The 53,527-nt window shown below is 62.4% G+C and carries 52 protein-coding genes and 1 pseudogene; 33 read left to right on the top strand and 20 right to left on the bottom strand.

Annotation, left to right across the window (positions count from 1 at the left end; genetic code table 11):
• Both LDN95_RS18410 and LDN95_RS18405 read left to right on the top strand, forming a co-directional pair.
• Nucleotides 1–106 (top strand): annotated as a pseudogene (locus LDN95_RS18410) (IS5/IS1182 family transposase); the annotation flags it as partial.
• A gap of 7 nt (nt 107–113) precedes the next feature.
• Nucleotides 114–932 (top strand): nitronate monooxygenase family protein, encoded by an 819-nt coding sequence (locus LDN95_RS18405; RefSeq protein WP_226019028.1) that lies wholly within the window; start codon nt 114–116, stop codon nt 930–932.
• Between the two features lie 71 nt (nt 933–1,003).
• Here the strand turns inward: LDN95_RS18405 and LDN95_RS18400 are convergent, their stop codons facing one another.
• The gene (locus tag LDN95_RS18400; RefSeq protein ID WP_226019027.1) at nt 1,004–1,981 is read right to left on the bottom strand and encodes an NADPH:quinone oxidoreductase family protein; all 978 of its coding nucleotides are present in this window, start codon (nt 1,979–1,981) and stop codon (nt 1,004–1,006) included.
• 95 nt (nt 1,982–2,076) lie between these two features.
• Between LDN95_RS18400 and LDN95_RS18395 the strand changes: the two genes are divergently transcribed.
• Nucleotides 2,077–2,832 (top strand): N-acyl homoserine lactonase family protein, encoded by a 756-nt coding sequence (locus LDN95_RS18395; protein WP_226019026.1) that lies wholly within the window; start codon nt 2,077–2,079, stop codon nt 2,830–2,832.
• 14 nt (nt 2,833–2,846) lie between these two features.
• Here the strand turns inward: LDN95_RS18395 and LDN95_RS18390 are convergent, their stop codons facing one another.
• Genes LDN95_RS18390 through LDN95_RS18355 form a run of 8 tightly spaced genes read right to left on the bottom strand, consistent with a single transcriptional unit; the run spans nt 2,847 to nt 8,949 of the window.
• On the bottom strand, nt 2,847–3,581 hold the full coding sequence (locus tag LDN95_RS18390; protein ID WP_226019025.1) for an enoyl-CoA hydratase/isomerase family protein: 735 nt from the start codon (nt 3,579–3,581) through the stop codon (nt 2,847–2,849).
• The gene (locus tag LDN95_RS18385) at nt 3,578–4,534 is read right to left on the bottom strand and encodes an alpha/beta hydrolase (protein ID WP_226019024.1); all 957 of its coding nucleotides are present in this window, start codon (nt 4,532–4,534) and stop codon (nt 3,578–3,580) included. Before LDN95_RS18385 ends, LDN95_RS18390 begins: the two co-directional genes overlap by 4 nt.
• Nucleotides 4,531–5,283 carry an SDR family NAD(P)-dependent oxidoreductase gene (locus LDN95_RS18380; RefSeq protein ID WP_226019023.1) on the bottom strand — a complete coding sequence of 251 codons (753 nt, stop codon included), beginning with the start codon at nt 5,281–5,283 and terminating at the stop codon, nt 4,531–4,533. Before LDN95_RS18380 ends, LDN95_RS18385 begins: the two co-directional genes overlap by 4 nt.
• Nucleotides 5,283–6,578: an acyl-CoA dehydrogenase family protein gene (locus tag LDN95_RS18375; protein ID WP_226019022.1), complete on the bottom strand. Its 1,296-nt coding sequence runs from the start codon at nt 6,576–6,578 to the stop codon at nt 5,283–5,285. The genes LDN95_RS18380 and LDN95_RS18375 overlap by 1 nt, the downstream gene beginning before the upstream one ends.
• Nucleotides 6,579–6,591: 13 nt before the next feature.
• The gene (locus tag LDN95_RS18370) at nt 6,592–7,656 is read right to left on the bottom strand and encodes a phosphotransferase family protein (RefSeq protein WP_226019021.1); all 1,065 of its coding nucleotides are present in this window, start codon (nt 7,654–7,656) and stop codon (nt 6,592–6,594) included.
• Nucleotides 7,653–8,111: a MarR family winged helix-turn-helix transcriptional regulator gene (locus LDN95_RS18365; RefSeq protein ID WP_226019020.1), complete on the bottom strand. Its 459-nt coding sequence runs from the start codon at nt 8,109–8,111 to the stop codon at nt 7,653–7,655. Before LDN95_RS18365 ends, LDN95_RS18370 begins: the two co-directional genes overlap by 4 nt.
• A 39-nt stretch (nt 8,112–8,150) precedes the next feature.
• The gene (locus LDN95_RS18360; protein ID WP_226019019.1) at nt 8,151–8,594 is read right to left on the bottom strand and encodes a nuclear transport factor 2 family protein; all 444 of its coding nucleotides are present in this window, start codon (nt 8,592–8,594) and stop codon (nt 8,151–8,153) included.
• Entirely contained in the window at nt 8,587–8,949 is a 363-nt protein-coding gene (locus tag LDN95_RS18355) for an SMP-30/gluconolactonase/LRE family protein (protein ID WP_226019018.1), read from the bottom strand. The genes LDN95_RS18360 and LDN95_RS18355 overlap by 8 nt, the downstream gene beginning before the upstream one ends.
• On the opposite strand from LDN95_RS18355, the gene LDN95_RS18350 reads away from it, so the two are divergent.
• The 12 genes from LDN95_RS18350 (at nt 8,948) to LDN95_RS18295 (ending at nt 21,346) form a co-directional block, all read left to right on the top strand.
• Entirely contained in the window at nt 8,948–9,829 is an 882-nt protein-coding gene (locus LDN95_RS18350) for an SDR family oxidoreductase (protein WP_226019017.1), read from the top strand. The two genes, LDN95_RS18355 and LDN95_RS18350, sit on opposite strands and share 2 nt — an antisense overlap.
• Entirely contained in the window at nt 9,820–10,329 is a 510-nt protein-coding gene (locus tag LDN95_RS18345) for an SDR family oxidoreductase (protein ID WP_226019016.1), read from the top strand. Before LDN95_RS18350 ends, LDN95_RS18345 begins: the two co-directional genes overlap by 10 nt.
• Nucleotides 10,322–11,182: an SDR family NAD(P)-dependent oxidoreductase gene (locus tag LDN95_RS18340; RefSeq protein ID WP_226019015.1), complete on the top strand. Its 861-nt coding sequence runs from the start codon at nt 10,322–10,324 to the stop codon at nt 11,180–11,182. Before LDN95_RS18345 ends, LDN95_RS18340 begins: the two co-directional genes overlap by 8 nt.
• 93 nt (nt 11,183–11,275) lie before the next feature.
• Nucleotides 11,276–12,058 carry a FadR/GntR family transcriptional regulator gene (locus LDN95_RS18335; protein WP_226019014.1) on the top strand — a complete coding sequence of 261 codons (783 nt, stop codon included), beginning with the start codon at nt 11,276–11,278 and terminating at the stop codon, nt 12,056–12,058.
• A 360-nt stretch (nt 12,059–12,418) separates the two neighbouring features.
• A complete protein-coding gene (locus LDN95_RS18330) occupies nt 12,419–13,732 on the top strand; it encodes an amidohydrolase family protein (RefSeq protein WP_226019013.1) in 1,314 nt (437 codons plus the stop codon).
• 14 nt (nt 13,733–13,746) lie between these two features.
• Nucleotides 13,747–14,106, top strand: coding sequence for a hypothetical protein (locus LDN95_RS18325; protein WP_226019012.1), 360 nt, complete (start codon nt 13,747–13,749; stop codon nt 14,104–14,106).
• A 134-nt stretch (nt 14,107–14,240) separates the two neighbouring features.
• Entirely contained in the window at nt 14,241–15,359 is a 1,119-nt protein-coding gene (locus tag LDN95_RS18320) for a cytochrome P450 (RefSeq protein ID WP_226019011.1), read from the top strand.
• A 10-nt stretch (nt 15,360–15,369) separates the two neighbouring features.
• Nucleotides 15,370–16,845, top strand: a complete 1,476-nt coding sequence (locus LDN95_RS18315; RefSeq protein ID WP_226019010.1) for an aldehyde dehydrogenase family protein — start codon at nt 15,370–15,372, stop codon at nt 16,843–16,845.
• 11 nt (nt 16,846–16,856) lie between these two features.
• Nucleotides 16,857–18,086, top strand: coding sequence for a CaiB/BaiF CoA-transferase family protein (locus LDN95_RS18310; protein ID WP_226019009.1), 1,230 nt, complete (start codon nt 16,857–16,859; stop codon nt 18,084–18,086).
• Nucleotides 18,087–18,114: 28 nt separating this feature from the next.
• Nucleotides 18,115–19,095, top strand: coding sequence for an enoyl-CoA hydratase/isomerase family protein (locus tag LDN95_RS18305; RefSeq protein ID WP_226019008.1), 981 nt, complete (start codon nt 18,115–18,117; stop codon nt 19,093–19,095).
• On the top strand, nt 19,092–20,015 hold the full coding sequence (locus LDN95_RS18300; RefSeq protein ID WP_226019007.1) for a CoA transferase: 924 nt from the start codon (nt 19,092–19,094) through the stop codon (nt 20,013–20,015). The genes LDN95_RS18305 and LDN95_RS18300 overlap by 4 nt, the downstream gene beginning before the upstream one ends.
• Entirely contained in the window at nt 20,012–21,346 is a 1,335-nt protein-coding gene (locus tag LDN95_RS18295; protein ID WP_226019006.1) for an amidohydrolase family protein, read from the top strand. Before LDN95_RS18300 ends, LDN95_RS18295 begins: the two co-directional genes overlap by 4 nt.
• Here LDN95_RS18295 and LDN95_RS18290 read toward each other — a convergent pair.
• Entirely contained in the window at nt 21,333–22,496 is a 1,164-nt protein-coding gene (locus tag LDN95_RS18290; protein ID WP_226019005.1) for a thiolase family protein, read from the bottom strand. The two genes, LDN95_RS18295 and LDN95_RS18290, sit on opposite strands and share 14 nt — an antisense overlap.
• Nucleotides 22,493–22,891, bottom strand: coding sequence for a Zn-ribbon domain-containing OB-fold protein (locus LDN95_RS18285; RefSeq protein WP_226019004.1), 399 nt, complete (start codon nt 22,889–22,891; stop codon nt 22,493–22,495). Before LDN95_RS18285 ends, LDN95_RS18290 begins: the two co-directional genes overlap by 4 nt.
• An 81-nt stretch (nt 22,892–22,972) precedes the next feature.
• Between LDN95_RS18285 and LDN95_RS18280 the strand changes: the two genes are divergently transcribed.
• A complete protein-coding gene (locus LDN95_RS18280; RefSeq protein ID WP_226019003.1) occupies nt 22,973–24,034 on the top strand; it encodes a hypothetical protein in 1,062 nt (353 codons plus the stop codon).
• Nucleotides 24,035–24,039: 5 nt separating this feature from the next.
• Here the strand turns inward: LDN95_RS18280 and LDN95_RS18275 are convergent, their stop codons facing one another.
• Complete coding sequence (locus LDN95_RS18275; RefSeq protein ID WP_226019030.1) at nt 24,040–24,783, bottom strand: SDR family NAD(P)-dependent oxidoreductase; 744 nt, start codon at nt 24,781–24,783, stop codon at nt 24,040–24,042.
• A gap of 152 nt (nt 24,784–24,935) precedes the next feature.
• Here LDN95_RS18275 and LDN95_RS18270 point away from each other — a divergent pair, with 152 nt between their 5' ends.
• Nucleotides 24,936–25,616 (top strand): TetR family transcriptional regulator, encoded by a 681-nt coding sequence (locus tag LDN95_RS18270; RefSeq protein WP_226019002.1) that lies wholly within the window; start codon nt 24,936–24,938, stop codon nt 25,614–25,616.
• Here the strand turns inward: LDN95_RS18270 and LDN95_RS18265 are convergent.
• The 4 genes from LDN95_RS18265 to LDN95_RS18250 form a co-directional block, all read right to left on the bottom strand.
• Nucleotides 25,613–26,443: a coniferyl-alcohol dehydrogenase gene (locus LDN95_RS18265; protein ID WP_226019001.1), complete on the bottom strand. Its 831-nt coding sequence runs from the start codon at nt 26,441–26,443 to the stop codon at nt 25,613–25,615. The genes LDN95_RS18270 and LDN95_RS18265 overlap by 4 nt on opposite strands.
• A 103-nt stretch (nt 26,444–26,546) precedes the next feature.
• Nucleotides 26,547–27,335 (bottom strand): SDR family oxidoreductase, encoded by a 789-nt coding sequence (locus LDN95_RS18260; protein ID WP_226019000.1) that lies wholly within the window; start codon nt 27,333–27,335, stop codon nt 26,547–26,549.
• Nucleotides 27,336–27,347: 12 nt separating this feature from the next.
• Entirely contained in the window at nt 27,348–28,823 is a 1,476-nt protein-coding gene (locus tag LDN95_RS18255) for an aldehyde dehydrogenase (RefSeq protein WP_226018999.1), read from the bottom strand.
• 149 nt (nt 28,824–28,972) lie between these two features.
• Nucleotides 28,973–30,169, bottom strand: a complete 1,197-nt coding sequence (locus LDN95_RS18250; RefSeq protein ID WP_226018998.1) for a cytochrome P450 — start codon at nt 30,167–30,169, stop codon at nt 28,973–28,975.
• Nucleotides 30,170–30,233: 64 nt separating this feature from the next.
• On the opposite strand from LDN95_RS18250, the gene LDN95_RS18245 reads away from it, so the two are divergent.
• From LDN95_RS18245 to LDN95_RS18215, 7 genes are all read left to right on the top strand, one after another.
• Entirely contained in the window at nt 30,234–30,806 is a 573-nt protein-coding gene (locus tag LDN95_RS18245; protein WP_226018997.1) for a TetR/AcrR family transcriptional regulator, read from the top strand.
• A gap of 52 nt (nt 30,807–30,858) precedes the next feature.
• Nucleotides 30,859–31,623: an SDR family NAD(P)-dependent oxidoreductase gene (locus LDN95_RS18240; RefSeq protein WP_226018996.1), complete on the top strand. Its 765-nt coding sequence runs from the start codon at nt 30,859–30,861 to the stop codon at nt 31,621–31,623.
• A gap of 8 nt (nt 31,624–31,631) precedes the next feature.
• Nucleotides 31,632–33,146: a class I adenylate-forming enzyme family protein gene (locus LDN95_RS18235; protein ID WP_226018995.1), complete on the top strand. Its 1,515-nt coding sequence runs from the start codon at nt 31,632–31,634 to the stop codon at nt 33,144–33,146.
• Entirely contained in the window at nt 33,143–33,976 is an 834-nt protein-coding gene (locus tag LDN95_RS18230; RefSeq protein WP_226018994.1) for an SDR family NAD(P)-dependent oxidoreductase, read from the top strand. The genes LDN95_RS18235 and LDN95_RS18230 overlap by 4 nt, the downstream gene beginning before the upstream one ends.
• A 20-nt stretch (nt 33,977–33,996) precedes the next feature.
• Nucleotides 33,997–34,791, top strand: a complete 795-nt coding sequence (locus LDN95_RS18225; RefSeq protein ID WP_226018993.1) for an SDR family oxidoreductase — start codon at nt 33,997–33,999, stop codon at nt 34,789–34,791.
• Nucleotides 34,792–34,800: 9 nt separating this feature from the next.
• The gene (locus LDN95_RS18220; protein ID WP_226018992.1) at nt 34,801–35,805 is read left to right on the top strand and encodes a DUF2889 domain-containing protein; all 1,005 of its coding nucleotides are present in this window, start codon (nt 34,801–34,803) and stop codon (nt 35,803–35,805) included.
• Between the two features lie 111 nt (nt 35,806–35,916).
• Nucleotides 35,917–38,382 (top strand): TonB-dependent receptor, encoded by a 2,466-nt coding sequence (locus LDN95_RS18215; protein ID WP_226018991.1) that lies wholly within the window; start codon nt 35,917–35,919, stop codon nt 38,380–38,382.
• A gap of 157 nt (nt 38,383–38,539) precedes the next feature.
• Here the strand turns inward: LDN95_RS18215 and LDN95_RS18210 are convergent, their stop codons facing one another.
• The 4 genes from LDN95_RS18210 to LDN95_RS18195 form a co-directional block, all read right to left on the bottom strand.
• Entirely contained in the window at nt 38,540–39,286 is a 747-nt protein-coding gene (locus LDN95_RS18210) for an amidohydrolase family protein (protein ID WP_226018990.1), read from the bottom strand.
• Nucleotides 39,287–39,301: 15 nt separating this feature from the next.
• On the bottom strand, nt 39,302–39,769 hold the full coding sequence (locus tag LDN95_RS18205) for a hypothetical protein (protein WP_226018989.1): 468 nt from the start codon (nt 39,767–39,769) through the stop codon (nt 39,302–39,304).
• Between the two features lie 256 nt (nt 39,770–40,025).
• Nucleotides 40,026–40,880, bottom strand: coding sequence for a patatin-like phospholipase family protein (locus LDN95_RS18200; RefSeq protein WP_226018988.1), 855 nt, complete (start codon nt 40,878–40,880; stop codon nt 40,026–40,028).
• A complete protein-coding gene (locus LDN95_RS18195) occupies nt 40,877–41,995 on the bottom strand; it encodes an amidohydrolase family protein (RefSeq protein WP_226018987.1) in 1,119 nt (372 codons plus the stop codon). The genes LDN95_RS18200 and LDN95_RS18195 overlap by 4 nt, the downstream gene beginning before the upstream one ends.
• 190 nt (nt 41,996–42,185) lie before the next feature.
• Between LDN95_RS18195 and LDN95_RS18190 the strand changes: the two genes are divergently transcribed.
• From LDN95_RS18190 to LDN95_RS18150, 9 genes are all read left to right on the top strand, one after another.
• The gene (locus tag LDN95_RS18190) at nt 42,186–42,818 is read left to right on the top strand and encodes a FadR/GntR family transcriptional regulator (protein ID WP_226018986.1); all 633 of its coding nucleotides are present in this window, start codon (nt 42,186–42,188) and stop codon (nt 42,816–42,818) included.
• Between the two features lie 74 nt (nt 42,819–42,892).
• On the top strand, nt 42,893–44,038 hold the full coding sequence (locus LDN95_RS18185) for an alpha/beta fold hydrolase (protein ID WP_226019029.1): 1,146 nt from the start codon (nt 42,893–42,895) through the stop codon (nt 44,036–44,038).
• Between the two features lie 86 nt (nt 44,039–44,124).
• The gene (locus LDN95_RS18180; protein ID WP_226018985.1) at nt 44,125–45,342 is read left to right on the top strand and encodes a thiolase; all 1,218 of its coding nucleotides are present in this window, start codon (nt 44,125–44,127) and stop codon (nt 45,340–45,342) included.
• 2 nt (nt 45,343–45,344) lie between these two features.
• Nucleotides 45,345–45,785, top strand: coding sequence for a Zn-ribbon domain-containing OB-fold protein (locus LDN95_RS18175; protein ID WP_226018984.1), 441 nt, complete (start codon nt 45,345–45,347; stop codon nt 45,783–45,785).
• Between the two features lie 3 nt (nt 45,786–45,788).
• On the top strand, nt 45,789–47,993 hold the full coding sequence (locus tag LDN95_RS18170) for a CoA transferase (RefSeq protein ID WP_226018983.1): 2,205 nt from the start codon (nt 45,789–45,791) through the stop codon (nt 47,991–47,993).
• 38 nt (nt 47,994–48,031) lie between these two features.
• Entirely contained in the window at nt 48,032–49,645 is a 1,614-nt protein-coding gene (locus LDN95_RS18165; RefSeq protein WP_226018982.1) for an AMP-binding protein, read from the top strand.
• 157 nt (nt 49,646–49,802) lie between these two features.
• Entirely contained in the window at nt 49,803–50,921 is a 1,119-nt protein-coding gene (locus LDN95_RS18160) for an acyl-CoA dehydrogenase family protein (protein ID WP_226018981.1), read from the top strand.
• Complete coding sequence (locus LDN95_RS18155; protein WP_226018980.1) at nt 50,918–52,123, top strand: acyl-CoA dehydrogenase family protein; 1,206 nt, start codon at nt 50,918–50,920, stop codon at nt 52,121–52,123. Before LDN95_RS18160 ends, LDN95_RS18155 begins: the two co-directional genes overlap by 4 nt.
• 70 nt (nt 52,124–52,193) lie before the next feature.
• On the top strand, nt 52,194–53,174 hold the full coding sequence (locus LDN95_RS18150) for a nitronate monooxygenase family protein (protein ID WP_305082589.1): 981 nt from the start codon (nt 52,194–52,196) through the stop codon (nt 53,172–53,174).
• The last annotated feature ends 353 nt before the right edge of the window (nt 53,175–53,527 follow it).

Genomic DNA, 53,527 nt, shown 5'->3' with positions numbered 1-53,527 from the left:
CCTCGCCAAAGACTGGGAACGCTCCATCGAGAGCTCGACCGCGTGGGCGAATATCGCTTCTATCCGGATGCTAACCCGCAGAATTGCGCGACTTTCAGCCGCATGACAGACTTTTGAATCGGGCTCTTAGCGATTTTTCCCGCTATCTCGAGGCGCTCGAGCAGACCGGTGGCGCACCGGGGCTGGTCAATTTGCCCGCCCGCATCGGCGCTGACGGCGACGGCGAGGACCGGCTTGCGCTGCTGGAACGCCACCGGGCGCCGCTGGTGTTGTCTAGCGTTGGCAACCCCGCAGCGCTGGTTGAGCGCGTCCATGCCTGGGGTGGGCGCGTCATCCAGGATGTGACCACTCTGCGGCATGCAGAGAAGTCGATTGCGGCCGGGGTCGATGGCCTGATGCTCACCTGCGCCGGGGCCGGAGGACATACCGGCTTCATCACTCCTTTTGCCTTTGTTCCGGCGGTGCGGCGAATCTGGGATGGGTTGTTGATCGTTGGCGGCGGGATCGCGGATGTGCACGGCATTGCAGGCGCGTTGGCGCTGGGCGGCGATCTTGCGTGCATGGGCACCCGCTTTATTGCAACGCCCGAAAGCGGTGTGGTTCAAGCCCACCGCGACATGATCGCACAGGCAGGTATCGACCGGATCATGATCTCCGCCGCCATGAACGGGGTGCCGGCCAACTGGATACGCGACTCGGTCGAACAGGCCGGTCTCGATCCTGACAGTCTGCCTACGCGCCGCGTGCCGATGCCGGAAGGGATCCGCCCGTGGCGCGATATCTTCAGTGCCGGGCACAGCGTAGGGCTGATCAACGAAATCGAGCCGGTTGCCGATTTGGTCGCGCGGATCGCTCAGGAGTTTGCCGCGCTGGTTCCGGGACAGGCTTGGCGCGCGCGGCTGGACCGCATCGGCGCGGAATGGCTCGCCTGATTTGGCGCCGTTCGAGGGTAGGGCCGGCCGATATTGCGCAGATCAGAGCCAAATACCTAGTACACTTATGTCTAGCGCATTTCGAGCACGATGCGCCCGGCAGTCTCGCCGCGCGCGGCCTCCGTCATTGCCGCGTGAAACTCTGCCAGCGGATAGCGATGCGCGATCACCGGGCGTAACACGCCCTTACCAGCCAACGCGAACGCCGCAGCTCTGTTGGCTTCCGCGTGATCGGGTTCGAACTCGCCGAACTGGCGGACATCGACACCGATCAGACTGGCCCCCTTGAGCAGGGGCAGGTTGGTGCGCAGAGCCGCGATGCCGCCCGGAAATCCGACCACGAGATGCCGGCCCTTCCAGCCGAGCGAACGGAAAGCCGGGTCGGTCGCCGCGCCGCCAATGCAATCGAACACAACGTCCACACCCTTGCCGCCATTGGCGGACTTGACCAATGCGCGCCAGTCATCGGCGCGGGCATCGACAGCGGCATCGGCGCCCCCGGCAAGCGCGAGCGCCCGCTTCGCCTCGTTCGAGGCTGAAGCGATCACGCGGGCGCCAAGGTGCTTGCCGAGCTGGACGGCAGCATGGCCGGTCGCGCCGCCCGCACCGAGCACGAGCAGTGTTTCCCCGGCGCGAAGCTGTCCGCGGTCGATCAGCGCATGCCAAGCAGTGGCATAGCTTACCGGGAAGACCGCCGCCTCGGCAAATCCCATCACGTCGGGCAATATCCGCACGCTACGTCCAGGCAACACTGCTTCCTCGGCAAACAGGCCACCCCAGCCGCTAGCCGAAACACGGTCGCCTACAGCTAGGCCCTGAACCGCACTGCCGACCTCGCTGATCACCCCTGCCGCCTCGCTGCCGGGAATGAACGGCAGTGGTGGCTTCACCTGATAGCGGCCGTCCGCGGTCAGCACATCGACATAGCTAATCCCGGCAGCGTGGACTTCGACCCGTACCTCGCCCGGCTCCAGCGCGCGGGACGGCAGATCGCGCAAGCGATAGGCGGAGGGCGGACCTAGTTCATCGGCGATCACGACGCGGGGCATGTCGGGGGTCCCTTTATTAAAGCCACGATGCGCCTGCCTTGGCGGTGCGCCGAATGCCTGTTGTCTTCCATTCTGCGAGCGCTAGGCTCGACGGCATGACCGAAGTTCTCAGGCTCTTTGCCTTCAATTGCGGCTGGTTCCAATGTCGGCCCGGCTACTTCATCGAGGGGGACGAGGGCGACTATCTGCGCGGTCCTGTTCCGTCCTATCTGATCGACCATCCGAAGGGCAGGGCGTTGTTCGATACTGGCATGGGCGCGCGATATCGCCGCGATTGCGAGACCGCGCTGCCCGCTAATAAGTTTGGGCTGCAATGGTTCGAGGGAATGGACATTGCTGCCCGCCTGCGCGCGATCGATGTCGATCCGACGAGCATCGACTGGATCGTCAACTCGCACCTTCATGTCGATCACTGCGGTGGCAACGTGCATTTTCCCAATGCTACGGCGATCGTGCAGGCGCGCGAATTTGCGGTCGCCTGCGATCGGCCCGAGCCGGGGCTCTACGATGCGCTCGATTTCGACACCGGGCAGCCGATGCGCACGATCGAGGGCGAGTTCGACTTGTTCGGTGATGGCTCGGTGCGGATTGTGCCAACCTACGGCCATACCCCCGGGCATCAGAGCGTGATCGTCAAGCTCACCAGGGGCGATGTGCTGCTCGCCGGGGACTGCTGCTACACCGAGCGCAACCTTGATACGATGGTGTTGCCCAAGGCGACCGCCGATATTGAGCAGGGCCGTCTGACTCTCGAGCGGCTGTCGCGTATGCGTGCGGCGGGTACCCGCATTCTCTTTGGACACGACGGCCGACAATGGGCGACGATCCGCGAGAATGCCCGGTTCGAATAGCGCCGCCACCAGAGCTACTTGCCAAATTGCCCGCTGACCCGCTCGGCAAAGTCTGGGCCGAGTCCGGCGCTGGCGAACACCTCATGCGCCAGCCCCGCAGGCAGCGGCAGGTCGGCTTGCTCGCGGTATAGCCGTTTGTAGGCAAACACGCTGTGGCGGCTTTGCCCTGCAATGGCTTCGGCCATATGGGCGACAGTGCCCTCCAGTTCGGCATCGGGCACGCAGTGGTTGGCAAGGCCGATCCGCGCCGCCTCCCGGCCCGATACCGGCAGGCCGGTGAAGCTCATTTCGCGTGCTTTCCACTGCCCGACCCGGCGCGGCAAGCGCTGGCTCATGCCCCAGGCCGGAACCAGCGCGAACTTGCCGTGAGTATCGGCGAAGCTGGCGCTCTCGCTCGCGACGATGATGTCACCCGCTAGTGCGAGTTCTAGTCCGCCGGTAAAGCAGCCGCCCTGCACGGCAACGATCACCGGTTGGGGTAGATCGGCGAGGCGGGTTACGATCTTGGCCTGGTAGTCTCGCATCGGAGCTTTGACGCCCCGTTCCTTGAGATCGTTACCCGCACAGAATACCGGGCCAGCCGAGCGCAGGATCACGACTGCGATATCGTCTCCCGCCGCTGCGATCGTATTAAGGTGCGCTGCCAGTTCCCCCCATAATGCGAGGTTAAGCGCGTTGCGCTTATCCGGACGGTTGAGCGTAAGCGTTACGAGCGCGCCTTTGCGCGCGAAGGTAACAAGTTGTGTCATGGCCGTGCTCCGATAGCGAGCAGACGTGAGATGCCTCCCAGCAAGTCTCGATTGAAAGCCTGCGCTACACCGGCCGAGGCCATGATGTCGAAGCCGTGGAATGCTCCTGGATAGCTGTGGAGCTCGACCGGAACGCCTGCGGCGACGAGATTGCGGGCATAATCCAAGTCTTCGTCGAAGAAGAGGTCAAGACTGCCTGTGCCAATCCAGGTCGGCGGCAGTCCTGCAAGATCTTCGGCAAGCGACGGCGAGAACCAGCCCTTGCGCGCGTCGCCCAAGTTGTAACTCCCCCGCAAGGCATCCCACCCGAACTGGTTCGACGCCCGCGTCCAGACAAATTCACCGGCTATGGGATTGCAGTACGGACAGGCATCTCCGCCCGTGCGATGATCGAGCATCGGGTAGATCAGCACTTGTGCCGCCAAGGCAGGGCCATTGGTATCGCGCGCCATTTGCGCCACCCCGGCCGCCAATCCGCCGCCTGCGCTCTCACCGTATATGCCGATGCGAGCTGGGTCGATGCCCAGTTCGTCTGCATGTTTGGCGAGCCATGAGAGAGCGGCCAGGCAATCTTCCTGAGGGCCGGGAAACGGGGTCTCCGGTGCCAGGCGGTATTCAACCGACGCGACCGGAATGCCTAAAGCAGCAGCGATTCCCGATGGACTGTGCTGCATGGTCCGCGCGCTGCCGATAACCATGCCGCCGCCGTGGATATGCAGCATAGCGGGACGGCCGGACGTTCCCGGTGCGGGATCGAACCAGTAGATATCAAGCGCACCGCCCGGCCCCGCGATCGTCTTCACCACGGGGGCAAGCAGAGGCGCGCCGAACATAGCGAACCGCCCTTCGGATTGCTGCCTAATCTCGGAAAGACTCTCACGGGAGAACGTCACAACCGGCATGAGGTCCAGCATCGGCACGAGCTCGGGATCTACCAGATGCCGTGTATTCACCGTTGTCCTCCATCAACCCGAAGTAATGCGCCAGTGGTATAGGAAGAGGCTGGGCTCGCCAACATGAGCGCAGCGGTCACGATCTCGTGCGGATTGCCGGGGCGGCCCAGCGCGACCGGCTGCTTTTCGCGCTTCTTCGGATCCCATGCCTCGGCGATGTCAGTCAGGAACGGGCCAGCGCTGATCGTATTGACCCGCACTTTGGGGCCGTATTCGCGGGAAAGCGACACTGTCATCGCGTTGAGCGCCGCCTTGGCCGCGCCATAGGGCGCCACACCTGGCAAGGCCATCAGCGCGCCCGTGGAGCTGATGTTGATGATCGCGCCGCCATCTCGCCCAAAGTCATCGGATGCCATGCGGTGGCCGATTTGGCTGGCGAGGCGGAACGGACCCTTGAAATTGAGATTGAGCACCGAATCGAACAGGCTCTCGGGCATATCGTGGCTGGGACAGGGGGGTGACATACCGGCATTGTTGATCAGCACGTCGACCCGACCGAATTCTCTATATGCCGCATCGATCAGCGCGTCGCATTCGGCCCAGCGGCCGGCATGCATCGCAAAGGCCATCGCCCGACGGCCGAGCGCGCGGCATTCGTCCGCCACACGCTCGCAGTTCTCGAGCTTGCGGCTGGCAATGATCACATCGGCGCCGCGCTCCGCAAAGGCCTTGACCATCTGGTAGCCGAGGCCACGGCTGCCGCCGGTGACCAGCACGATCTTCCCGGTGAAATCGAACAAGGGGTCCATCAGCCCAATGCCTCCATGCGTGTGGGGATATGTTCGCTGGGGAAGAGCCCCGGCGCGGCCGCCCCGCGCTTGAGCAGCGCCTTGGCGACCTGCGCCTTGTGGACTTCGGTCGGCCCGTCGGCGAGCGCGAGGCTGGCAACACCGCCCCACCAGTCGGCAAGCGGCAGTTCGTGAGTTACACCGAGACTGCCGTGGAGGTGGATCGCCCGTTGAATAATGTCATGATAAACTTTGGCCATCTGGACTTTGCACATCGCGATCAGCGTGCGCGGATGGATCGGGGTGACGCGGCCTGCCTCGATTTCGTCAATTGTCCAGGCGGTCTTCATCACCAGCAGGCGGAACTGTTCGAGCTCGATCCAGCTGTCGGCAATCATCCCTTGCACGAACTGGTGCTCGGCAAGCAGCTTGCCCTGAGTGCGGCGCGAATTGGCGCGTTCGACCATCATGTCGAGCGCGCGCTGGCACTTGCCGACGGTGCGCATGGCGTGATGGACGCGGCCGCCACCGAGCCGCGCCTGCGCCACCTTGAAGCCTTCGCCGGGCAGGCCCAGCATCGCATCGCGCGGCACGCGGACCTTGTTGTAGCGGATATAGGCGTGGATGCCGTCGAAAGCAGATTGGGGATCGCTGGTGTGGTCATCGCCCAAGATTTTGACATTGCGAAGGATTTCCACGCCGGGCGTATCTGTCGGCACGATCAGTATGCTCATCCGCCCATGCGGCGGGTTCTCCGGATTGGTCACCGCCATCACGATCAGGAACGCAGCATAGCGGGCGTTGGAGGAAAACCACTTTTCGCCCTCGATCACCCATTCGTCGCCCTCTTGCCAGGCCTGGCAGACGAACTCCTTGGGATCGGCTCCTGCCTGCGGTTCGGTCATCGAGAAGCACGAGACGATTTCACCGTCCATCAGCGGCTGGAGATAGCGCGCTTTCTGCGCTTCGGTGCCGAACATCGCCAGGATTTCAGCATTTCCGGTATCGGGTGCGGCGGTGCCGAACACAGTCGGCGCCCAATATGCCCGGCCGAGGATCTCGTTCATGAGTGCCAGCTTGATCTGACCAAAGCCCGGGCCGCCGAGATGCGGGCCGAGGTGGCAGGCCCACAGCCCGCGCCGCTTCACCTCATCCTGCATGGGGGCAATGGCCGCGCGGCTTTCGCGGTTAGCCACGTCATAGGGCGCGCCGTGGCCGGGGAAGCGGTAGTCGAGTGGTTCCACTCGGGTCTTCACGAAGTCCATCATCCAGTCGAGCTGGGCTTGGTATGCGGGGTCGGTCTGGAATTGCCACATGCGCTGTGTCTCCTCAGCCTGCCTTGCGGGCCAGCGTTTCAGCACGGGCGAAGGCCGCGTGCACCAGCTTGTCGAAAAAGCGTCCAGCTTCGGGCGGGAGGATCCCGGCGCTGCTTTGCGCCACCTTGTATTCAAGGATGCAGCCGCTTTTGTAGGCGGCCAGCACGCAGTAGTAGTCAAAGCAGGCCAGATCGCGCCCGGTCCCGGCGGCATAGTAGCGTGCGAGTTCCTGTCGGGTCGGGAAATTCTCCACTGCATAAAGCGTCGCCTCGCCGATGACATCGGGGTGGTCCTCGTCGCGCAGGCGGCCCGTGAACCAGGCAAGGTCGATCAGCGGATCGCCGATGGTCGAGAGTTCCCAGTCGATCAGCGCAGTAAGTCGCGCCGGGCGGTCGAACGCGAACAACGCATTCGGCGTGCCGACATCGCCGTGGATGATCCCGGCGCGGAAATCATCAGGCACGTTCGCGCGAAGCCAGTCGCGGGCATAAGCAAAGCCCGGCAGCTCACGCCACGCCGATCCGTAGCGCTCAGGGTACGAGCGGATCTGGCCTTCCCAGCGATCCACCTGCCGTTCGAGGAAATTGCCGGGCTTGCCGAACCCTTCAAGGCCGACTGCCTTGTAGTCGACATTTGCGAGCGCGATCAGGCCGTCGACCATCGCATAGCCTATGCCGTATTCGCATGGTGCGCGGTCAAACGGGGCGCGGTGGTAGATGCGCTCGTCACGCAATTCGGCGGCCCAACCTTCGACCCGGTCCATCACGTAGAACGGCGCCCCGATAACTTCGGGATCGGCGCAGGCGCCCCAGCAACGCGGATGCGGAACCGACGTGCTGCGGAGTGCAGTGAGCACGCGCGCCTCGCGCAGCACGCCTTTCTCCGCACCGGGTGGGGCTATCGGGGGCGGGCGGCGCAGCACCATGTCCATGTCGCCGCGATTGAGCATGAGGATCACGTTGGAGGTGCCGCCGTGCAGCTGGGTGACCGCCAGCGGGCCTGCTCCCAGTTCGGGAACATGCGCATCGAGCCAGCTCGTCAGCTTCGCCGTGTCAGCAAGTCCGGCGACGGCGTTCATGGGTTCCTGCTCTTTTCGTGGCGCTCGATCCCGGCGCGGATCGTCGTGAGCAGCGCGGTAGCCTGCTGGACTTCGGCCGGATCGAGGCAGGTCATGAGGCTGGCGGCAAGTTGTCGCGCTTGGCGGTTGGCTTCCGTCTGAAGCGCGCGCCCCGTGGGTGTCGGCACCAGCAGGCCGGCGCGCTTGTGATCGGGGTTGGGCGCGGCGGCAATCAGTTCGGCTTCGATCAGGCGGTTGGCCGCGCGCTGGATTACCTGGCGCGGGTGGCCGAGCGACCGTCCAATTTGCGGAACTGTGGGCGCGCGGCGAGCTTCGACGACCGCGACCAGAACGGTGTGTTCCATATCGCTCAGCGATGATCCGGCGCGGGCAGGGGCAAATGCTGCACGCAGCCGGCCCTGAGTTCGCGCGATGGCATCGATCAGCAAGGCAAGGTCGGAATGGGCTTCGATCATGAAGGAAGGGTGTCAAAATGACACTATGGTGTCAAATTTTCATTCGCGCGTGACCATCGGGTGGAACAGCGAGCCGGGCGATTGCCAATCGACCCGCACGAGCCGGTTGGCAAAGCACCAGCCGTGCGGTGTGCGGGCGAGGGTGTCGCTATAGGTGCCGCTGTGATCTGGGCCGATGTCGGTTTGGACAGCGAAATAACTGCGCGCGCTGGCCCGGTCGCCATCGATATCGATCAGCGGGTTGGTGATGTGGTGACGCACGAATGTGAGCGCCGGGTTGCGGGTGTCGGCCCGGCCTGCCAACGCAGCGGCAATCGCGGCTGGCCCTGTGACCCGGTTGCCAGGATAGTCGAGCGTGCCGTCATCAGCAAAGCATGCCGCCAGCGCCTCGATCCGCCCGCGATCACCGTTGTAGGTATAGCGCGCCAGCAGGTCGCGGATCGCGTCACGGTCGGCTGCGAGATCAACAGCGGGGTCAGGCATGGAAGTTCAGCCGCAGGCCCGGCTCGTCCCAGCGCACCTTGATCAGCCGGCCCGTGGCCGACAGCGTGATGTAAGCGTCCTGCATGTCGCCGCCGCCGAAGGCGATATTGGTCGTGTAGGGATCGTCGAACACGCGTTTGGCGGTCCTTCCATCGGGCGTGATTGTGGTAATCCCCCCTTGGTACAGCGTGGCGACGCAAACATTGCCTGCAGCGGTTACCGCAAGACTATCAAACCCAACCGGCCCTTCCGGGAAAGCCAGCCCTTCAGCAATAATCTCCATCCCGCCATCCTGTATCACTTGGTTATCTATGTCTTGACAGGGCACGCGCTGCTCCGCAAGCATTACGGCCATGCCCGTACCCTCGCACCATATCATTGCGGTCCCGCCGCCGTTCGCAGAACCGCCCTATCCTGCGAACATCTTCGCCGGACAGACCGTGCTGGTCAGCGGGGGTGGATCGGGCATGGGGCTGGCGATGGCGCGCGCCTTTGCCCAGGGCGGTGCGAGTGTCGCGGTGATGGGGCGCAATCTGGAAAAGGCACAGGCGGCCGCCAGAGAGCTCGCTGCATTGGGCGCGAGCGCACATGGTATGAGCTGCGATGTGCGCCTGCCTGAGCAAGTAGCCGCCGCATTTGACGAGGCAGAGCGAATTTTGGGCCCGGTCACTCTGCTCGCCAACAATGCCGGCGCAAACTTTCCGGTCCTGGCCGAGGATATCTCGGTGAACGCCTGGAACGCCGTAACCCGGATCGCGATCGACGGGACGTTTTTGTGCTCTTCCGAATTTGCCCGCCGCCGGATCGCCCGCGGGGAAGGCGGAGCGATTATCAACAATTCGGCGCAATACATCTGGACCGGTTTTCCCGGCGATGCCCATTCAGCCGCGGCAAAGACCGCACAGGCGACCATGACCAAAGCGATGGCGCGTGACTGGGCGCCTTACCGCATCCGGGTCAACGCGGTCGCTGCAGGATTCTTTCCGCACGAAAGCTCGACGGCAGGCCAGCACGAAGGCGGGCCCGAGAGCCTGCAGGGCATGATCCCGGCGGGGCGCACCGGATCCATTCATGAATTCGGTTGGCTTGCGGCCATGACCTGCACGCCCATGCTGGCAGGCATGACTGGACAGGTGATCGTCCAGGATGGCGGGGAAAGCCTGCGCCGCTCATTGATGATGCCCGATTTTATCCCACCGCGCGAACGCGCCGAGGGTCCGTGGGGATGGCGCTGATGGGCTGGTTAGATGGAAAGACTGCGCAACTGGTCGGCGAATCCCCGGCGATTGCCGCGGCCCTGGCGGGACAGGGGGCAACGCTGGTGCGCGAGGGGAACTGCGATGTGCTGGTACACGTTGCCGTACCGACCTTAGCCAGGCCGGCGCACGAATTGAGCCACGCTGAATGGCGCGCAGCCCTGGATATCGGCGTCGACCAGCGCTTTTTGCTGGCTAGGGCCTTTGCTGCCATGTGCCGGGCTGAGCGCCGGGGCGGCGCGATCGTTTATGTCGGTGCGCCCGAGCAGGCGCTGGGCAGCGATCATGCGGCCGCGGCGGGTGCGCTGGGTAACTTGACCAAGACGCTCGGCGTCGAGTGGGCGCGTGACGGCATCCGGGTGAACACGGTCCTGACGCGCGAGGCGGGTGAGACACTCGGCAATATCGTGGCCTATCTTGCCAGCGATTACGCGGCCTATGTGACCGGTGCCGTCATGGGAGTCGGCCTCGATGACTGAACGCGGGCGGCTCGATGGGCAAGTAGCCTTCATCACCGGCGGCGGCGGCGGGATTGGCCGGGGGATCGCGCTGCGGCTGGCGGAGGCGGGCGCAGCAGTTGCGGTGTTCGATATCATTCCCGAGCGCTGCGCAGAGACCGCGGACCGGATCGGCGAACTGGGCGGCGCAGCGCTGGTTCTGCCGGGTGACGCAATGGACACAGACGCGTTGCGCGCGGCTATTGCCGCCACCGATGCGCGGTTTGGCAGGCTTGATATTCTTGTAAACAACGCAGGTGGCGTGTCGGCCAAGCCGTTTCTAGAGCAAAGCGAACGCAGCTGGCGGCGGCATATCGACATCAATCTGCTGTCGATGCTGGCTGCAACGCACGCGGCTGCGCCGATCATGATCCGGGGCGGTCGCGGCGGGGCCATTCTCAATGTCGCCTCTATCGAGGCAGAGCGCGCGGCGCCAAACTTTGCGATCTACGGGGCCTGCAAGGCGGGGATGGTCAGCTTTACCAAGTCGATGGCGATCGAGCTGTCGGCGCACGGCATCCGGGTTAACTGCATCTCACCCGATCACACGATCACGCCAGGCAATCAGGGCAATCGCGCCGGGCCGGTCGATCCTGCGAGCTGGCGGGCTCACAGCGCCGAAGAAGTCGATGCCATGAACCGCTTGATCCCGCTTGGGCGCGAGGGGGTGGACGCTGAATGCGGCGATGCAGCAATTTTCCTTTGCTCATCCATGGCAAGTTATATTACGGGGGTTATCCTGCCGGTCGACGGTGGGACTGCCGCCGCGGGCGGCTGGGTTCGCGGCCGCAATGGCAAGTGGACACTAAATGAAGGCCTGTCTTTCGGGGGATAAATTTCCCGTAGGAGCATTTTGGCCTTTAGTTATAAAACTAAGTTTACTATCTTGATCCTCTTGGACCCTGTCGGTCCGTGAGGGGAATGGTCAATGCTGCTTGGCATGGACGATATCGGTTCGCAGCGCATCCATGTCCCTAAGACCAGCGAAATCGTTGCCGACAAGATCCGCGCGCAGGTCATTCGCGGCGAATTGACCGAAGGCGACAGCCTTCCTCCCGAGGGGCTGCTTATGGAAAGCCTCGGGATTTCGCGGCCGACCTTGCGCGAAGCTTTCCGCATTCTGGAAGCCGAAGGGCTGATCAGCGTGGTTCGCGGTTCGCGCACCGGGGCGAAAGTGCACAAGCCTTCGGTGGAACTGGTCTCCCGCTATGCCGGCTATGTGCTGGAATCGCAGGGCACCACTATTGCCGATCTCTATCAGGCGCGTCTCGCGATCGAGCCTTCGGTCGTGCGCTGGCTGGCGACCGCCAAGGGTGGTGGCGCGTTGGTGCGCCTCCGAAACCTGCTCGCCGAAATGGAGCACATACTCGATGAGGACCGCCAAGACGACTTCATCGATCACGTCGAACATTTCCACCAGTCGCTGGTTGCCGCGACGGGTCTCAAGACTTTGACGTTCATGAGCCGGATGCTGCTCAATCTCGCCAGCCGCCACCAGCGCGGCTACCACAAACGCCACCCCCGCAGTCACGATGCCCGCCAGAAGGCGCACCGAGCTGGCATCCGCTCGTATCATAAGGTCGTCGATCTGATCGAGGCGGGCATGGTGGAAGAGGCAGTGGCCCACTGGCGCCTGCACCTTACCAACGCCAATGCCACTTGGACCAGCGATGGCGAAGGCATGCGTGTGGTGGAATCGTTGGGTAGCTGAATTTCCCTAAAGCCAGTCTCAGTTGCACTGAAACTGGGCCAGTCTCGCCTTCCTTGCGGGGTAAAGGCCCTTTTTGCTGCAACAGAAGTACGGCCCCGCCACGCGACTTGTCCAGTCACCCCGCTGGCAAGGCGTCGCCGTATTGTGCGTGCCCGCAGTCCAACAGGCCTTGTTGCGCTTGTCAGTCGCGTGGAGGTTCCGCGCTGGCTCTGGCGGTTTGGACATGTCACGTCCGCCACTTTAGTTATCTAACTTAGTTGACGATTATGCGATTGCGGGAAGGGCGTCGATTCGATAAATTGACACTTCATCAACTTTTGAGTCGCGAACAATGTGCGACCAAGAAGCGGGAGATCAGCGATGCGTATGGAAGACATGGTGATTGTCAGCGTCGATGATCACGCGATCGAGCCGCCAGAAGCGTTCATCCGCCACTATCCCGAAAGCAAGAAAGACCGCGCGCCGCGTATCGTCCAAAACGATGGCAAGGATGTCTGGCTGTGGAACGGCCAGCGCTACCCCACTATTGGCCTCAACGCCGTGGTCGGCCGTCCGCGCAGTGAATATGGAATGGAGCCAACGACCTTCGACCAACTGCGCCCAGGGACCTATGATCCCAAGTTCCGTGTCGATGACATGAATGCCAACGGCGTACTCGCCAGTCTCAATTTCCCGACAATGCCGAGTTTTGCGGGCGGGGTATTCGTCGGCATGGCGCAAAAGGACCCGGCCGAAGCCTTGCTGGCCTGCCGCGCGTGGAATGACTGGCACGTGCAGGAATGGTGCGCGAGTGCACCAGGACGCTTCATTCCGATGTGCTTGGTACCCGCCTGGGATATCGACGAGACGGTCCGGGAATTGAAGCGGATGAGCGCGCTAGGATGTCACGCCGTCTCGTTCTCCGACAATCCGGCGAATATCGGCCTACCTAGCATCCACAATGGCTACTGGGAGCCGTTCTGGAAGGCCTGTGAAGACCTCAAGATGGTGATCAACTGCCACATCGGCACCGGTGCGCGGGCACTGCATCCCAGCAGCGAAAGCCCGATTGATGCCTGGATCACCGCAATGCCGATCTCGATCGCCAATTCGGCGGCGGACTGGACATTCGCCAGTTTCTGGAAGCGCTATCCGGGGCTGCGCATGGCCTTGTCGGAAGGCGGGATCGGCTGGGTGCCTTATTTCCTCGAGCGCGCCGATTTCACGTATGCGCACCACCACGAGTGGACTTTCAGCGATTTCAACGGGGAACGCCCGTCTGATGTGTTCAAACGCCACATTATCTCATGCTTCATCGATGACCAGTTCGGGGTCAAGAACCTTGACTACATGAACACCGACATGGTTGCTTATGAATGTGATTATCCGCATTCGGACACGGTCTGGCCAAATGTACCGGAATACCTCTGGGCGTCGGTTAATAGCCTCGATCCGGTGCTTATTGACAAGATCACCCACCAGAACGCGATGCGCGAATACAGCTTCGATGCCTTCGCGCTGAACGGCGGCCGCGAGAACTGCACGGTCGGGCACCTGCGTGAACTCGGCAAGGACGTCGATGTACGCCCGCGTCACAATCTTGGCGGGCTCAAGACCGAGAGCATGGATGCGATCGGCAAGGCGCGCCGCGCGGTCACATCGGGCGATATCGAGAAGATGTTCGCCTCGGCCTGAAAGGGACAAGGACAATGATCCACCTTTTCCGGATTGCGCTCACGGCGCTCTGGGTGCGCTTGCTCGTTGGTACTTTCCACGCCGGGGAGACGCTCGGGTGGAGCAAGGCTGGCGACACCTTCTTTGGTGACATGACACATCCCTGGCGAGCACAGTTCAACACCGACTTCTTTTGCCTGCTGTTGCTGGTCGCAGCTTGGATGGTCTGGCGGGCCCAATCCCGGCCGCTTGGTGCTGTCTTCGCGGTGCTGTCGGTGATGGGCGGATGCCTGTTCACATTTGCCTATCTGCTGATTGAATCCTTCCGCACCAACGGCAATTTGGCAGCATTGCTGCTGGGCCGCCATTACATTGAACAAGGGGCTTCACGATGACCTGTCCGGTCGCCAGTGCGCCCGCCGATGCCCCAGCGGTGCCTGCGCACGTCCCGCCAGAACTGGTGCTCGACACGCGTTTCGCCAACGGCCAGCTCGCAAACGACTTGCCCGATCCTTACGCAGAAACCGACGTGCTGCGCGATCCCTCGTTCCCGCCGATCCACTACTATCCGTGGCCGACGAGCGGTAACCAGTGCGGGGCCTGGGTGGTGACCCGGTATGAGGATATTCGACGAGTCTACGAGGATAACGATCTGTTTTCGACAGAAGGGGTGGCACAGTTTCAGGCGCTGGCGGGTGAGACCTGGCCCTCAATCCCATTGGGTATCGATCCGCCCGATCACGCAAAGTACCGGCGGTTTCTCAATCCATGGTTCACGCCGGTAGCGATGAAGACAATGGAGCCGCGAATCCGCGCGATCATTGGAGAAATGATTGATGCGTTCTCCGCGCGGTGCGAGGTCGATATCGCCCATGATTTCGGGCGCGTATTTCCGGTCAAGGTGTTCCTTGATCTGATGGGCCTGCCGTTTGCCATGTTCGATCAGTTCCTCGCTTGGGAATGGGACATTCTGCACGAGCCTGACATTGCGACCAAGGCAGCGGCGGTGCGCAGCATTCTCGCTTATCTGCGCGGATTCATTGCCGAAAAACAGGTGGCGCCAGATGGGACGCTGGGTAGCTATATCGCCAATGGCGTGCTTGATGGCCAACCGCTGAACGTGGAGGAGGTGATCGGGATGACCTGGTTCCTTTGGCTTGGCGGGCTCGATACCGTGGCTTCATCGGTCAGCCAGATGTACCGCCGTCTCGGTATGGATCAGGCACTGCAGGCCCGCATTCGCGACAACCCTGCGACCATCTCCACTGCGGTCGAGGAGTTTCTGCGGGTCCAGCCGCTGGTTAATTCAGGCCGCAAGGTGAAACGTGATTTCGTCTGGCACGATGTGGCGATCAAGGCGGGAGACTGGGTTTCGGTCTACAACACGTCAGGCAATTTCGATCCCGCGCAGTTCCCCGATCCGCGCCGATTCGATCCCGAGCGTCAGGTCAACCGGCACTATACACTCTCTGGCGGCATCCATCTTTGCTTGGGCGCGCATCTCGCCCGGCGTGAGCTTAGAGTGCTGCTGGACGAATGGTTCACACGCATTCCGCAGCCCTTCCGGATCAAGCCCGGCACCGATACAACGGTCACGCCCGGCCTGCTCTCGATCCGCAATCTCCCGATCGTCTGGGACGTAGCCTGAGGATATCTCCATGACCTTCCTGAAACATCCCGGTTGCATCTACGTCGGCGGCGAATGGCAACAGACCGAGATCAGCGAGCCGGTGATCAACCCCGCCGATGAAAGCCTCCTCATCGAAGCGCCTGTGGGCAGCACGGCGCAAGTCGAGGCCGCGATAGCCGCAGCACGCGAGGCATTTGATCATGGCGATTGGCCGCGTCTTCCGGTGGCGCAGCGCCAGGCGATGATGACCCGCTTCCTTGATGCGATCGATGCGCGGCGCGAGGCGATTGTGGCGATGATAGTGGCCGAGGCCGGGGCGACCCAGATGCTCGCCGGGTTCCTGCAATACGGCATCCCGATGAAGCATGCCCGCCGCACGGTGGAACTCGCTAGCCGCCCGGCGATCACGCCTTTGCCGGTGGAACTGACCCCCAATGCACAGGGCACGACCACGCTGGGCACAGCGGTGATCAGCCGCGAGCCAGTGGGTGTGGTAGCTGCGATTTCGCCCTACAACTTCCCCTTCTTCCTCAATATTGGCAAAGTCGTCCCGGCACTGGTCGTCGGTTGCACGGTGGTGCTCAAACCGTCGCCTTATACGCCGATGGAGGCCCTGATCCTGGGTGAGATCGCCGACGAGGTTGGACTACCTAAAGGGGTGCTCAGCATCGTCACCGGGGATGTCGAAGCAAGCCGGCTGCTGACAAGCGACAAGCGGGTCGATCTGGTGCACTTTACCGGCTCTGACAAAGTCGGGGAAATGATCCAAGCGCAGGGTGCGCCCACGCTCAAGCGGATTGTGATGGAGCTGGGCGGAAAGTCGGCGCTGATCGTGCGCGCAGATGCCAATCTGCAGGAAGCAGCGATGGCGGCGCTGGGCGGCTTTACTATCCATTGCGGCCAGGGTTGCGCGCTTACCACCCGGCATCTCGTCCACAATGCGATCCGCCCGCAGTTCGTGGAAACTCTGAAAGCGATGATGGCGTATATCAAGATTGGTAACCCCGCCGATCCCTCCGTTTCCTACGGCCCGTTAATCCGCGAAGTCGCGCGCGCACGTACCGAGCGGTACGTGCAAATTGCACAGGACGAAGGCGCAACGCTGGTCGCGGGCGGCAAGCGTCCTGATGGACTAGAAAAGGGTTTTTTCTTCGAGCCGACGCTGTTCGACAACGTGAAGAACAACAGCCGTCTCGCACAGGAGGAAGTGTTCGGACCGATCGGGGCAGTGATCGGTTTCGACGATGACGATGAGGCGATTGCGCTCGCCAATGCCAGCGATTTCGGGCTCTCCGGCGCGATCTGTTCGGGCGATGCCGGCAAAGCATTCGAAATGGCGCTGCGCATCCGCACCGGCAGCGTCGCGATCAATGGCGGCGGCGGCACAATGCTTTCCGATGCGCCGTTCGGTGGGATCAAGCGCTCAGGTTATGGCCGCGAATACGGCGAGGATGGCCTCAACGAGTTCACCTATCAGAAGGTCATCAGCTTCCACGCTGCTTGAAGGGACAAGGCATGACCAAGGTAATGAAAGGCGTGCGCGTCCTGGAAGTGGCGCAGTTCACGTTCGTTCCGGCGGCGGGTGCGGTACTGACCGACTGGGGCGCCGACGTTATCAAAATCGAGCATCCGGTGCGCGGCGATGCGCAGCGCGGGATCAAGGAACTGCAGCGCCTTGCGGTCAATCCGCAGCGCTCCGCGCTTATGCAGCACCCCAACCGCGGCAAGCGCAGCGTGGGGATAGACATCTCGACCGCCGAGGGACGCGAACTACTCTATGAGATCGCCAAGACCTGCGACGTGTTTCTGACCAACTATCTCCCTTCGGCCCGCCAGAAACTGGGAATAGACCTTGAGCACATCCGCGCTGCCAACCCCAACATCATCTATGTTCGCGGCTCGGCCTTTGGCGAAAAGGGCCCCGAGCGCGACAAGGGCGGCTTTGATTCCACCGCATACTGGGCACGCGGCGGGTCGTCTATCCTGGTCACACCGAAGGAACTGGAAGGCCCGCTGCTCCAGCCCGGCCCTGCGTACGGTGACACGATTGGCGGCATGAACATCGCCGGAGGGATTGCCGCAGCGCTGTTCCACCGCGAGCGCACCGGCGAGGCTACCGAGGTCGATGTTTCGCTCCTTTCATCTGGGATCTGGGCAACTGCCTGCAGCATCGACGTGTGCATCGAACTCAAGACCAATCCCTTTGCCAACGCCCTGCCAGGGCAAGACGTAGTCGGCAGCAATCCGTTTATGGGGGTGTTCAAGACATCGGATGGTGGCTTTATCAATCTCACTGTGTTGTCCCCCTCGCAGCTGATCGAGGATACCTTTACGCACCTCGGTATTCCCGAATGCGCAGTTGATGCGCGCTTTGCGACTGTTGAAAAACTGTGGGAGAACTCGCTTGCCGCTTTTCATGAGGTCAAGAAAGCCATGGCCTCGCAGCCGTTCGCCTATTGGCAGGAGCAGCTCAAAACGATGAAGGGGCAATGGGCCGCCTACCAGTCGCCAGCCGATATCGAGCATGACGAGCAGGTTCAGGCGAACGGCTTCATATTCGAGGTTGAAAGCGCCGATGGCGGTGCGCCCATCAAGCTGGTTGCCAATCCGGTGCAGTTCGACAAGCAACCGGCCAGCAACACGCGTGCCCCCGAAGCCTCCGAACATACCGAGTTGTTTCTGATGGAACTGGGGCTCGAATGGGACCGGATCGAGGCGCTCAAGGGCAAGGGGGCCATTGCCTGATACCCTTGTTTGGCCGATGGAATGGGGGATGCCTAGTTTTCCATCCGACCTGCTTGGCGAGGAGGCGTTCTCGCCGATCTTCGGATCGCCGCTGGTTCTGCTCGTGCCCGGTGATCCGCTGCCGGCGGGTGCAATTGCTGTGCTGCTCGACTCCGAGGGGCTGCTGCCTGCTGTCGATCCAGCCGCCTATGACGCGATGGTTACGACCTGCGTCGATGCACCGTCGCCGTGGGTGCAGGTTCCGCCCCAGAGGCTCGCGGCGCAACTGGCAACGGTTCAGCAGGCAGTCAAGCAGTCGCCTATCGCAACCGCGATTCTTGCCCGCGTGTTGCGTCAGGCAGAGGGGCTGGCTTTCGATACGGCACTGGAGCTTGAATCGCTCGCCTATTCGGCTTTGCTGGGTGGCGGCGAGTTTACCCGTTGGTTGAGCGTGCTTGCTCGCGGGGGCCCAGGTGTTCAAGCCTGCGACCCGGTCAGCTTTGCGCGCGAGGGGGATCTGGTCACACTCACGCTAGCTTCACCCGGCAACCGCAATGCTATGACCGCAACGATGCGTGACGCACTGTATGAAGCGCTGGTCAACGTGCTGGAAGATCCCAGCCTCCCCGACCTTGTAGTTCGGGCCGAGGGCAAATGCTTTTCGACCGGAGGGTCGCTTGCTGAATTCGGAACAGCCGATGATCTGGCGCGAGCACATCTAGTCCGGACCCAGCGCAGTGCCGCGCGGGTGCTCCACCGCCTCGGTCATCGCGCGACGGTGCATATGCATGGTGCCTGCATCGGTTCGGGGATCGAGATTCCGGCTGCAGCGGCGCGGCGGATCGCGACGCCTGATCTGGTGGTACAATTGCCCGAACTTAGAATGGGCCTGATCCCTGGCGCGGGCGGCACGGTGACCCTGGCCCGTGCGATTGGGCGGCATCGCCTCTTCTGGCTGGTGCTCGGTGGCTTTCGGATCGGTGCGGGACAGGCGCTGGACTGGGGTCTGATTCAAGCGGTCGAAGCATGAGCGGGGCACTGGAGGCTATTCTGACGCCGCGCCTTGCGGGGCTTGGCTTGTCCGCTCGTGAATTGCTGGTTCGCGACGCGCCCGGCGGGCTGGACAGGCCAGGCATCCAATCGGCCAACCGGCATTGCCGCCTGCTGCCGGCGCGAGATGGCTGGGTTGCGCTCAATCTTGCGCGCGCCGAGGATCGGGAACTGGTTCCTGTCCTGTGCGGCAGCGAAAAGGAGCCTTGGGCAGCTTTGAAAGGTCTGGCGGCTGGAATTTCTGCAGCGACCTTCCGCGACCGCGCTGCGGAACTGCAGCTACCGGTCGCTGTGCTCGGGGAATGTATGGAGCAGGACCTAGCGCCAGTTGATCCGGTCTGCGCTCCGCGCAAGGTAGTGGATCTCGCCGCACTGTGGGCCGGGCCACTATGTGCCGGGTTGCTCGCGCGCGCCGGGGCTGCGGTTGTCCGGATCGAGAGCCTTGGCCGGCCCGACCCTACCCCGCAGGTCTCGCCTCTGCTTGATGCGCGGATCAACGCGGACAAGACCCGCCTCGCGCTCGACTTGCGCACACCGCAGGGTCGGGAGGAGTTGTACCAGCAAATCGCTAAGACGGATGTTCTTGTCACCAGTGCCCGCCCGGCAGCGCTTGCTCGACTAGGACTGGTTCCAGAAAAATGGCCGGACCTGACCTGGGTGGCGATCACTGCGCATGGCTTTCACGGCCCTGGCGCCGAGCGTGTCGGCTTTGGCGACGATTGCGCCGTGGCGGGCGGGCTGGTCAGCTGGGAGAGCGGCGAACCGGGCTTCCTGGGCGATGCTCTGGCCGATCCACTGACCGGATTTGAAGCGGCCCAGGCTGTGCTGGCGGGACAGCGCGGGTTGATTGACATGGCGATGGCGCGGGTCGCTGCGGCCTATGCTAGGCGGTTGGCGTGAGCACGATCCTTCGCCAGGTTCGTCCGTGGGGCGGAGCGTTGTGCGATATTCAGCTTGCCGACGGCATGATTGCGGCAATGGGCTGCGATGCGCCGCACGGTGCACCGGAAATCGATTGCCGCGGCGGCACGTTGCTACCGGGACTGCACGATCATCACCTGCACATTCTGGCGCTGGCCGCGCGGCGGCAATCGGTCGATCTGGCCGGGCTTACCAGCGAAGCCGCGATATGCGCCGCGCTTGCGGGCGCTCCGTCCGGGTCATGGCTGCGCGCGGTCGGTTATGACGAGCGCGCTGCCGGTCTCCCCGACGCAGCGCAGATCGATCGCTGGGTTCCTGATCGCCCGGTGCGCTTGCAGGACCGGACTGGCGCGCTGTGGGTGCTCAATTCCGCCGGGCTCGCGGCGCTGGACAGCAGTGCTTGGCCCCCGGGGGCAGAGCGCGATACGGCGGGACGACCGACCGGCCGGTTCTGGCGCGAAGACCGCTGGCTCGCGCGCGCGCTTCCACGCAGTCTGCCCGATCTGGCGGCGCTGGGCCATGAGCTCGCGGCGCTCGGGCTTAGCGGTCTGACCGATGCGGGTGCGCACAATGGGCCCGATGAGGCGCGGCTCTTGGCAGGCGCGCTGCCGCAGCGGCTCGTCTTGATGGGGAGCGAGGCGCTGGGGCGGGGCGACGGTTACACGCTCGGCGCGCTCAAGCTGCTGATTGACGAGCGCGACCCGCCTGAACTTGACGCGCTGGCTGTACGGATCGGCGAGGCCCGCAGGCAGGAGCGCGCTGTGGCCGCGCACTGTGTGACCGAAGCCGAATTGGCGCTGTTTCTCGCCGCACTGGAGGTTGCCGGCGGCGCACAGCAAGGCGATCGGATCGAGCATGGCGGGCTCATCCCGCACGCCTTTGTGCCGGTGATCGCCTCGGCCGGGCTAACCATCGTGACCAATCCGGCATTCATCCATGATCGCGGGGACCGCTATCTGGATACGGTTGCGTGTGAACAGCAGAACGACCTTTACCCTGCCGCACGGCTGGCGCGCGCCGGAATCGCGCTTCTTGGCGGGTCGGACGCGCCCTATGCCAGTGCTGATCCCTGGCTGGCGATGCGCACTGCGCGGGATCGCCGGACAGCCGGTGGCCGCCCGCTTGGGCAGGCGGAACAGCTCGAAGCGCTGGCAGCGCTGCGACTCTACTGCAGTGGAGCGATCATGCCAGGGACGCGCGCTGATCTGATCCTGTGCGATGGGACGTTGGCCGATGTGCTTGCCGATCTCACGGCCGATCGCCTGCGCACAGTGTTGATCGGGGGAGAGACCGTGTTCAGTCGCGATTGATCAGCATGGCGCCAGCGATGAAGCCGCCGCCCATAGCGCAAAGCGCTGTCTTGGCATCCGCCACTTGCCGAGCCCCGGCATGGCCCCACAGTTGCAGGCAGGTTTCGTGCAGCAGGCCGAAGCCATGGAGCCGACCGCCAGACATCTGCCCTCCGCCGGTATTGACCGGAAAGCGTCCGCCGTGGGCGATGTTGCCCTCGGCAATGAAGTCCTTGGCCTCGCCGTGACCGCAGAACCCCAGCGCTTCAAGCCACAGCGGAACGAAAATCGAGAAGCCGTCGTAGAGCCCGAGTACGTCGACATCGGCGGGTTTGAACGCGGTGCGCGCCCAAAGATCGGCCGCGGCATCGTGTGCACCCATGGTGGTGAGATCGGCGCGCTGGTCCCAAGTTTCCTGTGAGCGCAACGCCGATCCGAGCGCTTCGATCCGAAGCGGCGGCAAGCGGCAGTCCTTCGCCGCATCTCCGGCGGAAACGATCACCACCGCCGCACCGTCGATCGGAATGTCGCAATCGAACAGGCCCAGCGGGGTCGAGATCATTCGTGCTGCGAGGTAATCGTCCATCGTCAACGGCTTTTGCATAACCGCGGCCGGGTTCATCTGAGCGAACTGCCGCTCCGCCAGCGCGACCAGCCCGAGATGTTCGCGCGTCATGCCAAATTCATGGAAATAGCGCGTGGCCATCCAACCGGCCCAGTTCGAGGCGGACATCGCACCGACGGGGACCAGCCAACTCAGCCAACCGCCGATTTCCGCTCTGCCGGCTCCTGGAATGCTGGCACGGCGACCGGCGCTTTGTGACGAGCTTTCGGTCAGCGCGCGAAAGCAGAGTACGTGGCGGGCCTGTCCGGTCATGACCGCCATGGCTGCGGCCATGATCGGGGCCATTTGCGCTGGACCATCGGGTACGGCGGCGTGCCAACGGGTCTGGAGTCCGAGTGCGTTGCGGACTTCGCCCGTGCCAAGCGGTGACATGCCGGGTGAATTGTCCGCCTTGCCAGGATAAGTGCAGATACCGTCGATATCAGCGAGTGTCAGACCTGCCCGAGCGAGCGCCCGGTCGGCGGCATCGGCCAGATGGAGAATGGCCGGGCGGCCGGTGTTGCGGCCGATATCGGACATGCCGGTACCTGTGATGGCAGCCTTCATGCTGCGGTTCTTTCCAGGGGCATCCAGAGCGGAAGCCATACTTCGCCGCTAGGTTCGAACGCGATCCGCACCCGCTGGCCGATCTTGACGGCATCGGCTTCGCAGCCAGTGACCGGTGCTGTGACGCGCACCCCTCGCGCTCCGTCCACATCGACCACCGCGATCGCGAAGGGCACGACCATCCCGGGCATCCATGGCTGGTGGTTGACGGTGTAGGTGTAGATCGTCCCTGAACCTTCAACCGCGCGCGGACCCACATGGCGCGACTGGCAGGCCGGGCAAATCACTTGCGGCGGGTGGATCGCGTTCTGACAGTGGTCACAGAATGCGATCATCAATTGCCCGCGAGCACCCCCTGTCCAGAAGGCGGTGTTCTCGGCAGTCAGTTCGGGCAAGGGGCGCAAGAGATTCTCCAATTGGGGTTGCAACCTGTATAACTAGGTTTACTATTAATGTGAAACTGAAAGAGCACATCCATGACCAGCCTCACCGCTGACGCCTACGCCTTCCAGCCTGAAGACGATTGCTATCACGCGCTCTCGGACGATCCCTATGAAACCGAGACCAACTGGTGGTCGTGGAACGTGCCCGAGCGCAAGATCGGCGGCTGGATCCACACGCCCTATTATCCCAACCGCAAGACGGTAACCTGGCGGATATTTGTGTGGGACACGCGCGGCTATGATCCGGCACGGATGGCCTACTACAAGAAGGTGGAGGAAGCGCCGATGCCGGAAAATCCGGACCTTCGCGATATCACCTTTCCAGGCTCTGGCTACAGCCTGAAGATGCTTGTGCCGGGAATGAAGTATCATCTGCAATATGCTGATCACGAGCAGGACTTCGGACTCGATTTCGTGTTTAGCGGGGCGCATCCGCCTCGCCGATTCGAACCGGGCGAGCCGCCCTTCATCCACACCCCGCACTACGATCAGCTCGGCAAGGTCGAAGGCACGCTGCGGCTGGATGGCGAAGATATCCGGCTCGATTGCTGGTCGGTGCGCGATCGCACGTGGGGTCCGCGCGGGGGGCCCTATGCCCAGAGCAAGAAGCAGAGCTATGCCAATGATTTGGAGCGGGTGCGCGAACCCGGCGGGGCGCGCTGGCGCGAGATCGAGCGCGAGCGCGGGCGCGGGCGGATTCAGTACATTTTCGGCCATGCCGATGGCGACAGTGGCTTCCTCGGGTTCGTCCGACCGCAGGACGGCACCGCCGAGGGCTGGAGCCCGATGAACGGCGGCTACCTGCTGCGGGACGGGGTCTATGGAAACCTTGATGGAGCGCGCTGCCGTATGCGCTCGTTCCGCAATCCCGAAACCGGCTGGTGCAGTCATATGCAAGTCGAGATGGTCGACGATCTGGGCCGGTCCATGACCGCCGAAGGCACCGCGGTCAGCCAGATGAGCGAAGCCGGCTATGGTACGAACCAGCTGCTGCGCTGGGACTTCGACGGCAAGATCGGCTGGGGTGAGGACCAGGATGTGTGGAACCCGAAGCACTTCCAGCGCATGCTTCATGCACTGCGAGTTACACGCTAGTCCCCCTACTGCGCGCCCTCGGGCAGACCTTCCTCTGCCGCCCGGAGCTCAACCAAGTCTATGCTGACGTCGCGCGGCAGGGACAGGATCGAGACCAGCCCCCGTGCCATCGACCCTGGGCTAGCCGGTGAACCGGACATCGCCGCATGACCGGTTTGGACGATCTTGGCGAAGAACTTCTGCCGGGTCTCGTCTGACCAGCTATCACTGCCCATCCCGCCCGAGACCGAGCCAGAACGAAGCACGCTGATGCGGATGCCTTCGCTGCGCAGTTCCTCGCGCAGGCCCTCGGACAGCACTTCAACCGCAGCCTTGGTTGCAGCGTAAAGCGCAAGCATGGGGAAGGGACGGCGAACGCTTTCGCTGGAGATGTTGACGATCTGGCCTCGGGTGCGCCGCAAGTGCGGGATTGCGGCGCGGGTTGCCCAGGCCAAACCCAGCACGTTGACATCAATATGGCTGCGGATCAGCGCATCACTGCCTTCCTCGAAGGCAAAGGGATGATAGATCGCGGCGTTGTTAATCAGCACATCGATCTGTCCGAAGCGGCTGGCGGTCTCATCGATAGCTACCTTGACCGCATCCGGTGCGGTCACGTCGCAGGCGATGGCCGTGACAGCATCGCCCAGTTCCGCAGCAAGGCTATCGAGTTCCACCGACGGCCGGGCGAGCGCGGCCACTTTCATGCCGCATCCTGCCAGCGCAGCGACAAAATGGCGCCCCATCCCCTTTGATGCGCCGGTGACCACAGCGACCTTCCCTTGCAATTGCTCCAACTTGCTTCTCCCGCCAGAACCGGGGCCCTGTTCCCGCACCGTTTGATTGACGATACGTCAATTCCTTGCACGCCCGCAAGTTATCGCCGATGAGGAACCGCCCTTTCGTCCAAAGCAGGAACCCGATGACCGGAGCGGTCGAGACCAGCCTAAGCAAGTCTGCCCGCGCTCGCGCGGCGCGCTACAACCACTATGGCCAGAAGATTGGATCGAAAGGCGAAAGAACGCGCCAGACGCTGATCGACACCACGGTTGCCCTGCTCGAAACACATGGTCTGCGCGATGTTTCCGTCGCCGACGTGGCGCGTAGTGCGCAGACCTCACCCGCCACATTCTATGTCTACTTCCGCGGTGTACCCGAAGTCGTGCTTGCAGCGCTCGCTAGCGCGGCACAATCCACACCGGAGATTGACCAAGCGCTGGCCCAAGACTGGCTGGCCACAGGCGGCAAGCGGCTGGCCCGGACGTTCGTCGACGCCTATTGCGACATGTGGAACAGCAACCGCACCATATTTCGTGTGCGCAACTTGGCCGCCGAGGAAGGTGATGAGCGGTTTTACCGTGCTCGGATGGAAGCAGCGCTGCCAATCATGACCGGTTTGACCGCATTGGTCAAAAAAGCACAAACAGACGGCCTCGTGCCGCGAGACCTCAAGCCACGCTCCTGCGGCGCCACCATTCTGATGATGCTGGAACGCCTTGCCGCAGTCGGGCCGATGGCCCGAGAGGACGATGACATCTCGTATGACGCGCTTCGCGCGGCGGCGGCACACACCGTTGCCATGATGCTGGGGGCGGGAGCTTAACCTGTAGCTGCGTCGGCCAGCATCTGTTCCATGTTGAGCACGCCGGTGGACAGGCCGCCGGAAAGGCCAGCGTCGACCGCTAAGCAAGCGCCGCTCACAAAGCTCGCTGCATCGCTGCACAGCAGGATCAGCGGAAGTGCCTGTTCCAGCGGTGAGGACGGGCGGCCTTTGGCTTTCGAAAAGGCACCGAGCACTGCATCGCCGGCAATCTTGCGAAACTCGCCCAGCATCGGCGTGTCGATCGGGCTGGGCATCGTGCAATTGATCCGGATATCGCGTTCCATCAAGCGTGGCGCGAGCTGCTGGGTCCAGGTGTTTATCGCTTCCTTGGACAAGCCATAAGAATCCCCGGCGCGTTCGGCGTTGGCGGTATACCAAGCCCGCGCCCCAGCAAATTCGGTGAGGTCCATGAACTCCTTGAGCAAGTCCTGACGCATGAGATAGCGCATCCCTGCCAGCGAGGAGACCGAGACGATCGCGCCGCCCTTGCGGATCCGAGGTAGCCAAGTCTCCGTCCATAGCCGTATTCCAAGGAAGTTGACCGTGATTACGTCCTCGCCAGGAAAGGTTTGCGGGAGGCCGGACACATTGAAAAGGCAATCAACGTCCCCGCCGATGGCGGCGACGCCGGCTGCAATCGAGGCTGGGTCTTTGAGGTCGACAGTCGTGAACGACGCCAGTCCCTCCACCGGAGAGGGCCGGATATCGGCGCCATGGACTTCTGCACCCAGCGCGACCAATTGCCGAGCGCAAGCTTCGCCGGTGCCAGAGAAACACCCCATCACCACAACGCGCTTGTCGGCATAACCGAGGATATCGACGGCCATTGGTCTCTCCCGCTAACTATTCTGCGCGCATCGAATACTGCGCCGTCCGGCCTGGCTCAATGCAAAAATTGACATAGCGTCAACTTTCTGGCGCAGCCGGTTTTCAGCCACGCATTACCCAGCCGCCGTCGACGTTGATCACTTGGCCGGTCATCCACCGTCCAGCTTCGGACACCAGCAGCAGCAATGCGCCGCACAAGGCGTCGGGGGTGTCGCGTCCCTGAATCGGGGTGCGTGCCTCGACGTACTGGACCAGTGGGCTGTCGTCGGGGGTCAGCACCAGACCTGCGTCGGTCTTGGTCATGCCCGGTCCTATCGCATTCACGCGGATCCCCTGGCTGCCAAGTTCGGTTGCCAGCGCGGTGGTCGCGCCATGGAGCGCAATCTTTGTGACGCCGTAGAAGGTCTGGGCCGGATAGGCCCCGGCCGAAACCTGGTTGACGATTGAGCCGCCGCCACGCTCGGCCAGGAACGGCGCCACCACTTGCGCGCAATTGATCGCGCCCCAGACGTTCACCGCCATCCCCTTGTTGAAGCGTTCGCGGTCAGTCTGGATCAGCGGCTTGTCGACAATTTCGACCATCAAGGCGGCATTGTTGACGAGGATATCGATCCCGCCGAATTCCGCTTTGGCCTTGTCCGCCATCGACTGGACCGAAGCCGCGTCGGTGATGTCTACTTGAACAGCCAGCGCCTTTCCGCCAGCTGCAACGATCTCGTCCGCAACACTTTGCGCGCCACCGCCGTTGAGGTCGGCGACGACCACGGCCGCCCCGGCATTCGCGAGCGCCACCGCATAGGCCCGCCCGATCGAATTGCCGCGTCCGCCCGCGCCGGTGACGATTGCCACTTTGCTATCGAGCCTGAAATTGTCGTTGGTGAAATCTGCCATTGCCTGTTCTCCCTATGCGCCGAAGATCGGCGCGCCGACACCGATCGTGACGGTCTTGTAGTGTAGAAACTCGTCTATCCCGGCCTTGCCGCCTTCTTTGCCAAAGCCGGAAATGCCGACCCCGCCGAAGGGCGTGTGCGAATTGATCTGGAACCCGCCGTTGACGTAGACCCCTCCGGCATGCAGCCGTTCAGCAATCCGGTGGACGCGCTGCAGATCGTTCGATTGGATGTAGGCGGCGAGGCCGTATTCACTGTTGTTGGCGATGGCGATTGCCTCTTCCTCGGTGTGGAACTTGAGGATCGCGACGGCGGGCCCGAATATCTCGACCTGCGCGATTTCGTGATCGGGATCGACATCGACCATGATCGTCGGCTCGATGAAGTTGCCGCTGGCGAGTTGCCCCCCGGCGCGCTTGCCGCCGATCAGGAACTTGCAGGCCTTGTCGGCTGTCGCTCGGTCGAACATGCCGGTGATCCGGTCGACTGCCGCCTTGTTGATAACAGGGCCAACCATAACGCCCGGGTCCATCGGATTGCCGACTTTGAACTGCTTTACGATGGCAACCATTCGCTCGACGAACTCATCATACACGTCGGCGTGGACCACTTGGCGGGTGGGGAGCGCACAGCCTTGCCCGGCGAGGCAGCCAATCGTCCAGAACACGGCGCGTTCTGCGGCGGCCTGCAGATCGCAATCCGGGAAGACAAGGCTTGCGGACTTGCCGCCAAGCTCCATGACCGTGGGCTTGATCTGCTCGGCCGCGGCGGCGAGGATTTTGCGCGCGGTATTGGGCCCGCCGGTAAAGCTGATCTTGCGGACTTTGGGATGGCGCACGATAGCCTCGCCCGCCTCACCCGTGCCAGGCAATATGGAGATCACGCCGTCGGGAATCCCGGCCAGCGCGCAGCATTCTGCGAAAAGTTCGGGGGCGAACGGGGTGATCTCGGCAGGCTTGACGATCACGCAGTTACCGGCGGCGAGAGCCGGAGCGACTTTCATGCCGAGGCCGATCAGTGGCCCGTTCCAGGTGTTGATGATCCCGACGATCCCGATAGGCTCAGGCACTGAATAGGAAAATTCGCCGCGCGTATCGAATGTGCTCATGACGTCGCCAGTCAGTTTGTCGCACCATCCGGCGTAATAGCGCACCCAAGCCGCTGCGACTTGGACCCCGTGCTCGCCCTGCATCAGCGGAGTGCCGCCATCGAGCGCCGCCATTTCCGCGAATGTGGTCTTTTTCTCCATCATCAGGTCCGCGAGCTTCGTCAGCATCGCGCCGCGCGCTTCGGGGGATGTGCGGCGCCAGCCTTCACGGGCGGCGTCAGCCCTCTCGACCGCGATCTCGATTTCGGCTGGCCCGGCCAGCGGGATCTCGGCAAGCGCATCGCCGCTTACAGGATGGATATGCATCCGGCTTCCGCCAGAGCCGGTAAGGCGCTTTTCATGTCCGAGGTGGAGGTGGACGGCAGGTATGGCGGTGCTCATGGGGGTACTCCGGATTTGGGATGGTCTATCTGGTGAAGGCGAGGATCAGGCCGCCATCAGGGCCGGAGCTGGTCGCTATTCGCTGGCCAGGGCGCGCAGTGCTATAATCGTGGTAGCGGGCACCATTCGCATCGGCGTGCCCTGGCGCACTATCCGGCGTCCCATTCTAGCTGCAACGCCTCTAAGGCCTGCACCGATCCGCCGCGAAATTGCATCGTCTGATCGCCGGCCAAGCGGAAGTGGCCGATCTTGCGGGCCCAAGTCTCGTAGAAGATGGTCATCTCAAGACGGGCGAGGTGTAGGCCAAGGCAGGTGTGGATGCCCGATCCGAAGCCGGCGTGGCGGCAGCTCGGCCGATCCAGCCGCACGTCAGCGGGGCATGAAGTCAACTTTTCGTCCCAGCCGACCATATGCAGCGGAACTAGTACGGAATCACCGGTATAGACTTTCACGCCGGCGATTTCGGTGTCTTGTGTGATGTAGCGCGGCGTTGATACGAACGTATAGCGACGCATCAACTCCTCTATGATGGCAGGAATCGCCGCGGGATCCTCGATCATCCGGGTGCGTAGCGCATCGTCGCTTGCCAGATGGCGCATGCCGAAAGTCAGCGCGTTGACCACTGTATCGAGCCCGGCCAGAAACATCAGGAAGCCGATCGATATGAGCTCGTCCTGAGTCAGCTTTCGGCCTTCGAAATCGATCTCGATCAGCGTTGAGATCAGATCGTCCTTGGGCTCTGCCCGGCGCGCCTCGATCAGCTGGACCAAGGTGCCCAGGATTTGCATAGACAGCTCAAGCCGTCGTTCATCGGATACGTGTGTACCGAAATACTCGTTCACAATCCCGCGGAAGAGATCGAACTGGTCCAACGGAAATCCGAACAATTCCATGAACACAGACACCGGAAACCGCGATCCGAGAGCATCCACAAACTCGCACGTCCCTTTGGCTGCAACGTCGTCGACCAGGCGTTCAGCCCATTCACGGATGCGCGGTTCGAGCGGCTCGATCGCCTTGCTCTCGAAGAACGGGCGGAGCAGTTGGCGATAGGGGCGATGCTCGGGCGGATCGAGTGATTCCGGAATCATTCTGGGCTGGTTGGGGTTGGGCGGGATCGAGAGAAATTTGCTCGAGAACCGGTCCGGATGGCGCAGCACTTCTATCGCCGCATCGGCGCTCGTCACGACCCAATGCCCGCCGTGCGCCGGGGTCCAGAAGACCGGTGGCGCATTCTGTTTGAGATCCCAGTAAGCGGCATGGACGTCGGCCATGATCGCTGGGTCGTTGACGAAGTCGAATTCGTAAACCGGCTCGCGCAGGCGCTCAGGTGCAAGGGTCGCCATCGAATCGCACTCCTCTCGTTTATGTCCTTGCCTCTAAGTAAACGGTGGTTTACATAGCATGTCAATGCCTGAATCCACACTTGAAACTGCTCTCCGGCCCCAGCGTGATGCGCAGCGCACACGCACCGCGATCCTTGCGGCGGCGCAGGACGCCTTTTCGACTCGTGGCTATACCGATACTGGCGTGCGCGAGATCACGGCCGCGGCCGGGGTCAATCCAGCACTCGTGAGCCGCTACTTCGGCTCCAAGGAAAGGCTCTATGAAGCGGCGCTTTCCGAGCTGCTGGACACAAAGCAGGTGATAGGATTGCCAAGGGAATCGTTTGGTATGGCGGTGGTTGATCTGCTGACCGACAGCCAGCGGAGCCGGCGCAACCCCCTGCCGATGATGATGCTAGCCAGTGCCGATCCCACGGCGCGGGCAATAACCGACCGCCTGCTGAAAGAGCTTTTTCTCGAGCCCTTGGCTCACTGGTACGGACAGGAGCGCGGCGAGGGAAAGGCGACCTGTTTCGCTGCGCTCGCCTCGGGTCTTACGCTTTACCGCGAACTCTATCCGCTAAACGCTTTCGGAGTGCAGATGTCGGCGGAAACGCGGGCGTGGCTAGTTGCGGCATTTCAATCCCTGATCGATTGAGCGACGATAAACAGTTATTGCACTAGGTAAGATATCTCGGCACAATCGCGCTATGGGATGTCTGGATGGAAAGACCGCGCTCGTCACCGGCGGCGCAAGGGGAATCGGCGCTGCGATCGTGCGCCGATTGGCGGCGGAAGGCGCAACTGTCGCGTTCGTGTGGCGTGGGGCGCAGGACGCTGCCGATGCGCTCGTCGCCGAGATTGCCGCCGCCGGAGGCACGGCCCTTGCGATCAAGGCTGATGTTTCCGATGGCGCCTCGATCGTGGCGCTGTTCGCCCTCTGCGATGCGCAGTTCGGCCCTGCGCCAAATCTCGATATTCTGGTCAACAATGCTGGGGTCGGTAGCGACGGCGAGGACGCCAGCCTGAAGGGCGGGTCGGAAGAACTCTTCGACCGGATGATGGCAGTCAACGCCAAGGGGCCCTATCTGGTCACCCAGGCTGCGCTGTCTCGCCTTCGCGACCATGGCCGGGTGGTCAATATCGGCTCGATCTCGGGCAAAGTGGCGCAGCATTTCGCGGCGGGCTATGCGATGTCCAAGCGCGCCTTGCAGAGCCTGACTTTCTCCACTGCTGTCGCGGTCGCCAAGCGCGGGATCACCTGCAACCTGATCGCCCCCGGCGCCGTGGCTACCCAATTTATCGCCAAGCTGCGCGAGCGGCCGGGGTTTGACGAGGCCAATGCCAAGACCACGCCGATGGGTCGGATGGGTCAGCCCGACGATATTGCTGGCGCCGTCATGATGCTGTGCCGCGAGGAAGCGCGCTGGGTTACCGGCAACGTGATCGAGGCGGCTGGCGGGCTCGCCCTCTGATGGCCCTCATGACGGACAAGCTGCGCGCAATCATGGCGCTCGATCCTCAGCGGGCAGAGATCGATTTTGAGGGTGCGGACTACACTTGGAGCGACCTGGCGCGCGTCGTAGGAGCGCTCGAGACCGCGCTTGAGCAAATGGAGTTGCCGGCCGAGGCCCGTGTTGGAATACTGCTGCGCAACCGGCCCGGCCATATAGCGGCTATTCTGGCCGTGCTGGCATCGGACCGCTGCCTCGTCTCGCTCAATCCGGTTCTGCCCGATGCCAAGCTCTTTGGGGATATTGAAGGACTGGGCCTGCCTGCGATCATTGCCGATGAAAGCGATCTGGAGCGGTCTGGCATCGTTGATGCGCTAAGCCGGGCGGGCAGCGCGGTGATTGCGATCGGGGCGCGGCTGGAAGGCATGCGGTTGCTTCCCGGCCACGAAGTGCCGCGCTGCGCTGTCCAGACGTCGCCGGGGGTGGCGATCGAAATGCTGACCAGCGGTACGACCGGCGCGCCAAAGCGGGTGCCGCTCACCCGCGCCTCGTTCGACGCGAGCTTCGCCGGGTTCACCCGTTACGAACGCGGTCGCGATTTTGCCGATTCGCCGCAGTTGCGTTCGGGCGTAACGATGGTCAACAACCCGCTCACCCACATCGGCGGAATTTATGGCTGCATCGGCGCTCTGGCCGCTGGCCGCAAGATCAGCCTGCTGGAGAAATTCACCGTCGAAGGTTGGGTTGAGGCGGTCCGCCGCAACCGGCCCAAAGTGGCCGGCGCGGTCCCTTCCGCTATTAGAATGTTGTTGGAGGCGGATGTTGACACCGATGCGCTGTCCAGCCTCACTGCGATGATTAGCGGGACCGCCCCACTCGCGCCTGAACTGGTCGACGCGTTCTTCGACAAGTACGGGATCCCGATTCTGGCGAACTATGGTGCGACCGAATTCGCCGGTGCCATTGCAGGCTGGTCGCTTGATGATTTCAAGGCGCACTGGAAAGCGAAACACGGTTCGGTCGGCCGAGTTCATACGAACATCAGCGCTCGCGTGGTCGGTCCGGAAAATGGGTTGGAGTTGCCTCATGGCGAAGAAGGCCTGCTCGAACTGAAGGGCGATCAGTTGGGGCCAAGTTTTGCAAAAGATGGTGAAGCCTGGCTGCGCACCACCGACCGCGCCGTGCTCGATGGTGACGGCTTTCTATTTATCAGCGGTCGCGCTGACAATGCAATCATCCGCGGCGGTTTCAAGATCCATCCGGACGACGTGGTCCAGGCGCTACATCAGCACCCGGCGGTGCGTGAAGCGGCGGTGGTGGGTGTGGCGGATGCGCGGCTCGGTGCGGTTCCAGCTGCGGCAATCATCCTGCGGGCCGGGATCGATCGCCCCGACCCGGAAGTTCTCAAGGCTTTCCTGAAGGAGCGCCTGATCGCCTATCAGGTCCCATTGCACTACCGTTTCGTCGAGGATTTTCCCCGAACACCATCGATGAAGCCCTCTGCTCCCGGCCTCAGGGCGCTGTTCGAAGAGCCGGAGGCATGAGCGAATTTGCTGGACGCTGTGTGATCGTGACCGGCGCCGGGCGCGGGATCGGGCGGGGCATCGCTGAGGCCTTTGCGGCCGAAGGCGCGCATGTTCTGCTTGGTGCGCGGACCCTTTCATTTGCCGAACAGGCGCGCGCCGCGATAGTGTCGGCAGGCGGTCGGGCAGAAGTCTGCGGGCTCGACGTCAAGAACCACCAATCGTGCCGCGATCTGGTGACGACTGCTGTTGCCCTGTTTGGCCGGGTCGATGTGGTCGTGCACTGCGCGGCGGAAATCGCGCACGGCGGACTTGGCGCGGTCAGTGACGAGGCAATGGAAGCCGGCTTTGCCTCGATCGCCAAGGCGGCCTGGTGGCTGCTTGATGCAGCTAGGCCGCAGCTTGCTGCGGCACCGCAGGGCGGCCGCTTCATTGCAATTGGCTCGGTCAACGGCACGTTCGTCACTGTTCCGCACATGACTGCCTATGGCATGGCGAAGGCCGCACTTGATGCTTTTGTGCGCGGCGCGGCTGGCGATGTCGTTCGCGAGAATATCACCGTCAATGCGATCAGTCCGGGGCTCGTTGCCAGTGACAACGCTTTGCGCGTGCTGGGGCCGGAGGGGCTTGCCGCCTATGGCGCGACGATACCGGTCGGTCGCGCCGGAACGCCAGCAGATGTTGCCCATGCCTGCTTCTATTTCGCCTCTGAGAAGGCGGGATACTGCACCGGTACCACGTTGAAGCTCGACGGCGGTGCTTCTGTCGCGTTGCGCGGCGAGGGCGGCGAAGATGATGTTTTGCAGGTGCGGCTCAAAGCGCAGCAGCACGTCCTGCCCGAACCCGATTAAATGCAGTCAGGAGCACACCCATGAAGATCGATAGTTCCATTGCCGCCGTGGTCACCGGGGCCGCATCAGGGCTTGGTCGAGCGAGTGCCGAAGCGCTTGCCGCCGCTGGGGTCAAGGTTGCTGTGTTTGACATGAACGAGGAGGCTGGCGAAGCTGTCGCGCAGGCAATCGGCGGTGTGTTCTGCCAGGTGGATATCACCTCGGAAGAAAGCGTCGAGGCCGGTTATGCCAAAGCCCGCGCTGCGCATGGTCAGGAACGGATCGTGGTCCACTGCGCCATGGTGACTGGCGGGGGCAAAACCATCTCGTTCAACAAGGAAACGGGCGGCTACAAGCGCACTCCGACCGAAATGATCGCTCGCTCGGCGGATGGCATCTTCACCGCGAGCTATCGGATTGCGTCGATTGCCGCGCTGGGGATGGCCAATTCCGACCCGATCGGCGATGATGGCGAGCGCGGCTGCATCATCATGACCTCCTCGGCCGCATCGCAGGACGGGCAGATCGGGCAAGTCGCCTATGGCGGCGGCAAGGGGGCAGTCAACGCCATGGTTTTGCCGATGGCGCGCGATCTGATGGATGTCGGGATCCGCGTGAACGCGATTGTGCCCGGGATCTTCGCCACGCCGCCAATGTTGGGAGTGAAGGAAAAAGCGCCCGCCATCTTTGCCGGGCTGGAGGCATCCGTTCCATTTCCCAAGCGCCTCGGACGGCCCGACGAGTTTGGCAGTCTCGTGCTCGAACTCGCGCGCAATACCTACTTCAATGGCCAATGTATCCGCCTCGATGGCGCCATCCGCATGCCTCCCAAGTAAGGATCTAAAATGGATCGGCCGCAGCAGTTTCCCTTCGCCCGCCAGAGCGCCGGGCATGCCCCGCTGCGGCGGCCGGGTTCGATCCGGCGCACCACCTCGATCGATTCCGATTGGCCGGCCGGGTTTGGCGAGCCTTGGGAAATGGTCGGCCGCGCACGCGATCTGCTGACACCGTTGGAGGGCGAAGCGGTCGAGATTGCGTCGGGAGGATTTCAGATCCTCGCCTCGCCGATGCGCGAGATTCAGCGGATCGCATTGAGCCCAGTGCATCCGAGGGTGCAGGAGTTGGTCGGTGTGCGTGCAGGCGGTTCGAGCCGCCGTGCAATCGCCGATATCCTTGGTGATATCCGCGGCACGCCGGCCTATCAAGTCCTCGACGACTTCGCTGGAGCCAGCCTGGTGGCGGGATGGATCTGGTCGCTTTGGCGCGGCGATTGGGCTTCTGGTCCGCAGCGCGGTGCCCAGCAGTCGACGGCTGGCCGCAAGGGCGTAATGAACGATATATGCACTGGCTTTACCACCGGCGGCAGTGCCTTCAAGGCAGATGGCACCCCAGATAATATCAACCAGTCCTTCACCGAAGTCGGCCCGCTGGAGCATCCTGACGATGCCGCGGGTTGGCATCCTTTGCCGTTCCAGGAGGGGCCCAAGAAGCGGCGCGCGCGCCGGCTCGACCTTTGGCGAGAAAACGGTGTGATTATGGTCGATGCCGGCTTTCAGGATAGCGGTTCGAATCCCGCAGGCGGACGCACTGCTATCCATGAATACCGACTCTATGCAGAGATCGACCCGGTTACATCGCGGCTGCTTGCCCTGCAGGCACTGCCGCTGATCTTGCCTTACCGCGAATGCCCTGGAGCCTCAGTCAAAGCGACGCGGCTGATCGGGAGCGATGTCCGTGAGTTTCGCGACTCGGTGGTCGAAGCACTGCCCTCGACGCTTGGCTGCACCCATCTCAACGACGTGCTTCGGGCCTTGGCGGATGTGCCCTCATTGGCCCTAGTGTTGCCATAGGGCCATAGTCACGCACGATTTGCCGGTTTTTCTTGTGTATCTTGGTCGACCTAGTTATATAAGTCACACACTTCGAGCGGCACGCATCGCTCTTGGGGAGGAGACCTGAAAATGCCTAAGCTTTCCAAGCGTACCGCGGTTAATCTGCTGGGCGGAGTCGCAGCAGCAGCAATGATTCTGTCGGGCGGGCAGGCCTATGCCGATGAAGCGGCGGCTGCGGCTGAAGCTGCGGCGCCCGACCAGGGTGCTGGCCTGCAGGAAATCATCGTCACTGCGCGCAAGGTCAATGAAAAGCTGCAGGACGTGCCGGTTGCCGTGACGGCGTTTTCGGGTGCACAGCTTGCCTCGCAAAATGCCTTCAAAGTGAGCGAAATTGCAGCCTTTACGCCGGGCTTCACCACCATCGAGGCGCCATCGAGCCCAACTGCGCTGCAGTTGTCGATCCGTGGCCAGGTTCAGAACGATGCGCTCGCCACGCTTGAGCCCTCGGTCGGCACTTATCTCGACGGCGTCTATATCGCGCGCACCTATGGCCTGAATGCGGATCTGCTCGATCTTGCGAGCGTGCAGGTACTCAAGGGGCCACAGGGTACGCTGTTCGGCCGCAACACTTCGGCTGGCGCGGTGATCCTCGAAACCAATAAGCCTTCGCTTGATGCCTTCAGCGGCAGTGTTTCGGCGACTTATGGCCGGTTCAATGAATTTGATGGCACTGCTGTTCTGAACCTGCCGGTGATCAAGGACAAACTGGGATTGCGCGGCGCGATCAAGGTCCGCAAGCGCGATGGCTACACTACCGACACCGCGACTGGTGCAAAATATGACAATATCGACAACGTGACCGGTCGGGTGAAGGCGCTGTGGCAGGTTTCTGACAATATCTCACTTCTGGGATCTGGTGAATGGTACAGCTACAAGTCGAATGGACCGGCGCGTCAGGTGCGCCTGGTGTCTGGCACGGCGCTCACGTATGAACAGCTGGCGAGCACTCAGTTCGGCGCTGTAGCCGGCTTTGCGCCTGCAAACACTGCTGCTGCACTAAACCAGGCGTCGCAACCTTCGCCCTCGCAGATCGGCCTCAGCAACACCGATCCACGCACCGTGACGCTTAACGATGCACCGCGGACCGACACCAAGACCCAGAACTACAATCTGACGGCGCAAGTCGACAGGGGCGGGAGCACGCTGAAGCTGATTGGTGGCTATCGCAAAATCACTTCGCAGAGCAGCATTGACCTCGACGGCTCGCCTTATCTGCTCCTGCAATCCACAGGCTATCAGGATTTGCACCAGTGGTCGGGCGAAGTGCAGCTGACCGGCAAGACGCTGGGCGGCAAACTCGACTATGCGACCGGCGCCACCTACTTCACCGAAGCTGGCTATGATCGCTCAACCTCCAACAACGCGATCGGCTTCGTGCCGTTTCTTGCTTTTGTCGGTGCGCTTGCGCCAGCCGGCATCCCTGCCGGTACGTTTGTGCCAAATACCACAGGTCTATTCCGGGGCGATATCGATAACAAGAGCATTGGCGTCTACGCACAGGCAAGCTACCATTTCACCGATGCCCTCACGCTTACTGGTGGGTTACGCTGGTCAAGCGATAAGAAGGCGCTCATTACCCGAAATGGCAATGCATTATTTAATACCACCGCTTACATCAGTTGCAGCCTTCCGACGATCACAACTGTCGCCAATGACAACTGCAGCGCTGGCCGCTCAGATACCTTCCGGAATCTGAGCTACACCGTGGGCCTCGACTACAAGGTCAGTCCTGACGTGCTCATCTACGCCAAGATCGGCCGCGGATATCGCTCCGGTGGGCAGAACTTGCGCGCTAGCGGCGATCCGGCGACGTTCTCACCGTTCAAGCCGGAATTGAACGACGAGCAGGAAATCGGCATCAAATCCGAGTTTCTTGACCGCAAGGTTCGGCTCAATATCGCAGCTTATCACAACCAGATCTCAGATGCGCAACGTTCGCTTTTGCTTAACGTGCCGGGCACCACGAATCTGCTTACAGTGCTCTACAATGCTGAGAAGCAGGAAAACTTCGGCGTAGAAGCCGAGCTTGCCGCTGCGGTTACGCCGGATTTTACGCTGTCTGCAACTGGCTCGATTGTCGATCCCAAGTATAAGAAGTATACCCAGCCCATTGCGTTTGGCAGCAGCACCTTCGTTGATCACTCTGGTGATGCCTTTGTTGCGGTGCCTAAGAGCAGCTTTACCGTTGCAGCTGATTTTCATCGGCGTGTCGGCCAGGGCAAGCTAAACGCCCGCATCGACTATTCGTGGACCGACAAGTACTACGGCTCACCCGAGCTTCTAAACTATACAGGCACTACGATCACCCCGAACTCTGCGGCGGCGATCGACTCGTTCACCACACCTTCAGCGGGCGTTCTGGGCGGCAACATCAGCTATGAGAGCGATGCCGGCGTGACGGTTACGGTTTGGGGCAAGAACCTGACTGACAATCGGGCTTTTGTTCAGAACCTTTATATCGGTGCACTCGGCATCACCAGCAGCAGGCGCCGCGATCCGGTGACTTATGGTGTGACGCTCGGCTATCACTTCTGATCGCGATCCTGCGGTTTTTGGCTGCAGGCACGACATTGTACAGACAAGGGCGGGCCAGCGATGGTCCGCCCTTATCGGTTCTGGCGATCCTGACACCCCAAAGCCCCGCCCGAGTCGATCCGGCGGGGCTTTTCGGTGCAAAATGGATGTCAGGTAATCAGGCCGCCGCCAACAGCGCTGCCCGCCGTGCGTCCACTTGGTGCAGAAGGTTGGCGCGGCGGAACAGCTTGGCGGCATTGCCGCCCAGCACCGCCACCAACTCCTCTGTCGAGACATCGGGATTGGCCGCGATCAGCGCGTCGATGACCTGCCTCGAGAAGGGGAAGGTCCCCTCAGCATGCGGATAATCGGTGGCGAACAGTAGTGCCTCAATGCCGATGCCCTTACGGATGGCCATAGAACTGTTGCCGTCGTTCTGCAGCGCGCAGTGAACCTGATCGCGCACAATTTGGCTGGGCAGGCGCGAGAGCTTGGGGCTGATTGAGGGGGCGTGGCCGTTGTAAACTTCGTCCATTCGTTCAGCCAAGCCCCACAGCCAGCCTGCACTGTGTTCGGCAAACAGGATGTGAGCCTTGGGATTGCGATCAAGCACACCGCCGGCCACTAGCTGCGCAATCACATCGACCGCGTCGTTCATCTGACGCGTATAGTTGAACAGTGCGCCGCCCGGGCCTTTAAGCGCGCGGATGTTAACGTTGCCGACGCCCGTGTGGAACACCAGCGGAATGCCCAGCTCACCGGCGAGCGCAAAGATCGGATCCCAGCGCGGATCATTGTAGTTGTTCAAGCCCTCCCACAAGCAGAAGGCGGCAAAGCCCTTGGCGGCAGCGCGTTCGCATTCGGCCAGAGCGTCATCGAAGTCGGTGCAAGGGATCATCGCGGCCGGGATGAGCCTTTCGCGCACCGGCGCGCAATAATCCTAGGCCCAGTCGTTCCAGATCTGGCAGGCCGTGCGCTGCCCTTCGCGGTCGGCAATACGCGGCAGCATCAGCCCGAGCGATGGGAACACCAGTTCGGCATCGACCCCGTCTCGGTCCATGTCGGCGAGACGCAACTCCAGATCGCGCGCTCCGCGTCGCTTGGTGTCGACCGCGCAGTCCGAAACGAAGTTGTCGGCCGCATCGGTGCACGAACGGTCGGTAGCTTTGTTCTCCCCAGACTGGGCATTGAAGGCCGCGTCGCCTTCACCGGTCTTGTGGGTGTGGAAATTGGTGTTGATCTTTAGGATCACCTGCTCGCCGATCCGGGTGATGCGGATGTCACCTTGGACTTCGCCACGGATCACGCTGCCGCTGAGATGGGCCGGCATTTTGGAAATAAACAGATCGGGCGGTTCGGCGACATGGGCATCGCAGCTGAACACGAAGGGGCGAATGGTGTCGGTCATGGCTTGGCTCCTCTTCCGCGGGCAGAGCGCGTTCCTCGCACTGCCATGCCAAGAGGATCTACAAAAAGAGATATCTAATTCATTTGGTGGGCGTCAAAATATCCGCATTTTAGCCAAATATTCCGCTTAAAAGATACTTTTAATCATTCCGTGGAAAGCCAAGCTGGGTCTCCGCGAAATCGCTGCGCTGCGCCGGTGCCGTCGAAGATTAGCGTCTGCTAGCTGGTGAGAGCTGGATCGACCATGACCGTTTTGTTCAACGCCAGAATTGCGCGATTTCCGCCGCCATCGCGTGGCCCTGTGCGCGACCGGCGATGGCAGAAGGAATGCGTACCGCAGGGTCAAGCGGGTTGGCCCCCATCGCCCTGCGCGCCGGGGTATCAGGGCAGATCGCCATAACCGTCGAACCGGCCGCTTCCAGCGCGGCGACCTGATCGGTGAGGCGATAACCAGGTGGGTAGGGCGAGATCCCACCGAGCGGGGAGGCGATCAGTACCCTGCCGGTGCCGGCCGCCAGATGCGCGTTGTCAGACGAGTAGAAACCGCCGTCTGTATAGGTGCACCCTCGGATCGTCACGACTGGCCAGATTCCCGGCACTGCGCAGCTCGCCGCCACGGCATCGACCAGATCGACGCCCGAACTCCGATCGAAGCAGACCAGCTTTCCGGCAGCGACGTCGATCGCGGCGATCTCCAGCGGGGTGACCGGCCAGTCATGCGAGGGTAAGCGACGCGCGATCATTGCGTGCCGCACGGCCGGATCAACCGTCTTTGCATTCAGTGCCATCGGGGCCATCGCTGCCATCCTACCGGCTTCATCGGTCATCGCCATGATGGCGGGGTAGACCGCCATCATCTCTGCCATCACCTCCATGCTGGGAGGCGGCTCGTCCGCGACGAGCGCGGGCTCACTCTGCCTTGCATAGAGCGTGGTGATTGGTTGGCCACTGCGCAGTTGCGCAGCGATCGCCGAACCGGCTGAGGTTCCGATCAGCCGGTCGGCATCGCGCAAATCAACGCCCATTTCGTGGAGGCCGTGGATCAAGCCGGCCAGCCAGCCCAATCCCGCGATGCCGCCGCCGCCGAGTACGAGCGCTTTGCGCGCCGTCATGCGGCGAGGTAAACCGGCGAGGTGTGTACCACCGGGTCGAGCCGGAACAGCCCCGCGGCAGTAAGCCCGAGGATGTTGTTGCGCACCGCTTCTGGCACCTCGAGGTTTTCGAACAACTGCTCCTGGATCGGGCGGCTGATCGGGAACGTACCCTCGGCGTGCGGATAGTCCGATCCCCACATCACGTTCTTCGCGCCGGCAAGGCCAGCGGCGGCGGCGGTGATGCAGGCGCGATCATGCTGGAAGCTGGCCCAGACCTGATCGTCGATGATCTGGCTGCACCGCCGCGAAAGCTTGGGGAAGACGAAGTTGGCGTGCGCCTCCTCAACCTCGTCCATCCGCTCGGCCAACGCGACCAGCCAGCTGGCACCGCTTTCAATGAAGGCGACCTTGGCGCCGGGATTGCGATCGAGCACGCCGCCGGCCACGAGATACATGACGCTCTGCTGTGCATCCATCATCTGATTGCTGTAGTTGATGATCCCCGCACCCGGACCCCGTTCGATCACCACCGTTTCAAGCCCGGTCCCGGTGTGCATCACGAATACAATGCCCAGCGCCGCGCCCTTGGCGAAAACGACGTCCCATTTCTCGTCATTGTATTTCGGCAGGTTTGGTGGGGTAACTGCGGGCAGCATCGCGGCTGTAAAGCCCTTGGCAGCCAGATACTCGAGCTCCGCCACCGTGTTCGAGAAATCGAGCACCGGCAGCATCCCGCAGCGCACGAACCGCTCAGGGTGGCTGCTCAGGAATTCGTGGTTCCAGTCGTTGTAGAGCCGCGCCGAAGCGGCTTCCGCTTCGGCGCTGTCGAGCGCGTAGAGCCAAAGGCCTAGGCTGGGAAAGCAGATCTCAGCGTCAATGCCTTCGAGCTCCATATCCTCGAGCCGACCGGGGATCTCGCGGATGCCCTTGCGCTCGTTGTCGCCAAGCGCCTTTTCGCGGTGCTGGCCCACGCGCAGCCGAAAGATGATCTTGTCCTCGGTGCCGGTGATCAGGAATTCGCCTTCCTTACGGCTGTGAATGGCATGGCGCTTGAGGCTGGCGGGCAGGCCATCGAGAAAGATCGAAGGCGGCTCCATGATGTGGCTGTCTGCGCTGAAAACGAAGGGCTTCATGTGAAATCTCCCGATTCGATCTGCTTGTGGATAAAGAAATACCTAGTTATATAAGTGATCGCAAGTGTCTTGCTGGACTTTCGGGCAAATCCTTTCTAAAGAGGTATCTTGAATGGAGGTGGTGATGCAACCAACCGGACACGCCGAAACGCTGGTTTCGCGCACCGCGCGCGAGCTTGCCCGCTTGAGCATGGCGCATGAGGACGGTGCGTTCATTGGCGCCGAGGATGACCTTCTGGCCAAGCTCGGCATCAGTCGGCCGACCTTGCGGCAGGCTGCCAAGATCGCCGAGAACGACCGCCTGATCAGCGTTCGGCGCGGAATCCGCGGTGGCTTCTATGCCAGCCGGCCAGATGCCGACGATGCGATCAGAACGCTGACACGCTATCTACGGCTGAAGGGGGCGACCCTCCTCGATATCGTGGCGGTAAGCCGCCTTGTCGCCGAGGAGGCGGCAAGCCTCGCGTGCAAGTGCAATGACTCGGCCTTGCGCGATAAATTGGTACAGTTCGCAGCCACGATCGACGAAGCCGGGACCGCCGGCGCGCTGATTGTGGCCGAAACAAGAATTGCGCGGTTGCTGGCGCGCATGAGCGGCAATCCGGCGATCGAGCTGGTTATGGCGATCGGCTACTCCTTCGGCATGGAGGAGCAGGGCACCAACCTCTATCAGACCGACGACGACAGGGAGATTGCGCGCAAGCTGCAGCACGGTCTGTGCCAGGCGATTCTCGAGCGTGACAGTGAGGTCGCCAGGCTGATGATGCGCCGCCGTTCGGCAACACTGGCTGGTTGGATCGAGGCTGCGGAGGCGCGCGCTTGATAGATGTAATCACCTTCAAGGGCTTTGGTGGGATCCGGCTGGAAGCCGAAGTCACCGGTGACCCCCACGATCCGGTGATTCTGTTGGTGCATGGCGCCGCGCAGACCCGCAAGGTCTGGCGCGAAGTTGCCGAGGGGCTGGTCCAGTCCGGTCGCCGGGTGGTAAATCTTGATCTACGCGGCCATGGCACCAGCGAGTGGCCGACTGACGGGCGTTATGAATATGCGGCCCATGTCGAGGACTTGCGCGGAGTGCTGGACCAAATGGGGTCGCGTCCGGTAGTTGTCGCGGCAACCATGGGAGGATGGATTGCGGCGGCTGCACTCGCCATAGATGCCGCCAATCTCGCCGCTGGGCTCGTGCTGGTGGATATGCCGGTCGAACCCGACCCTTCGATGGCAGGGGATATAGCCACCCGGCTTCGGGCACGCTGCGATAGCGATGCCGCGGCATGGGATGCGCGCACGCTTGACGGGTTTCCACTGGACGACATGGGCGCGGCTTTGATGCACGCTGCGCCCCATCTTGCGCTTCCTACGCTCTTGGTCCGTGGTGGGATGTCGTGGATTGGTCAGTCGCCCGGGAATGCGAAGTTTGAGGCGGCGCTACCTCAGGCCGAATCCGCCGAGGTCGCGGATGCCGACTTGCTGGTTGTGACCAACCGGACCGAGGCCTTTCTGGGTTTACTGCTTGATTTTCTGGAGCGCAAGCAACCCCGGGCGGCGAGCGAATTCCGCGCGGGGTCCGATGGGCGAACCTTGCGCGATGCCATGGGATGTTTCGCAACCGGGATCACGATTGTCACTGCGCTCGCTCCAGATGGGGCCCCTGTCGGACTCACGGCCAACAGCTTTACCTCCGTGTCACTTGATCCGCCCCTGCTGCTGGTGTGCATTGCCAACACCGCCGGGACTGCCCCAGTGCTGCGAGAAGCCGGCTATTTTGGTGTCAATGTGCTTCAGACCAGTCAGCAGCCGGCTTCGAACCGATTTGCCGGCAAAGGCGAGGACCGCTTTGCGGCAACCCCATGGGCTTCAGGCGAGGCAGGGGTGCCTCTGCTCGATGGGTCGCTGGTTTCATTCGAATGCCGCCGTCATGCAATCCATGAAGGCGGCGATCACTTCATTCTCGTAGGCGAGGTCACGCGCGCGTGCTTTGAGCCGCGCCGCGATCCGCTGCTCTATTTTCGGGGCAAATACCGGCGGCTGCATTTTGCTTGAACAGGCCGCCTCGGCGCTGGACAAGCCGCCCACGCTATCCTATCGCACCTAGTTATATAACTTAGAGTCTAGTGAGAGGACGAACCATGGCTTGGGCAAACCAGGACAAAACGGCGATCGTCGGGGTCGGGGCTACGGACTATTACGTCCGTGGCAAGAGCTGGCCCCGCACGATCAACGACATGGCGGGTGAGGCCATCTTGAAGGCCTGTGCCGATGCCGGAATTTCGATCAAAGACATCGACGGGTTCGCCTATTACTCGACTGCCGGTGCGGGCTATCTCGACAAGTTTGATACGGCCAGCCTGATGGAAACTCTGGGCATGCCCAACATCTCGTTCTCAGCGACGCTGACGAGCGGCGGCGGCGGCTGTCCGGGCGCGATCGGGCTCGCCACAGCGGGTCTGATGAACGAGGATTGCAAGTACGTTGTCACCTTGATGGCGTTGCAGCAATTGCCGCAGCATCGGCTTGGCGTCGTGTTCGGCTCGGCCGCACCCAATCCGGAGAACAGCTTTCTCCAGCCGTCGGGGCTGGTCGGCCCGGGCCACCTGATGAGTGTGCTCGCCCGGCGGCACATGCATTTATATGGCACCACACAGGATGCCTTTGGCGAGATCGTGATGGCTACCCGTGCGAACACGCACAATCGCCCCAAGGCTGTGCGAAAGGCGCCGCTGACCAAGGAGGAATACGATGCCTCGGTCATGCTGGCCGATCCGCTGCGCAGGCTCGATTTCTGCCTCGAGACTGATGGTGCGGTCGCCGTGATCACCACGACGATGGACCGCGCGAAGGACTGTCGACACAAGCCTGCCGTCGTCCATGCCTGCGCGCATGGCGGCCAGCGCGAATGGGGCCGTGCCTTCGCCTGGATGGGCATGCTTGATCCGCACTTCGCCAGTTCGGGCCACAAGTTTACCGCAGACCGCATCTGGGCGCAGTCGGGCCTTGCGGCCAAGGATATGGACGTAGCGCTGCTCTACGACCACTTCAGCCCGATGGTGTTGATGCAGCTCGAAGACTATGGTTTTTGCGAGAAAGGGGAGGGCAACGACTACGTTCTCGCCGGCAAGATCCGCTACGATGCGGCAGCTCAGGGCGGTGTGAATGGCGGCGTGCCGGTCAACACCCACGGCGGCAACTTGAGCGAAGCCTACATCATCGGCATGACCCACATCGTTGAAGGGGTTGAGCAGGTGCGCGGCACTGCGATCAATCAGATCAAGGATGCCGAGTTCGCGCTCGTTTCGGGTGGCCCCGCCTCGCTTCCTGTGTCCAGTCTGATCCTGAGGAGCGCCTGACCATGCGCGAGCCTATCCAATACGGCCCGGCCAAGCTGCTGCCGGGCGAAGAGATCCGCATCACCACCAACCCGAACACCGAGCCCTTCTGGGAAGCGGCCAAGGCGCACAAACTCACGGCATGCCAGTGCGCGCAGTGCGGCCATTTCCGTATGCCGCCTTCACCTTATTGCCCTGAATGTTCGAGCCGCGAGGTCGACTGGCCTACGCTGCCGGGCACCGCCACGGTCTTCAGCTTCGCGGTTTGCAACAAGAACCCAGCGAATGGCGAGGATTTTATCTATGTGCCCATTGTGGTTGATCTCGATGGTGCGCCCGGCGCACGGCTCAATGCCAATGTCACCGGCTGCAACGCCGAGGATGTGCATATCGGTATGAAGGTCACCGTCGAATGGACAGAGATCCAGGACGGTTGGGTGCTGCCCAACTTTCGGAAGGCCTGATCCATGCTGGGCGCGCTTCGCATCGTCGAGATTGGCGAGGGTCAGGCTGTTCAAGTCGCGGGATTGATGCTCGCCGCGCTCGGCGCACAAGTGCTCAAGATCGAGCGGCCCGGCGGAGATCCGGCGCGCGGGCAAGCGCGGTTCGCCAACTGGAACCGGGGCAAGCGCAGCCTTGCGCTCGATCTGGCGCAGGACGATGGTCTTGCCGCGCTGGCGGATCGCCTCGCCGGGGCCGATGTCCTGCTCCACCAGTTCACGCCCAAGCGTGCCAAAGCCATCGGCCTCGATGACGCGTCGCTTGCGGCACGCTATCCGCGACTGGTGACCTGTGGGATCACCGGCAGTCCCTTCAATCACCCCGACGTCGAGCGCTCGGACGATGAACTGCTGGTCCAGGCGCGATTTGGATCGCTCTACGAGAACGATGGCTACCGGGCAGGCCCAATCGTCTGGCGCTACAACGCGGGTTCATGGTCGGCTGCGCATCTGGCGGCGGCGGGCATACTCGCCCGGCTTGTCGCGCGGTTGCAATCGGGCCTAGGCGGCGCGGCGCATACCTCGCTGTTTCAGGGGCTGATGGCGACGATCCCGCTGCTCTGGGGACGCAATTCCAAGGGGCCAATGCCCAACAACCAGCCCCATCCGCTAGCGGCGCGGCCGATCGGACAGCAACTTTTTGAATGCCAAGGTGGCGAATGGCTCCAGATGATGGATCCTACGCGCCAGTTTGACTACGCATCGCTGCCGACGATGTGGGAGGTGCTGGCCGAAGGTGCTGACCTGGAAACGGAAGCTGGCAAGATCGACGCTTTCAAGCGTCGCCCGCTTGAAAGCTGGATCGCCGATCTTCGCGCCGCGGATATCGCCGTAGAGCCGGCCTTTCCGCTTGGCGGGATGCTAAGTCACCCCGAAGTCGTGGCCAACGGCTATGTCGTGGCGGTTGACGATCCGGACATGGGCCACACGATTCAGCCGAATGTGCCGTTCCACACCGATGCCGATTTGCCGCCCGTGCGGCCGGCTCCCCGGCTCGGCGAAGGCGGCGAGGTGGACTGGGCGCCCCCGCCAGCGCAAATCGGAAGCAATGGGCATCCTGCCGAAGTTCTGGCCGGAGTTCGCGTTCTTGATTTTGGCATGTTCCTCGCAGGACCGATGGGCCCCTCTATGATGGGCGATATGGGCGCCGACGTGATCAAAGTGGAAGCGCTTACCGGAGACCGTATCCGCTTCATGCACCGCTATTATCAGGCCGCCTCGCGCTCCAAGCGCTCGATTGCGCTGGACCTTACCAAGCCAGAAGCGCAGCCCATACTTGGTCGGCTGCTGCAATGGGGCGACGCTGCCCATCACAACATGCGTTTCAAGGGTGCGGCAAAGCTTGGCCTTTCCGAAGAGGGGATCCGCGCGCACAACCCGGACATCGCGTTCAACTATGTCAGCGCCTATGGCCAGAAGGGTACGCGCGGCAACTGGCCAGGCTACGATTCAATCTTCAACGCGATTGCCGGTTGGGAATTTGAGAACGCCGGCGAAGGCAACAAGCCGATGTTCAATCGTCCAGGCACGATGGATGTCAGCGCGGCGCAAAGCACACTCGTTGAACTCATGGCCTCGATCTATGCTAAGCGCGAAGGGCAGCGCGGCTATTCGACCCAGACCTCGCTCCTCGGCATTTCTGCGATGACGCAGGGCGAGACGCTGCTGCGACCCGACGGCTCACTCGCTGAAACCTACCATCTCGACAGCGAGCAGACCGGCTATTCGCCCTATCACCGGATATTCCAATGCGCTGACGGCAATTGGATCGCGATTGCCGCGCATACCGAGGCGCGCCGCGCGGCAGTGCGCGCAGTGTTGGGGTCGGACGAGGCGAGTTTTGTTGCGGCGGCTGCCGCGCAAACTGCCGCCGATCTGCTTTTGGCGCTCGAGGGGGCTGATGTTCCCTGTGACCACGTGACCTTCGAGGATGCCGAGAACCGGTTCTTTGACAGCCCGCTCCACCGCGAACTGAACCTGATCTCGGTGCTCGATCAGCCGGACTACGGCACAGTCGAGCAGCCCGGCGCGTTTTGGTGCTTTGGCGATATCCCTGTCGTATTCCGCTATGCCGCACCCGCACTCGGCCAGCATACCGACGAGATTATGAGCGAGCTTGGATTTTCCGATGCAGAGATCGCGACCTTCCGCGCTGACAAGGTGATCGGCTGAAAAGCCTCGCACGCGAGTATATGTGCAGGGAGCGAGACATGGATACGGCGCCTGGCCGGATGCCGAGTGAGTTGGAGGCGGACTGGCGCAGCCGCGGCCTGTGGCAGGATATTTCGCTTGCCGAAGCAATGGCACGCTGCGCGTTGGACCGGCCGACTGCGCCGATGCATCTCTTTGGTGCCGCAGGCGAACGGGTCACTACCCTTGGCGAAGTCCACGCCGAGGGGCGGCGGTTGGCAGGAGCGTTTCATGCGCTGGGCTTGCGGCCCGGCGATACGATCGCCATGCAATTGCCCAATTGCATGGAAAACGCTGTGCTGTTTCAGGCCGCTGCACTGCTCGGCTGCACAATGCTGCCAATTGTCCATATCTACGGCCCGCATGAATTGACGCATATCCTTGCCGATAGCGGGGCCAAGGCGCTGATCGTGCCAGACCGGTGGAAGTCCATTGACTATCTGGACCGGCTCGCGCGACTGCCGGATCTGCCTGCGTTGCGGTACCGCATCGTGATGGGCGAGACGGTGCCGGAAGGGATGATCGCGCTGGCGGGCTTGCCAGCGGGCGATCTGGTGCCCTGCTCTGCCGATCCCGATGCGCTCGCGCTACTGCTCTATACCTCTGGCACCACGGCGGCACCCAAGGGCGTTCGGCACACCTCGCGCAGCCTGCTGGCGGAGCTGGCAGGGCAGCGCGGCGAGGCGCCCGCCGACGATTTCGGCCTCTCGCCCTGGCCTTCCGGGCATATCGCGGGCACGCTTGGGATACTGGCTCACGCCCTGCTTGGTCGCCCCATGGTGATCCTTGAGGCCTGGGACGCCGCTTTGGCCGCAGAGCTTGTTGACCGGTTCAAGGTCCGCCAGATGTCCGGGACGCCATTTCACCTTTCGGGGATGATGGAGGCGGCCGCGCGCGACCAGCGCGACATCACCAGCTTCACCCAGTTCATCATCGGTGCAACAACCGTGCCGCCGGCCCTCGTTGCGGCCAGCGAAGCGAAGGGTATCCGTTGCTGTCGTTGCTACGGATCGACCGAGATGCCCACAGTCTCGCAATGCGCGCCCGATGATCCGCTGGACAAGCGGCTCAACACAGATGGCCGCCCCAATGCGGGCGTTGAGGTGCGTATCGTCGATGACAGCGGATTCGACCTTCAGACGGGAATGGAAGGCGAGGTGGCGGTGCGCGGGGCCGAGCGCTTTGTCGGCTATACCGATCCTGCGCTCGATGCCGCCAGCTTCTTGCCCGGCGGTTGGTTCCTGACCGGTGACATCGGCAGGCTTGACGCGGAAGGCTATCTTGCAATCACCGACCGCAAGAAGGATATCATCATCCGCGGCGGGGAGAACATTTCGAGCCGCGAAGTGGAGGAACTTCTGCAGCAAGTTCCCGGCGTGCGTGAGGCGGCCGCCATCGGCTCGCCCGATCCGCGCCTTGGCGAACGGGTCTGTGCGGTGCTTCTGGTTGAGGACGGCGCCGCACCGACGCTCGAATTGATTGGCAGGGTTTTCAACGATCTGGGAGTCGCCCGTCAAAAAGCGCCAGAGGCACTGGTCATCCTCGATACTTTCCCGCGAACGCCCACGGGCAAAGTGCAGAAGGCCGAGTTGCGCCGCATTCTGGCTACTAGTGGTCAAATCACATCACGCTGAGCGCACCATTTAGCATGCTGGTTCAGCCGACTTCGCCACCCTTACAACCGCTTTGCGTGTTTCGCGAGCTGGAGGGAGGCGCCAGCAGTGAATGGCGCTTGAAATGTATCACCTAGTTATATAACTCATAACAGCTTTTGGGATAGGGATGCCGTTTATGTCACTCCTGTATGACGAGGGCCAGCAGGCCATCGCCATTGAATCACGGCGGGTACTGGATGCCCGCACCAGCAAGCAACGCCTGCTGGCTTTGCTGGAACAGACTGGCGTCTACGACATTGCGTTCTGGGACACCGCGGTTGAGCAAGGCTGGACTGCACTAGCGATTCCTGAAGCGCACGGCGGGCTGGGGCTGGGGCTGGTCGAACTCGGCCTTGTGGCCCAGGCCATTGGCGCAGCAACTGCAGGCGCCCCGTTCCTTACCCCCGGATACGGCGTAGCCTATGCGATTGCCAGCAGCGGCAATGCAGACCTTCAGGCGCGCTGGTTGCCGCGCCTGGCAGCAGGCGAAAGCCTCGGCGCGGTGGGTCTTGCGGAAGGCAATGCGCCGTTGCCGACCCGGCCGACTGTGCGCTTTGCTGGCGGCAAGCTCACCGGTGTCAAAGGCGCGGTCCCGGGCGGCGTCTCCGCCGATATCGCGCTCGTCTGGGCCAGTCGCGACGGCGAACCGGTTTTAGTCTTGGCCGAGTTGAGCGGCGTGGCGCGCTCCCCGGTCGACAGCTTCGACAACGCGCGGCTTTATGCCGATCTGACGTTTTCAGAAACCCCGGCAACGCTGCTTGCGGCCGGTCCTGATGCAAAGGCATTGGCGCTCGATCTTTTGGCAAGGATGTCCATCGTGACGGCGCACGAACAGGTTGGCGGCGCTGAAGCGCTTATGCTGCTCGCGCGGGACTATGCGCTGACCCGCCGTGCGTTTGGCCAGCCGATCGGCGCGTTCCAATCGGTCAAGCACCGCATCGCAGAGCTCTATGGTTTGGTTGAAATCGCCCGGGCAACCTGCATCCACGCTGCTGGCGTTGCAGATCAGGGGCAAGCGCAAGGCGCGGCTCTGTCTGCTTTGGTAATCGCCGCTGCCGATGCGCGGCTCGCATCCACGGAAGCTTATGATACGTGCGCACGTGATTGCATTCAGGTGCATGGCGGGATCGGGGTGACTTGGGAAGCGGGCATCCATCTCCACATGCGGCGCACCCGCAGTCTGGCGATCGAACAGGGCAATACGCTGTTTTGGGAAGACTTGCTGGTTGAACACCTGACGGGAGTGGCGGCATGAGCGACTTTGAAGCGTTCCGTACGCGCGCCCACGACTGGCTAGAATCCGTCGCCGGCGAATTCGGCAAGGCTGCGCGCCGTGGTCTCTCGGAGGCCGACGATCTCGCGCTCGGGCGCCGTTATCTGGCGGCCCGGTTCGATGCCGGCTTTGCTGGTATAAACTGGCCCAAGGAATTGGGCGGGCAGGGGCTGAGCCATATCGAGAAGGTGATCTTCGATACCGAGGAAATGCCTTACGGAATGCCCACGGGCTATTTCGGGATTTCGCTGGGCATGCCAGTCCCGATCCTGATCCGTTTTGCCGAAGACCGGGAATGGGTCAAACAGCGCGTGATCGCGGCACTGCGCGGCGAGGAGCTATGGTGCCAGCTGTTTTCCGAACCCGCGGGCGGTTCGGACCTAGCCGGCCTGCGCACCCGCGCCGAGCCGGATGGCAACGGATGGAAGCTCAACGGGCAGAAGCTGTGGACCAGTTGGGCACAATACAGCGACTACGGCGTGATTGTCGCGCGAACCGATCCAACCCAGCCCAAGCACAAGGGGCTGACCTATTTCTGGGTCGACATGCGCGCCAAGGGCGTGGAAGTGCGCCCGATCAAGCTTGCCGGTGGTGACAGCCACGTCAATGAAGTGTTCTTCGATGATGCCCGGCTGGACGATTCCCAGCGGATGAGCCCCATTGGCGGCGGCTTTGGGGTGGCGATGACCACGCTGATGATCGAACGCTATGTGGCGACCGACAGCGGCGGGTTCGGCCCACACCTCGACCTGTTTGTCGATCTGGTACAGGGTCTGGAAATCAACGAACGACCTGCGCTCAAGGATGGACGGGTCCGTTCGGCGATTGCTCGCAACCATGCGATGCGCGCTGGGCTTGAATCGATCACCGCGCGGGCGATGCAGATGCTGCAGGCCGGGATGGAGCCGGGTCCGGAAGGCTCGCTCAATAAGCTGGTTTCGGTGCGTAGCCGTCAGAGGCTTTCCGAGCTGGCGATCGACTTGCAGGGTAATCTCGGTTTTGCATTTGATGAGCATGCGCCCGTCAAAGACAATTGGTCCACCAGTTGGATCAACGCTCCGACCGGCCGCATTGCAGGCGGCGCGGACGAGATGCTGCTCAACACGATTGCCGAGAAGATCCTAGGGTTGCCGCAGGATCATCGCCCCGACAAGGGCGTGCCGTTCAACCAGATTCCCGCCTGAGCGTAGCTGCAGAGACCTTCGGCCCGTGCGGGGCTGACGGGAAACAATTTGCGATCGACGGAGTGAGATGATGGCCTTCAAGACCCGGATCACCGAATTGCTCGAAATCGAACACCCCATCGTCCAGGGTGGGATGATGAATGTCGGCTATGCCGAATTGGCGAGCGCTGTATCGAACGCGGGCGGGCTTGGGATCATCACCGCGCTATCGCAGCCGAGCCCTGAGGCCTTGCGCAATGAAATCGAGCGCACGCGCGGCATGACGGCCAAGCCGTTCGGCGTGAACATGACCGTGTTCCCGACAATCAATGCACCCGACTACAAAGCCTATGCTCAGGCGATCATCGATGGCGGGGTCAAGATCGTCGAAACCGCTGGCACCCCGGCTGTGCGCGAGATCTGGGAGCAACTGAAGCCGCACGGGATCAAGATCCTCCACAAGTGCACCGCGGTGCGCCACGCGGTTTCCGCCGAAAAGGCCGGGGTCGACGTGATTTCGATCGACGGGTTCGAATGCGCCGGTCACCCGGGCGAAGACGATATCCCCGGACTGATCCTGATCCCCGCCGCTGCCGAAAAGGTGACGATTCCGATGCTAGCCAGCGGTGGTTTCGGTGATGGCCGCGGCCTCGCTGCTGCGTTGGCGCTGGGCGCTGACGGGATCAACATGGGGACACGGTTCTGCGCGACCAAGGAAGCGGCGATCCACGACAATGTGAAGCAAGCCTATGTCGACAATGACGAGCGCGGCAGCTTTCTGATCTTCCGCAACTTCAAGAATACTGCTCGGGTTGGCAAGAGCCCGGTTTCCGAAGAAGTGGTACGCCGGTTGGCCCAACCCGGCGCAAGGTTCGAAGATGTCCGCGAACTGGTGGCAGGAACGGCCGGTAAAGAGCTGCTGGAATCCGGCGATCTCACCAAGGGGGTGTTCTGGGCCGGCATGGTGCAGGGCCTGATCCACGATATCCCGACCTGCGACGAACTCATCAATCGCATCGTCGCCAATGCCGAAGCTATCATTCGCGGTCGCCTGGGAGCCATGCTCACCTGACGAGAGCTCCGAAAATGACCGACATCGCCACCGCGTGCAACTAGGCCGACACCACCGAGATTATCGGCAAGACCGGGGTGCTCGCGGCGGATGCGCGGTTCAAGGTGATCGTGCTGATCAGCGCGGGCGCACGTTCATCGTGGGGCGGACATTCCCGAATTCGGCAAGGCGCCTCAGGGCCCGAATTTGCAGCATGTATTCGATATCATCGAAGGTGGGAACAAGCGTAAGCGGTGTTTCGCGCCCACCTTGCGCTGGCGGGTGTCAGCGTTGAATTTCCGCGCCCTGACGTAAGTTGAGGCGCTACTCCTATGATTATCTCGGGTGACGATCCTGTGAGCAAGGGTGCTCGG

This window comes from Novosphingobium sp. FKTRR1 (genome assembly GCF_020404405.1).
Taxonomy (GTDB): domain Bacteria; phylum Pseudomonadota; class Alphaproteobacteria; order Sphingomonadales; family Sphingomonadaceae; genus Novosphingobium.
The sequence above is the reverse complement of the archived record's forward strand: the minus strand, read 5'-3'. Positions and strand labels throughout refer to the sequence as shown.

Excerpts from the sequence above, each read along its gene's own strand:
- LDN95_RS18390 (WP_226019025.1), bottom strand. The coding sequence starts at position 3,581 with ATGACACAACTTGTTACCTTCGCGCGCAAAGGCGCGCTCGTAACGCTT.
- LDN95_RS18160 (WP_226018981.1), top strand. The coding sequence starts at position 49,803 with ATGTCACTCCTGTATGACGAGGGCCAGCAGGCCATCGCCATTGAATCA.
- LDN95_RS18225 (WP_226018993.1), top strand. The coding sequence starts at position 33,997 with ATGAAGATCGATAGTTCCATTGCCGCCGTGGTCACCGGGGCCGCATCA.
- LDN95_RS18310 (WP_226019009.1), top strand. The coding sequence starts at position 16,857 with ATGACCAAGGTAATGAAAGGCGTGCGCGTCCTGGAAGTGGCGCAGTTC.
- LDN95_RS18355 (WP_226019018.1), bottom strand. The coding sequence starts at position 8,949 with ATGGCCGTAATGCTTGCGGAGCAGCGCGTGCCCTGTCAAGACATAGAT.
- LDN95_RS18180 (WP_226018985.1), top strand. The coding sequence starts at position 44,125 with ATGGCTTGGGCAAACCAGGACAAAACGGCGATCGTCGGGGTCGGGGCT.
- LDN95_RS18290 (WP_226019005.1), bottom strand. The coding sequence starts at position 22,496 with ATGAAGGCTGCCATCACAGGTACCGGCATGTCCGATATCGGCCGCAAC.
- LDN95_RS18215 (WP_226018991.1), top strand. The coding sequence starts at position 35,917 with ATGCCTAAGCTTTCCAAGCGTACCGCGGTTAATCTGCTGGGCGGAGTC.
- LDN95_RS18260 (WP_226019000.1), bottom strand. The coding sequence starts at position 27,335 with ATGGCAGATTTCACCAACGACAATTTCAGGCTCGATAGCAAAGTGGCA.
- LDN95_RS18280 (WP_226019003.1), top strand. The coding sequence starts at position 22,973 with ATGACCAGCCTCACCGCTGACGCCTACGCCTTCCAGCCTGAAGACGAT.
- LDN95_RS18220 (WP_226018992.1), top strand. The coding sequence starts at position 34,801 with ATGGATCGGCCGCAGCAGTTTCCCTTCGCCCGCCAGAGCGCCGGGCAT.
- LDN95_RS18240 (WP_226018996.1), top strand. The coding sequence starts at position 30,859 with ATGGGATGTCTGGATGGAAAGACCGCGCTCGTCACCGGCGGCGCAAGG.
- LDN95_RS18245 (WP_226018997.1), top strand. The coding sequence starts at position 30,234 with ATGCCTGAATCCACACTTGAAACTGCTCTCCGGCCCCAGCGTGATGCG.
- LDN95_RS18150 (WP_305082589.1), top strand. The coding sequence starts at position 52,194 with ATGGCCTTCAAGACCCGGATCACCGAATTGCTCGAAATCGAACACCCC.
- LDN95_RS18375 (WP_226019022.1), bottom strand. The coding sequence starts at position 6,578 with ATGTGGCAATTCCAGACCGACCCCGCATACCAAGCCCAGCTCGACTGG.
- LDN95_RS18325 (WP_226019012.1), top strand. The coding sequence starts at position 13,747 with ATGATCCACCTTTTCCGGATTGCGCTCACGGCGCTCTGGGTGCGCTTG.
- LDN95_RS18170 (WP_226018983.1), top strand. The coding sequence starts at position 45,789 with ATGCTGGGCGCGCTTCGCATCGTCGAGATTGGCGAGGGTCAGGCTGTT.
- LDN95_RS18265 (WP_226019001.1), bottom strand. The coding sequence starts at position 26,443 with ATGGCCGTCGATATCCTCGGTTATGCCGACAAGCGCGTTGTGGTGATG.
- LDN95_RS18250 (WP_226018998.1), bottom strand. The coding sequence starts at position 30,169 with ATGGCGACCCTTGCACCTGAGCGCCTGCGCGAGCCGGTTTACGAATTC.
- LDN95_RS18175 (WP_226018984.1), top strand. The coding sequence starts at position 45,345 with ATGCGCGAGCCTATCCAATACGGCCCGGCCAAGCTGCTGCCGGGCGAA.
- LDN95_RS18330 (WP_226019013.1), top strand. The coding sequence starts at position 12,419 with ATGCGTATGGAAGACATGGTGATTGTCAGCGTCGATGATCACGCGATC.
- LDN95_RS18315 (WP_226019010.1), top strand. The coding sequence starts at position 15,370 with ATGACCTTCCTGAAACATCCCGGTTGCATCTACGTCGGCGGCGAATGG.
- LDN95_RS18205 (WP_226018989.1), bottom strand. The coding sequence starts at position 39,769 with ATGACCGACACCATTCGCCCCTTCGTGTTCAGCTGCGATGCCCATGTC.
- LDN95_RS18345 (WP_226019016.1), top strand. The coding sequence starts at position 9,820 with ATGGCGCTGATGGGCTGGTTAGATGGAAAGACTGCGCAACTGGTCGGC.
- LDN95_RS18395 (WP_226019026.1), top strand. The coding sequence starts at position 2,077 with ATGACCGAAGTTCTCAGGCTCTTTGCCTTCAATTGCGGCTGGTTCCAA.
- LDN95_RS18270 (WP_226019002.1), top strand. The coding sequence starts at position 24,936 with ATGACCGGAGCGGTCGAGACCAGCCTAAGCAAGTCTGCCCGCGCTCGC.
- LDN95_RS18335 (WP_226019014.1), top strand. The coding sequence starts at position 11,276 with ATGCTGCTTGGCATGGACGATATCGGTTCGCAGCGCATCCATGTCCCT.
- LDN95_RS18305 (WP_226019008.1), top strand. The coding sequence starts at position 18,115 with ATGCCTAGTTTTCCATCCGACCTGCTTGGCGAGGAGGCGTTCTCGCCG.
- LDN95_RS18230 (WP_226018994.1), top strand. The coding sequence starts at position 33,143 with ATGAGCGAATTTGCTGGACGCTGTGTGATCGTGACCGGCGCCGGGCGC.
- LDN95_RS18195 (WP_226018987.1), bottom strand. The coding sequence starts at position 41,995 with ATGAAGCCCTTCGTTTTCAGCGCAGACAGCCACATCATGGAGCCGCCT.
- LDN95_RS18200 (WP_226018988.1), bottom strand. The coding sequence starts at position 40,880 with ATGACGGCGCGCAAAGCGCTCGTACTCGGCGGCGGCGGCATCGCGGGA.
- LDN95_RS18350 (WP_226019017.1), top strand. The coding sequence starts at position 8,948 with ATGCCCGTACCCTCGCACCATATCATTGCGGTCCCGCCGCCGTTCGCA.
- LDN95_RS18400 (WP_226019027.1), bottom strand. The coding sequence starts at position 1,981 with ATGCCCCGCGTCGTGATCGCCGATGAACTAGGTCCGCCCTCCGCCTAT.
- LDN95_RS18235 (WP_226018995.1), top strand. The coding sequence starts at position 31,632 with ATGACGGACAAGCTGCGCGCAATCATGGCGCTCGATCCTCAGCGGGCA.
- LDN95_RS18165 (WP_226018982.1), top strand. The coding sequence starts at position 48,032 with ATGGATACGGCGCCTGGCCGGATGCCGAGTGAGTTGGAGGCGGACTGG.
- LDN95_RS18190 (WP_226018986.1), top strand. The coding sequence starts at position 42,186 with ATGGCGCATGAGGACGGTGCGTTCATTGGCGCCGAGGATGACCTTCTG.
- LDN95_RS18340 (WP_226019015.1), top strand. The coding sequence starts at position 10,322 with ATGACTGAACGCGGGCGGCTCGATGGGCAAGTAGCCTTCATCACCGGC.
- LDN95_RS18360 (WP_226019019.1), bottom strand. The coding sequence starts at position 8,594 with ATGCCTGACCCCGCTGTTGATCTCGCAGCCGACCGTGACGCGATCCGC.
- LDN95_RS18300 (WP_226019007.1), top strand. The coding sequence starts at position 19,092 with ATGAGCGGGGCACTGGAGGCTATTCTGACGCCGCGCCTTGCGGGGCTT.
- LDN95_RS18370 (WP_226019021.1), bottom strand. The coding sequence starts at position 7,656 with ATGAACGCCGTCGCCGGACTTGCTGACACGGCGAAGCTGACGAGCTGG.
- LDN95_RS18380 (WP_226019023.1), bottom strand. The coding sequence starts at position 5,283 with ATGGACCCCTTGTTCGATTTCACCGGGAAGATCGTGCTGGTCACCGGC.
- LDN95_RS18155 (WP_226018980.1), top strand. The coding sequence starts at position 50,918 with ATGAGCGACTTTGAAGCGTTCCGTACGCGCGCCCACGACTGGCTAGAA.
- LDN95_RS18365 (WP_226019020.1), bottom strand. The coding sequence starts at position 8,111 with ATGATCGAAGCCCATTCCGACCTTGCCTTGCTGATCGATGCCATCGCG.
- LDN95_RS18255 (WP_226018999.1), bottom strand. The coding sequence starts at position 28,823 with ATGAGCACCGCCATACCTGCCGTCCACCTCCACCTCGGACATGAAAAG.